This window comes from Gluconobacter oxydans, from assembly GCF_006539685.1.
GTDB lineage: Bacteria > Pseudomonadota > Alphaproteobacteria > Acetobacterales > Acetobacteraceae > Gluconobacter > Gluconobacter oxydans.
In genome coordinates, this window is the sequence record NZ_BJNM01000003.1 from 1 (window position 1) to 56,665 (window position 56,665).

Annotated in this window: 54 protein-coding genes and 2 tRNA genes (1 of these 56 cut by a window edge); 29 read left to right on the forward strand and 27 right to left on the reverse strand. The window is 60.5% G+C overall.

Going from position 1 to position 56,665, the window contains the following annotated elements; all coding sequences use genetic code 11:
* Positions 1-44: 44 nt before the first annotated feature.
* The 3 genes from GOX01_RS01890 to GOX01_RS01900 all read left to right on the forward strand — a co-directional run bounded on the left by GOX01_RS01890 (position 45) and on the right by GOX01_RS01900 (position 2,251).
* Complete coding sequence (locus GOX01_RS01890; RefSeq protein WP_011253878.1) at positions 45-653, forward strand: TetR/AcrR family transcriptional regulator; 609 nt, start codon at positions 45-47, stop codon at positions 651-653.
* Between the two features lie 202 nt (positions 654-855).
* Entirely contained in the window at positions 856-1,713 is an 858-nt protein-coding gene (locus tag GOX01_RS01895; protein WP_011253879.1) for an SDR family NAD(P)-dependent oxidoreductase, read from the forward strand.
* Between the two features lie 262 nt (positions 1,714-1,975).
* Positions 1,976-2,251, forward strand: a complete 276-nt coding sequence (locus GOX01_RS01900; protein WP_226986590.1) for a hypothetical protein — start codon at positions 1,976-1,978, stop codon at positions 2,249-2,251.
* Positions 2,252-2,260: 9 nt separating this feature from the next.
* Here GOX01_RS01900 and GOX01_RS01905 read toward each other — a convergent pair whose 3' ends face one another.
* The 5 genes from GOX01_RS01905 to gatC form a co-directional block, all read right to left on the reverse strand.
* Positions 2,261-2,866, reverse strand: coding sequence for a nucleoside 2-deoxyribosyltransferase (locus GOX01_RS01905; RefSeq protein WP_011253881.1), 606 nt, complete (start codon positions 2,864-2,866; stop codon positions 2,261-2,263).
* A 118-nt stretch (positions 2,867-2,984) separates the two neighbouring features.
* Positions 2,985-3,077, reverse strand: a tRNA-Ser gene (locus GOX01_RS01910).
* 91 nt (positions 3,078-3,168) lie between these two features.
* Positions 3,169-4,626 (reverse strand): Asp-tRNA(Asn)/Glu-tRNA(Gln) amidotransferase subunit GatB, encoded by a 1,458-nt coding sequence (gene gatB, locus GOX01_RS01915; RefSeq protein ID WP_011253882.1) that lies wholly within the window; start codon positions 4,624-4,626, stop codon positions 3,169-3,171.
* Positions 4,623-6,110, reverse strand: coding sequence for an Asp-tRNA(Asn)/Glu-tRNA(Gln) amidotransferase subunit GatA (gatA, locus tag GOX01_RS01920; protein WP_011253883.1), 1,488 nt, complete (start codon positions 6,108-6,110; stop codon positions 4,623-4,625). The genes gatB and gatA overlap by 4 nt, the downstream gene beginning before the upstream one ends.
* Positions 6,110-6,397 (reverse strand): Asp-tRNA(Asn)/Glu-tRNA(Gln) amidotransferase subunit GatC, encoded by a 288-nt coding sequence (gene gatC, locus GOX01_RS01925; RefSeq protein WP_011253884.1) that lies wholly within the window; start codon positions 6,395-6,397, stop codon positions 6,110-6,112. The genes gatA and gatC overlap by 1 nt, the downstream gene beginning before the upstream one ends.
* A gap of 69 nt (positions 6,398-6,466) precedes the next feature.
* Between gatC and ruvX the strand changes: the two genes are divergently transcribed.
* Positions 6,467-6,949 (forward strand): Holliday junction resolvase RuvX, encoded by a 483-nt coding sequence (ruvX, locus tag GOX01_RS01930; RefSeq protein ID WP_011253885.1) that lies wholly within the window; start codon positions 6,467-6,469, stop codon positions 6,947-6,949.
* Between the two features lie 370 nt (positions 6,950-7,319).
* Here ruvX and GOX01_RS01935 read toward each other — a convergent pair whose 3' ends face one another.
* The 5 genes from GOX01_RS01935 to GOX01_RS01955 are packed head-to-tail and all read right to left on the reverse strand — an operon-like array spanning position 7,320 to position 13,656.
* Positions 7,320-8,156, reverse strand: a complete 837-nt coding sequence (locus GOX01_RS01935) for a lytic transglycosylase domain-containing protein (protein WP_011253886.1) — start codon at positions 8,154-8,156, stop codon at positions 7,320-7,322.
* A 49-nt stretch (positions 8,157-8,205) separates the two neighbouring features.
* Positions 8,206-9,987 carry an aminopeptidase P family protein gene (locus GOX01_RS01940; RefSeq protein WP_011253887.1) on the reverse strand — a complete coding sequence of 594 codons (1,782 nt, stop codon included), beginning with the start codon at positions 9,985-9,987 and terminating at the stop codon, positions 8,206-8,208.
* Positions 9,984-10,529 (reverse strand): GNAT family N-acetyltransferase, encoded by a 546-nt coding sequence (locus GOX01_RS01945; protein WP_034954289.1) that lies wholly within the window; start codon positions 10,527-10,529, stop codon positions 9,984-9,986. The genes GOX01_RS01940 and GOX01_RS01945 overlap by 4 nt, the downstream gene beginning before the upstream one ends.
* Positions 10,529-11,434: a 50S ribosomal protein L11 methyltransferase gene (locus GOX01_RS01950; protein ID WP_011253889.1), complete on the reverse strand. Its 906-nt coding sequence runs from the start codon at positions 11,432-11,434 to the stop codon at positions 10,529-10,531. Before GOX01_RS01950 ends, GOX01_RS01945 begins: the two co-directional genes overlap by 1 nt.
* Positions 11,434-13,656, reverse strand: coding sequence for an ATP-dependent helicase (locus GOX01_RS01955; RefSeq protein WP_011253890.1), 2,223 nt, complete (start codon positions 13,654-13,656; stop codon positions 11,434-11,436). Before GOX01_RS01955 ends, GOX01_RS01950 begins: the two co-directional genes overlap by 1 nt.
* Before the next feature lie 27 nt (positions 13,657-13,683).
* Between GOX01_RS01955 and GOX01_RS01960 the strand changes: the two genes are divergently transcribed.
* Positions 13,684-14,373 (forward strand): JAB domain-containing protein, encoded by a 690-nt coding sequence (locus GOX01_RS01960; protein ID WP_011253891.1) that lies wholly within the window; start codon positions 13,684-13,686, stop codon positions 14,371-14,373.
* A 106-nt stretch (positions 14,374-14,479) separates the two neighbouring features.
* Positions 14,480-15,130, forward strand: a complete 651-nt coding sequence (gene radC, locus GOX01_RS01965) for a RadC family protein (RefSeq protein WP_011253892.1) — start codon at positions 14,480-14,482, stop codon at positions 15,128-15,130.
* Positions 15,131-15,134: 4 nt separating this feature from the next.
* Here radC and GOX01_RS01970 read toward each other — a convergent pair whose 3' ends face one another.
* The 6 genes from GOX01_RS01970 to rpmE form a co-directional block, all read right to left on the reverse strand.
* Entirely contained in the window at positions 15,135-16,256 is a 1,122-nt protein-coding gene (locus GOX01_RS01970; protein ID WP_011253893.1) for a 5-(carboxyamino)imidazole ribonucleotide synthase, read from the reverse strand.
* Positions 16,253-16,777: a 5-(carboxyamino)imidazole ribonucleotide mutase gene (gene purE, locus GOX01_RS01975; protein WP_024717072.1), complete on the reverse strand. Its 525-nt coding sequence runs from the start codon at positions 16,775-16,777 to the stop codon at positions 16,253-16,255. Before purE ends, GOX01_RS01970 begins: the two co-directional genes overlap by 4 nt.
* Entirely contained in the window at positions 16,778-16,978 is a 201-nt protein-coding gene (locus GOX01_RS01980) for a YdcH family protein (RefSeq protein ID WP_011253895.1), read from the reverse strand.
* 151 nt (positions 16,979-17,129) lie between these two features.
* Entirely contained in the window at positions 17,130-17,714 is a 585-nt protein-coding gene (locus tag GOX01_RS01985) for a DUF1013 domain-containing protein (RefSeq protein ID WP_011253896.1), read from the reverse strand.
* Between the two features lie 212 nt (positions 17,715-17,926).
* A complete protein-coding gene (locus GOX01_RS01990; RefSeq protein ID WP_011253897.1) occupies positions 17,927-18,385 on the reverse strand; it encodes an Hsp20 family protein in 459 nt (152 codons plus the stop codon).
* A 157-nt stretch (positions 18,386-18,542) separates the two neighbouring features.
* Complete coding sequence (rpmE, locus tag GOX01_RS01995; RefSeq protein ID WP_011253898.1) at positions 18,543-18,770, reverse strand: 50S ribosomal protein L31; 228 nt, start codon at positions 18,768-18,770, stop codon at positions 18,543-18,545.
* A gap of 190 nt (positions 18,771-18,960) precedes the next feature.
* Between rpmE and mscL the strand changes: the two genes are divergently transcribed.
* Entirely contained in the window at positions 18,961-19,419 is a 459-nt protein-coding gene (mscL, locus tag GOX01_RS02000) for a large conductance mechanosensitive channel protein MscL (RefSeq protein WP_024717071.1), read from the forward strand.
* Positions 19,419-19,811: a hypothetical protein gene (locus GOX01_RS02005; RefSeq protein ID WP_011253900.1), complete on the forward strand. Its 393-nt coding sequence runs from the start codon at positions 19,419-19,421 to the stop codon at positions 19,809-19,811. The genes mscL and GOX01_RS02005 overlap by 1 nt, the downstream gene beginning before the upstream one ends.
* 36 nt (positions 19,812-19,847) lie before the next feature.
* Here the strand turns inward: GOX01_RS02005 and secF are convergent, their stop codons facing one another.
* On the reverse strand, positions 19,848-20,786 hold the full coding sequence (secF, locus tag GOX01_RS02010) for a protein translocase subunit SecF (RefSeq protein ID WP_011253901.1): 939 nt from the start codon (positions 20,784-20,786) through the stop codon (positions 19,848-19,850).
* A 5-nt stretch (positions 20,787-20,791) separates the two neighbouring features.
* Positions 20,792-22,333, reverse strand: coding sequence for a protein translocase subunit SecD (secD, locus tag GOX01_RS02015; protein WP_011253902.1), 1,542 nt, complete (start codon positions 22,331-22,333; stop codon positions 20,792-20,794).
* A 159-nt stretch (positions 22,334-22,492) separates the two neighbouring features.
* Here secD and GOX01_RS02020 point away from each other — a divergent pair, with 159 nt between their 5' ends.
* Positions 22,493-23,488, forward strand: coding sequence for a Gfo/Idh/MocA family protein (locus GOX01_RS02020; protein WP_011253903.1), 996 nt, complete (start codon positions 22,493-22,495; stop codon positions 23,486-23,488).
* A 15-nt stretch (positions 23,489-23,503) separates the two neighbouring features.
* Here the strand turns inward: GOX01_RS02020 and GOX01_RS02025 are convergent, their stop codons facing one another.
* Positions 23,504-25,312: an ABC-F family ATP-binding cassette domain-containing protein gene (locus GOX01_RS02025; RefSeq protein ID WP_011253904.1), complete on the reverse strand. Its 1,809-nt coding sequence runs from the start codon at positions 25,310-25,312 to the stop codon at positions 23,504-23,506.
* 61 nt (positions 25,313-25,373) lie between these two features.
* A complete protein-coding gene (locus GOX01_RS02030) occupies positions 25,374-26,114 on the reverse strand; it encodes a response regulator (protein ID WP_011253905.1) in 741 nt (246 codons plus the stop codon).
* A 222-nt stretch (positions 26,115-26,336) separates the two neighbouring features.
* Here GOX01_RS02030 and GOX01_RS02035 point away from each other — a divergent pair, with 222 nt between their 5' ends.
* The 8 genes from GOX01_RS02035 to recQ all read left to right on the forward strand — a co-directional run bounded on the left by GOX01_RS02035 (position 26,337) and on the right by recQ (position 35,617).
* Positions 26,337-26,843, forward strand: coding sequence for a sigma-70 family RNA polymerase sigma factor (locus tag GOX01_RS02035; protein WP_024717069.1), 507 nt, complete (start codon positions 26,337-26,339; stop codon positions 26,841-26,843).
* A 132-nt stretch (positions 26,844-26,975) separates the two neighbouring features.
* The gene (locus GOX01_RS02040; protein WP_011253907.1) at positions 26,976-27,551 is read left to right on the forward strand and encodes a sigma-70 family RNA polymerase sigma factor; all 576 of its coding nucleotides are present in this window, start codon (positions 26,976-26,978) and stop codon (positions 27,549-27,551) included.
* Positions 27,552-27,751: 200 nt separating this feature from the next.
* Entirely contained in the window at positions 27,752-27,925 is a 174-nt protein-coding gene (locus GOX01_RS12820; RefSeq protein ID WP_158413643.1) for a NepR family anti-sigma factor, read from the forward strand.
* 86 nt (positions 27,926-28,011) lie between these two features.
* Positions 28,012-29,796: a sensor histidine kinase gene (locus tag GOX01_RS02045; protein ID WP_024717068.1), complete on the forward strand. Its 1,785-nt coding sequence runs from the start codon at positions 28,012-28,014 to the stop codon at positions 29,794-29,796.
* A 112-nt stretch (positions 29,797-29,908) separates the two neighbouring features.
* A complete protein-coding gene (gene cydD, locus GOX01_RS02050; RefSeq protein WP_011253909.1) occupies positions 29,909-31,594 on the forward strand; it encodes a thiol reductant ABC exporter subunit CydD in 1,686 nt (561 codons plus the stop codon).
* Positions 31,591-33,273 (forward strand): thiol reductant ABC exporter subunit CydC, encoded by a 1,683-nt coding sequence (gene cydC, locus GOX01_RS02055; protein ID WP_062269608.1) that lies wholly within the window; start codon positions 31,591-31,593, stop codon positions 33,271-33,273. The genes cydD and cydC overlap by 4 nt, the downstream gene beginning before the upstream one ends.
* A 54-nt stretch (positions 33,274-33,327) precedes the next feature.
* A complete protein-coding gene (locus tag GOX01_RS02060) occupies positions 33,328-33,735 on the forward strand; it encodes an OmpA family protein (RefSeq protein WP_011253911.1) in 408 nt (135 codons plus the stop codon).
* A gap of 13 nt (positions 33,736-33,748) precedes the next feature.
* Positions 33,749-35,617: a DNA helicase RecQ gene (gene recQ / locus GOX01_RS02065; RefSeq protein WP_062269606.1), complete on the forward strand. Its 1,869-nt coding sequence runs from the start codon at positions 33,749-33,751 to the stop codon at positions 35,615-35,617.
* Positions 35,618-35,623: 6 nt separating this feature from the next.
* Here recQ and GOX01_RS02070 read toward each other — a convergent pair whose 3' ends face one another.
* Entirely contained in the window at positions 35,624-36,115 is a 492-nt protein-coding gene (locus GOX01_RS02070) for a copper chaperone PCu(A)C (protein ID WP_024717066.1), read from the reverse strand.
* Positions 36,116-36,234: 119 nt separating this feature from the next.
* Here GOX01_RS02070 and nrdR point away from each other — a divergent pair, with 119 nt between their 5' ends.
* From nrdR to thiL, 3 genes are read left to right on the forward strand one after another with little or no spacing between them, the layout of a single operon-like run.
* Complete coding sequence (gene nrdR, locus GOX01_RS02075; RefSeq protein ID WP_011253914.1) at positions 36,235-36,735, forward strand: transcriptional regulator NrdR; 501 nt, start codon at positions 36,235-36,237, stop codon at positions 36,733-36,735.
* A complete protein-coding gene (gene nusB / locus GOX01_RS02080; protein ID WP_011253915.1) occupies positions 36,732-37,214 on the forward strand; it encodes a transcription antitermination factor NusB in 483 nt (160 codons plus the stop codon). Before nrdR ends, nusB begins: the two co-directional genes overlap by 4 nt.
* 3 nt (positions 37,215-37,217) lie before the next feature.
* Positions 37,218-38,195: a thiamine-phosphate kinase gene (gene thiL / locus GOX01_RS02085; protein ID WP_011253916.1), complete on the forward strand. Its 978-nt coding sequence runs from the start codon at positions 37,218-37,220 to the stop codon at positions 38,193-38,195.
* 24 nt (positions 38,196-38,219) lie between these two features.
* Here thiL and GOX01_RS02090 read toward each other — a convergent pair whose 3' ends face one another.
* Positions 38,220-39,413: a hypothetical protein gene (locus GOX01_RS02090; RefSeq protein WP_052327592.1), complete on the reverse strand. Its 1,194-nt coding sequence runs from the start codon at positions 39,411-39,413 to the stop codon at positions 38,220-38,222.
* 139 nt (positions 39,414-39,552) lie between these two features.
* On the opposite strand from GOX01_RS02090, the gene GOX01_RS02095 reads away from it, so the two are divergent.
* On the forward strand, positions 39,553-40,356 hold the full coding sequence (locus tag GOX01_RS02095) for an SDR family NAD(P)-dependent oxidoreductase (RefSeq protein WP_011253918.1): 804 nt from the start codon (positions 39,553-39,555) through the stop codon (positions 40,354-40,356).
* 112 nt (positions 40,357-40,468) lie between these two features.
* Positions 40,469-41,437 (forward strand): glucokinase, encoded by a 969-nt coding sequence (gene glk, locus GOX01_RS02100; protein WP_011253919.1) that lies wholly within the window; start codon positions 40,469-40,471, stop codon positions 41,435-41,437.
* 38 nt (positions 41,438-41,475) lie between these two features.
* Here glk and GOX01_RS02105 read toward each other — a convergent pair.
* Positions 41,476-41,549, reverse strand: a tRNA-Cys gene (locus GOX01_RS02105).
* 156 nt (positions 41,550-41,705) lie between these two features.
* Between GOX01_RS02105 and GOX01_RS02110 the strand changes: the two genes are divergently transcribed.
* Genes GOX01_RS02110 through GOX01_RS02125 form a run of 4 tightly spaced genes read left to right on the forward strand, consistent with a single transcriptional unit; the run spans position 41,706 to position 47,309 of the window.
* On the forward strand, positions 41,706-43,163 hold the full coding sequence (locus GOX01_RS02110) for a TolC family outer membrane protein (protein ID WP_131973760.1): 1,458 nt from the start codon (positions 41,706-41,708) through the stop codon (positions 43,161-43,163).
* A 31-nt stretch (positions 43,164-43,194) separates the two neighbouring features.
* On the forward strand, positions 43,195-43,716 hold the full coding sequence (locus GOX01_RS02115) for a DUF2497 domain-containing protein (RefSeq protein WP_024717318.1): 522 nt from the start codon (positions 43,195-43,197) through the stop codon (positions 43,714-43,716).
* A 55-nt stretch (positions 43,717-43,771) separates the two neighbouring features.
* Complete coding sequence (locus GOX01_RS02120; RefSeq protein ID WP_011253986.1) at positions 43,772-46,438, forward strand: valine--tRNA ligase; 2,667 nt, start codon at positions 43,772-43,774, stop codon at positions 46,436-46,438.
* Between the two features lie 43 nt (positions 46,439-46,481).
* The gene (locus GOX01_RS02125) at positions 46,482-47,309 is read left to right on the forward strand and encodes a hypothetical protein (protein ID WP_049750796.1); all 828 of its coding nucleotides are present in this window, start codon (positions 46,482-46,484) and stop codon (positions 47,307-47,309) included.
* Here the strand turns inward: GOX01_RS02125 and ilvD are convergent.
* Entirely contained in the window at positions 47,287-49,143 is a 1,857-nt protein-coding gene (gene ilvD, locus GOX01_RS02130) for a dihydroxy-acid dehydratase (RefSeq protein ID WP_011253988.1), read from the reverse strand. The two genes, GOX01_RS02125 and ilvD, sit on opposite strands and share 23 nt — an antisense overlap.
* A gap of 152 nt (positions 49,144-49,295) precedes the next feature.
* On the opposite strand from ilvD, the gene GOX01_RS02135 reads away from it, so the two are divergent.
* The 3 genes from GOX01_RS02135 (at position 49,296) to GOX01_RS02145 (ending at position 53,312) form a co-directional block, all read left to right on the forward strand.
* Positions 49,296-51,242, forward strand: coding sequence for a CocE/NonD family hydrolase (locus GOX01_RS02135; protein ID WP_011253989.1), 1,947 nt, complete (start codon positions 49,296-49,298; stop codon positions 51,240-51,242).
* Between the two features lie 88 nt (positions 51,243-51,330).
* Positions 51,331-51,876 (forward strand): peptide-methionine (S)-S-oxide reductase MsrA, encoded by a 546-nt coding sequence (msrA, locus tag GOX01_RS02140; protein WP_011253990.1) that lies wholly within the window; start codon positions 51,331-51,333, stop codon positions 51,874-51,876.
* Between the two features lie 53 nt (positions 51,877-51,929).
* Complete coding sequence (locus tag GOX01_RS02145) at positions 51,930-53,312, forward strand: DUF2252 domain-containing protein (protein ID WP_011253991.1); 1,383 nt, start codon at positions 51,930-51,932, stop codon at positions 53,310-53,312.
* A gap of 9 nt (positions 53,313-53,321) precedes the next feature.
* On the opposite strand, the gene GOX01_RS02150 is transcribed toward GOX01_RS02145, so the two are convergent.
* The 3 genes from GOX01_RS02150 to dut all read right to left on the reverse strand — a co-directional run.
* Positions 53,322-54,635, reverse strand: coding sequence for an ABC transporter ATP-binding protein (locus tag GOX01_RS02150; protein ID WP_011253992.1), 1,314 nt, complete (start codon positions 54,633-54,635; stop codon positions 53,322-53,324).
* A 25-nt stretch (positions 54,636-54,660) separates the two neighbouring features.
* The gene (locus tag GOX01_RS02155) at positions 54,661-56,304 is read right to left on the reverse strand and encodes an ABC transporter permease subunit (protein WP_011253993.1); all 1,644 of its coding nucleotides are present in this window, start codon (positions 56,302-56,304) and stop codon (positions 54,661-54,663) included.
* 90 nt (positions 56,305-56,394) lie between these two features.
* Positions 56,395-56,665 carry the 3' portion of a dUTP diphosphatase gene (gene dut, locus GOX01_RS02160; RefSeq protein WP_011253994.1) on the reverse strand. Its footprint extends 185 nt past the window's final position, so the window shows 271 of its 456 coding nt (coding positions 186-456); its start codon lies off the right edge, out of view; the stop codon is at positions 56,395-56,397.

Below are 56,665 nucleotides of genomic sequence, written 5' to 3' on the forward strand. Positions count from 1 at the left end.
TTCAGCGTCAATTAAAGTTTCTTCTGTAAACATGAGCCTCACGAATGAGTGAAACCAAGAACCGCCCCTATCATCACGGGGACCTGCGCCGCGCCCTGATCGATACGGCGCTTGCCATGCTGGCTACAGACCAGAACTGGACATTCACGCTCCGGGAAGTGGCGCGCCGCACTGGGGTCAGTCATGCAGCCCCTTACAAGCATTTCCAGGATCGCGAGATGCTGCTGCGGGAACTGGCCCGGATCGGTTTCGTCCGGCTGGGGGAGTGTATGGCAGAGGCCATGTCCCAGGATTTCCCTTCCACGCGCGCGCAATTCGTCGCCACAGCCCAGGCCTGTATTGATTTTGCCCGCTGCAATCCTGGCCTTTACCGGCTGATGTTCAGCTCCGATGCAGACAAGACAATAGATCCGCAGTTGCATGATGCCGCCATGGACACATTCGCAATTCCTCTACGCCTTCTGGAAGACGGGCAGGAGGACGGCAGTTTCCGGAAGGTCGCTATCAGGGCCCAAGCGGCTGCAAGCTGGGCACAGGTGCATGGTCTGGCCATGCTGGCGATCAGCGGCCAGCTTCTTGAAGAGAAGGTAGGGGCAGAACCGGTACAAGGCGCGCTGGACGTATTGCTGGACGGTCTGTGCTGCAGTGACTGACTGGAGATCATAGGCTCACATCTTTCTGTGCCCCGCCCAGTGCTGTAATTGCAGCCCTTGTACAGGCAGCTCTCTCCGGATCCGGGCGCCAGAAAACCATAGGACGCAAAGTGTTATCGCGTTATGAAGATGCAACCGTCTTTTTCAGAAAGTTGATCATGCATTTCCTGACGCCCCCAACTCTGACCTGCTCGCACATTACATGAATCCCTTTTCCTTCAGAAAAAGGATAACGGTGCCGTCATTTGCCGTCATGACTGGCGGAACGGGTGGAATTGGGTGTGAAATCGCGGGGCTCCTGCTGGAGCAGGGGTGGGATGTCCTTTTGCTGACACGCCAGCCCCGCAAGGCGGAAGAACAGATCTCAGGCAGCAAAGGCCGATTTGAGGCTGTTTTCTGTGATCTGACAGAGCCATCGGATCTTCAGACTGTCAGTAACGCAATCCGGGACCGAAACCAGCCCATCGAGCTTCTGATTCATTGCGCAGGGAAAATACAGCCTGAAGCAACCAGGGATATTACCCAGCATAGTCTTGAAGAGCAGATGGCAATCAATCTGACATCGCCAATCCTCATGACCAGTCAACTGCTCCCCGCATTGTCTCCCAATGGGCATGTCATGTTCGTCAATTCCATTGCCGGTGTGATGCCCTTGCAGGGAAGTTCTGTATACAGCGCAACGAAATTCGGCCTCAGAGGCTTTGCGCGTTCCCTGGCGCTTGAATTCAGCCCCGGGACACTGAGGGTTTCGTCCATATTTCTTGCCGCTGTTGACACCCGGATGCTCGAGCAGGAAACGCGGGACGGGGGGTCTGTCCTGAATTTCGTCAATCAGCCTCTGTCGGCCCGATATGTAGCCAGAATGATTATCCGCACCAGCGAAGGGGCAGGACGTGAAATCTTTCTGCCCAGGATAGACGGCATTTTTGCCCATGCCTGTCTGGTCATGCCGTGGCTGCTGCACATCACGACGCCACTTCTCGAAAAAGTCGGGCAAATCGGGCTGCGGCGCTTCCTGAAACACAAAGCCGCCGCTTCTGTCGTCGCGCATAAAGAATAAACCGTCACTGATTCGGTCAGAAGCGGAGATGTAGACTTCGCTCAGCCATCATCATCATTTTGGGACAAGTGTTACCCTTAGATAAATACCGAAACCAAATGACGGCGTTGTTAACCAATAAAAAACACTAGAGATTTTATCAAACAAAAAGCATTTTATGATTTATTGACGCAAAAACAGAAGTCTTTTACACATCCATTTCTGTTTTACACTTTCGGAAGGCTGTAACGTGCCTAGTGTGACGTTGACTGATTTTCTGCAAGTGACCCAATGGTCTCCCGACCAGCTTGCACAGCAGATTGGGCGTACAACCGATGACATCCTGTGGTGGACTCACCACCACGAGGAACTGCCGCAGCAGCTTCAGAACTGGATGACGCGGGTCGTAACGGCATTCCAGACAAAACCTCCAGCGATGGGGTATGCTCTGGAACGTCCGTCAAGCTGTTCCTTCAACGACGACCCTTCCATGACCGTCGTCTGCAATGTCTGTGGTCTGGCGCCACGCTGCCGTCAGGGCATCTACGCGAAAAACTGATAAAGCCGTCTAGATCCTTGCCTGCAACCGCAAGGAAAGGCGCTCAGCCGCCTTCCGGAAGGCCTGAAAGAAATCCTCGTGGATGGAAACCTGGCCACCGGCCATGCCAATAAAGCCTTCCACCATTCCATTCTGAAGCAGACCTTCGGAATGGACCAGCATGCCGTCAGGATCTTCCATGCTGCCTGAGGAAGGCGCATCACTTTCCTCCCGCTTGCGCAGATCCTGTTTCAGAACATCGCGCCAGTACGTCTCGACCTTTTCGGAATAAAGACGCCCGTCCACGGTGTAGGCTTCCATCGGCTTGCCCAGGCCCATCATGTAGCCGATTTCAACAGCTGTTCCCGGATCCATCTCCGGAGAACGGCGGAACGGATCAATACAGAACAGGCCCGCAGCACAGCGGTCCATCAGATCACGATCTGCACGGACAAACGCAAGAATGGTTTCGCGACCTGGCGGCAGAAGGCGAGCCTCAGCCTGACCGTCAAAGGGCGCCACGCCATCCAAGCCATACTCGGCACAGATCGACTTCAGTTTTGCGAAAAGGGCAAGGGCTTCCGGACGGAACACCAGATCGCCCGCCAGATAAACTGGAATAAGATTTTCTGACATAGATCCAAGCCTCTACACGGTCTCCGACCATGAAGAAAGCCTGATAAGACAGAGCCATTCAACGGGTGTACGGACAACTGCCCGAGAACCTGAATTTCATATTTTCTTGGGATCGCGCTGGCGGAGGGGATGGGATTCGAACCCACGATACGACTTGAAATCGTATAACGGATTAGCAATCCGCCGCCTTCAGCCTCTCGGCCACCCCTCCGCTTTTTTACGCGGTTCGCACGGCGTATGCAGGAGTGTTCTTAGGGGGTAACCGCGTCGTGGTCAAACCCCCCGAGAACATTTTTTTCGCCTTACTCTGAAAGAAGTTTCTTCAGGGTTTCATTGACGAGGGCAGGGTTGCCCTTGCCCTTCATGGCCTTCATGGTCTGACCGACAAAGAAGCCGAAAAGCTTGTCCTTGCCACCTTTGTATTCCTCGACCTTGTCACTGTTTGCGGCGAGGATTTCGCGGATAGCGCTCTCGATTGCTCCGGTGTCAGTCACCTGACGCAGGCCCTTGCGCTCGACGATGGCAGAAGCGGAATCCCCCGTCTCGACCATGTCTTCGAGAACTTCCTTGGCGATCTTTCCGTTGATTGTTGAGTCGGAAATCAGACCCAGCAGTTCCCGCAGACCTTCCGCACTGACCGGGCTGTCCTCGATCGAGCGCCCCGTGCGGTTCAATGCTGCGAAAAAGTCGCCCAGCATCCAGTTGGCTGCCAGACGGGCATCCGCACCACGCGCCACGGTCTCGTAGAAATCCGCGATCGCCTGCTCAACGCAGAGCACGGACGACTCATAACGGCTGACACCGTATTCCTGCTCCAGACGCGCACGCTTGGCTTCCGGCAGTTCCGGCAAAGCCGCCTTGAGTTCGTCCACCCAGGACTGCTCGATCACCAGCGGCAGCAGGTCGGGATCCGGGAAGTAGCGATAATCATGCGCATCTTCCTTGCTCCGCAGGGAGCGGGTTTCGCCACGCACATGGTCGAACAGGCGCGTTTCCTGATCGACGGTTCCACCAGCTTCCCAGACCTCGATCTGACGCTGCGCTTCGACCTCGATCGCCATCATCACGAAACGGATGGAATTGACGTTCTTGATCTCGCAACGCGTGCGATACTCGGTCTCACCCGGCTTGCGGACCGACACGTTCACGTCAGCGCGCATGGAACCTTCTTCCATGTTGCCGTCACAGGTGCCGATATAGCGCAGGATCTGACGCAGCTTGCGCAGATAGGCACCGGCTTCTTCAGGCGAACGGATATCCGGCTCACTGACGATTTCCATCAACGCGACACCGGCACGGTTCAGATCGATGAAAGAGCGTGTCGGATCCTGATCATGGATCGATTTGCCCGCATCCTGCTCCAGATGCAGACGCGTCACGCCAATTTCGCGCGTGCTGCCATCCGCCAGATCAACCAGGACCTTGCCCTTGCCGATGATCGGATGGGCGAATTGGCTGATCTGATACCCGGTGGGCAGATCGGCATAGAAGTAGTTCTTACGGTCAAACCGGCTGAACAGGTTGATCTCGGCTTCAAGCCCCAGACCCGTCCGGACGGCCTGCGCCACGCATTCCCGGTTCAGAACCGGAAGCATGCCCGGGAAACCGGCATCAACAAGACTGACATGCGTGTTCGGCTCGCCGCCATATTCCGCCGAAGCGCCGGAAAAGAGCTTGGCCTCGCTGACGACCTGGGCATGAACTTCAAGACCGACAACGATTTCCCATTCGCCGGTGCTGCCGGTGATACGATAGCTCATGCCGACACTCCTGCATGAATAGTAGGTCTGTGATGGAATGCCGCAGCCTGCTCGATGGCATGACCAGCCGCAATCAGCGTTTCTTCGTCGAAGAACTTACCGATGAGCTGCAACCCAAGCGGCACGCCACGCGCGTCCAGACCAGCCGGGACGGACAGGGCAGGGACACCCGCCATGCTGGCCGGAACTGTGAAGACGTCATTGAGATACATCTGCACCGGATCGGTTGGCTTCTCATCCTGCGCAAAAGCGCCGGAAGGAGCGGTCGGCGTCAGAAGCACATCAACGTTCTCGAAAGCCTTGAGGAAGTCCTGCTGAATCAGTGTCCGGACCTTCTGCGCGCGCAGGTAATAGGCATCGTAATAGCCCGACGACAGCACATGCGTCCCGATCAGGATGCGGCGCTTGACCTCGTCACCGAAACCGGCGGCACGGCTGGCTTCATACAGACCATCCAGCGTCGAGGCACTGACACGCTCACCAAAACGGACGCCATCATAACGGGCCAGATTGGAAGACGCCTCGGCCAGAGCCGCAATATAATAGGTCGGCAGGCCGTACTTCGTATGCGGCAGGGAAACCTCGACGATTTCTGCCCCAACATCGCGCAGCCAGGTCATGCCCTGCTGCCAGAGCGCCTCAATCTCAGCTGGCATGCCCTCGACGTGATATTCCTTGGGAATACCAACGCGCAGCCCCTTCACACCACGCTTGAGAGCGGCTTCGTAATGCGGAACGGGGGTATCAACGCTCGTTGAATCGCGCGGATCAAACCCTGCCATCGATTCAAGCAGAATGGCGCAGTCCTGAAGATTGCGCGCCATCGGACCGGCCTGATCCAGCGAACTTGCGAAGGCAATCGTTCCGAAACGCGAGCAGCGACCATAAGTCGGCTTGATCCCGGCAATACCCGTGAATGCCGCCGGCTGACGGATGGAGCCACCGGTATCCGTACCCGTGGCACCGAGAACGAGCCCGGCCGCTACAGCAGCCGCAGAACCACCCGAAGAGCCACCCGGAACCAGCTTTGCGTCAGAGTCCTTGCGCTTCCAGGGGTTTTCCACCGGACCGAAGGCAGAAGTCAGGTTCGCCGACCCCATGGCGAATTCGTCAAGGTTCAGCTTGCCAAGGAAAACCGCACCATCCTTGAGCAGGTTGGCCGTTACCGTGCTTTCGTAAGGCGGTACGAAATTGCCGAGGATCTTGCTGGCTGCCGTGGTGCGGACACCATTCGTGCAGAACAGATCCTTGATGCCCAGCGGAATACCGCAAAGGCTGCCGCCTTCGCCCTTGGCCAAAGCCTCGTCGGAAGCCTTGGCAGCCTCGCGGGCCTGATCGGGGGTGCGGGTGATGAAGCTGTTAAGCTGGCCGTCCAGACGTTCGATCGCGTCAATATGGGCGTTCGTCAGCTCGACTGCGGAAATTTTGCGGGCCTTGAGCGCGTCCCGGGCCGAAGCCAGCGTAAAATCGTGAATGCCGGACATTATTCGACCACCTTCGGAACCGTATAGAATGGGCCTTCCCGCTCGGGAGCGTTGGAAAGAACTTTGTCACGGCAGTTACCATCCGTAACCCGGTCTTCGCGCAGGCGGGGCTTTGCAAGACCCGTGCCGATCATGGGGTCGACGCCCGTGACGTCCACTTCCTTGAGTTGCTCCACCCAGTCGATGATGGAGCCCATGTCCTTCCCGAGAGTTTCAATCTCTTCGGGCTGGAGACCAATCCTCGCCAGTCTGGCGATGCGCGTAACCGTTTTCGCGTCGAGCGACATGAATATTCCTGAACAAGAGGAAATTTTATGGTGGCTTTTCAGCCGTCAGGGGGATCATAACGCCGTGCTATGCCCCTGTTCAATCCACATGATCTCCGTAATCTTCTTCAGTCCGGTCAGCGCGTCCTCGGTCTCGACCCCGGATCGAAGACCATCGGCGTCGCCCTGACGGATGTCTCGCTCATGCTCGCATCTCCTCTGATCGGCCTCAAACGCCGGAAACTGGGCGAAAATGCGCAGGAACTGGCCAAAATCGTCCGAACACAGGACGTAGGAGCCCTGGTCGTCGGATTACCGTTATCGCTGGATGGATCTTTTGGCCCGGCGGCACGCGCCGCATCGGACTGGACACAGGCCCTATCGGAAAAGCTCGGGATTCCCGCAGGACTGTGGGACGAGCGCCTGTCCTCAAGCGCCGTCAACCGTTTCCTGATCAAGGATGCCGACATGACACGCGGCCGAAGAGCGGAGGTCGTCGACAAGATGGCCGCAGCTTATATGCTCCAGGGCTGGCTCGACGCATCACGTCCGGAAGCGCCGGAAATTTTCTGATCCGGCAGAAAGATTTTCCGGATCAGACGCTTTTGTTTCCAACCAGAGCGGAGCGTGACGACGTATTGGCCAGGACGCGGAACCATATTCGGGCCGTCATGGCGCCCATAAGCAGACAGAACAGGAACTTCATGATCTTTCTCCAGTCATGAAGTCAAAACGAACCATATTGGTCCGGGTTTTCCATCGGACAATTTCAAATTGTAAAGAGGGCTGTGACGTGATGTTTCGTGTGTTGATCGTGACGCTTTTTCTGGGACTGTCAGCCTGCGCCCACGACCCCGAGGACGGGAGCGCCCCCGTCAGCCGACACCACCCATCATCTCACGGGGCCTATGCGGGCGCTGGTGGCGGCTGGTCCGGATACTGATCAGCGCTGCCGCCAGGCCAGCCGGACCGGCATGGCGCGATAGGACGCAAGATCCCGCCCACCCCTTACAGGCAAAGCACTCCCCGCTTGGCCGACTGTATGGTGAATGATACGGGGCGGCGGCGCATAGGACACCATGTGAACGGATGGCATGGTTTCCATACGCGGTGCGGGACGCTCGGAAAATCCGGACTGTCTGTTCAACGCAAAATAAGGGGCGGGCCTGGCACTTGGAAGCATGGCCTGCAGACCTGACGCGGTCATGACCACCTGTGGAAGGAAATCAGGCGGCCGGTAACTGTCGGGCTGCCCGTTCCAGATGGCCAGAACATGACGGGCATAATCGGCGCCCAGAGCCGGGGTGAGGGAATGATAGGCGGCCGTCGCGGCTGGCCAGCCCTGAAGCTGGTTGTGCAGCCCGGACAGGAAACGGGCCCCATATCGGGCATTGCTGTAGGGATCGAAAGCGTCTTCGAGCGAGAAAAATGCATCGGGGTGATGGTGCAGATTGATCTGCATGCAGCCCACATCGATCGAGACGATCCCGTGAGCCTGAAAATCCCGAACTGCCGCTATGGCTTCATCCCTGCTTTCGTAGAAATAGCCTTTTCCGGCCGCATTGACAGTCCACGGCCAAGCCACGGTCGCCGTACCATTCGGATCCCGCCGTCCGCTCTCCACACGACTGATAGCATCCAGAAGGCGGGGTGGAATTCCGGCCTGCTGCTCGGCAGCCTGCACTGCCACCTTACAGACAGAAGACGCATCATAAGCACGCGCAACCGGTACGCCAGAGAGCGTCAGGGCAACGGCAAGGAGGAGGACTTTCCCGATCATTGTCCTGTATATGATCGGGAAAGGTAAAAAAACGGTTAGGCCTGCAACTTTACCGAACGAGCGGTTTGCAGACCTCCGACAGCCACGCGGCTACATCCGGCTCGACATGCGGTGAGACCCGTGCCTGAACTTCGGCATGATATGCGTTCAGCCAGTTCAGCTCCGCATCGTTGAGAAGGGCGACATCGATCAGTCTGTAATCAATGGGCGTGTAGCTCAGGATCTCGAACTCCAGGAACGTGCCCTTGCTCCCCTTGAAAGAAGAAGGCCGCACCAACATCAGGTTCTCGATCCGGATTCCATACTGTCCCGGTTCATAATAGCCAGGCTCATTGGACACGATCATGCCGGCTTCGAGGGCCACGGGACGCGGGGCAGGGGAAATGTTCTGCGGACCTTCATGGACCGACAGATAGCTCCCGATGCCATGTCCGGTACCATGATCGTAGTCCATGCCGACCTGCCACAGGGCCGCACGCGCCAGCACGTCCAGCCGATGACCGGTCGTGCCGGGCGGGAAGCGGATGCGGGAGAGGGCGATATTGCCCTTCAGGACACGCGTGAACGCTTCACGGACATGTGCAGGCGGTTCCTGATCGCCCACCCAGAGCGTGCGGGTAATGTCGGTCGTACCGAACGGATACTGCCCGCCGCTGTCGATCAGATACACACTTCCGGCCTCAAGAACCCGATCGTGACCAACCTGTGCCCGGTAATGGGGAAAGGCACCGTTCGGGCCGACGGCGGAAATGGCGTCGAAGCTCTGTTCCCGGTAATCGCCGGACCGGGCACGCAGACCATCCAGCCGGGTGACGAGATCCGTCTCGTGCTGGCCAATCCCCGACACCGTCAGGGAATGCAGGAAACGGGCCGTCGCCACGCCATCAAGAGCATGAGCTTTCCGTGCACCGTCCTGTTCCGTGGTGTTCTTGATGGCTTTGGGCAGCGTGCAGGGATCGGTTCCATCCACAACCGTCGCACCGGCGGCGGCAAGCGTGGTGTCGAACCATACAGCCGTCGTAACCGGATCCACCCGCACGGTCCTGCCCTTGAGAGCCTCAAGCCGCTTCGCCAGATCCGCCGGCGAACAGACTGTCACACCAAGGCCACAGACCTCCAGCACACCCTCCGACAAACGATCAGATGAGACGAACCACTCTGCCGTCCCGTTTGCGTGCAGGATCGCATAGCCATGCGCGACAGGGGTGAGGGGGACGTCACTGCCACGAATGTTCAGCAGCCAGGCCAGGGAGGTGCAATCCGCAATGACAGCCGCATCCTGCCCCGCCTTGCGCAGAGCATCGCCAAGACGCCTGCGCTTATCCGCGCTGCTTTCTCCCGAAAATTCCAGCCTCTGCGGCAGAACCGGACCAGCCGGTGCGGCCGGACGATCTGTCCAGGCCTGATCGATGGGATTGCGCGGCAGTGGAACCAGTTCAACACCCGACGCCTGCCATGATGCCAGCATGGAGCGGCTGACCAGACGCGGATCATAGCCGATTTTCAGCCCCTTCGCATGTTCCGCCAGCCACTCGGAAAGCGGTTCCAGCGCGACATGGCGACGCTCCCACAGGTCATGGGGAACCTGCTCTTCCATCTGCACCGTATAACGCCCGTCGGAGAACACGGCTGCTGCATCCGGCAGGATCGCCGCCAGACCCGCACTTCCCGTAAAGCCCGTCAGCCAAGCCAGACGCTCGGCGCAGGGAGCGACATATTCGCCGAGATATTCATCACCGCGCGGGATAATGAAACCGTCAACACCCAGCGCCTTGCAGGCTTTGCGGACGAGGGCAGGGCGCTCGTTGAGCGGGATGGAGGACAGGGTCATGAAAAGTCCTTTTCCACAGTATGAATATCATCAAGGCAGAGTGTCATGAACAGCAGATCCAGCCAGCGGCCGCGTTTGCGACCGACCTGAGGCAGCGTGCCACAGTTCCGGAAACCAAACTCATGGTGCATCGCGACGGAAGCCGCATTGTCCGCCGTAATCCCGGCCACCATGATGTGAAAGCCCGCGTCCCTGGCGTGATTGATCAGGGCATGCAGAAGGCTGCGCCCGACACCCCGACGCTGGTGTGAGGGGGCGACATAAACCGAATGCTCAACAGTGCGAGCATAGCCTTCATAGGACCGGAAAGAGCCATAGGAGCCATACCCAGCAACCTCACCAGCCGTATCAACAGCGACAAGTACCGGGTAGCCCTGTGCCAGCCTGTCCTCGAACCACTGGCGCCGCTGCTCCAGCGTAAAAGGCGTCGTGATCCACAGCGCATCGGTATTTTCGATGGCATCATTGGTGATCCGCAGAATAGCCGGCAGGTCGGCAGGTCCGGCCTCCCGGATCAACGGCAATGATCCCGGCACACCCATCAGCCGCGACGGCGCAGAATCAGCGTGGCCCAGTCGCCTTCACGCAGGATACGCTCCAGCACGAGACCCTGCCGCTGGTGTGCAGCCAGTACCATCCGCGCCTGACTGTAAAGCAGGCCAGCCAGAATGGCTGTCCCGTTCGGCGCAAGGTTCAGCGCTAGGGACTGCGCCATTCGGCAAAGTGGACGGGCGAGAATATTGGCGAAGACCAGATCATACGGCGCCTTGGCGCGCACGGCCTCGGTCTGCCAGCCATTGCCGAAGCGGCAGTCCAGCAGATTACCCTGACCGTTCAGTCGCGCATTGAGCTTCGCCGTCCGCACGGACCAGGGCTCGATATCAACGGCCAGAACCGGACGATGCAGCAGCTTTGCCGCCGCCATCGCCAGAATGCCTGACCCGCATCCCATATCCAGAATACGCTGCGGCTTGCGATATGCGACCATCTCCAATGCCCGCAGACAGCCACGCGTGGACCCATGCTCGCCCGAACCGAAGGCAATCCCCGCATCCAGCGTGATCGTCAGACGCGACTGATCCGGTGCGCCATGCAGATGAGTGCCGCGGATGGCAAAGCGCTTGCCCACATTCTGCTGCGGAAAGGATTCATAGGTCCTGGCCAGCCAGCCCTCGGACTCGGTAGGAGTCCGCTCGAGTTCCGCTTCACAGCCGGTCAGCATCCGAGCCACGGCCAGAGCATTTTCGAGCTCTTCTTCCTTGAAGCCCGTGTCCTTTACGCCTTCCACGCGCCAGTATTTCTGCGCGTCATCGGCCTCGAAAATGCCAACCGTCTCGCAGGCACACATCAGGGCCTGCTCGAACAGGGGAACGAAGGGCTCTTCCACCGTGATGGACAGGGTTTCGAGCGCACTGGCATGGCGACGGCCAATGCTGCGGGGTGCCATCACGATCTGATCTCCACGAAATTTGCCATGACGCGTTTAACGCCACCGTTTTCAAAATTGATATGCAACTGCGGCCCGTCAGCGCCGATGACGGTGCCTTCGCCGAACCTGTGATGAAAGACCGTCGCCCCGATCGCGACGGTCGGCTCCGGCTTCACATCATGGATTTTCGGACGCGGAGCGCGGAAACCTGACGGGCGCGTACTCGTCAGCGGACCAGACGCGAACATGGACGGCGCCGCCGCAGCCTGCCGGCGCGTCTCGAACGCCTGTCCCGTCAGCTGCACATATTCAGACGGGATTTCCTCAATAAACCGGCTCGGCATTGAGGACTGCCAGTTGGCATAGATCCGCCGGCTTGCCGCATGCAGCACGATCGCCCGACGCCGCGCGCGCGTCAGCCCCACATAGGCCAGCCGCCGCTCTTCCTCGAGTGCCCGGTTGCCGCCTTCGTCAAGCGAACGCTGGGATGGAAACACACCTTCCTCCCAGCCCGGCAGGAACACGGTGTCGAATTCCAGTCCCTTAGCGCCATGCAGTGTCATGAGACTGACCTTGTCATCGGACGTCTCGCTCTCGGTATCCATGACGAGCGCCACATGCTCCAGAAAGCCCTGAAGCGTCCCGAACTCTCCAAGAGCTCGCAAAAGCTCACGGATATTGTCCAGACGCCCCGGCGCCTCAACGGAGCGGTCATCCCGCCACATCTGAAGATAGCCACTATCTTCGAGAAGCTGCTCGGCCGCAACCACATGGCCTTCGGTCTCAAACGTCGCCTTGGCGCGCTGGAACGCCGCCATCAACCCGTCCAATGCGTCCTTCGACTTGCCCTTGAGCAATCCTTCCTGAAGCTGCCAGATCACAGCCGCCGTCAGCGGGCCGGGCAGGGCGCGCGCCTGGGCATGCAGCTTCTGCACCGCCACGGCACCCACGCCACGCTTGGGAACATTAATGATCCGCTCAAACGCCAGATCATCCGCAGGCTGCGACAGCACGCGCAGATACGCTAGGCAGTCCCGGATTTCGGAGCGCTCGTAGAATCGCAGTCCACCCACGACGCGATACGGAATGCCGATCATCATCAACCGCTCTTCGAACGGTCGCGTCTGAAATCCAGCCCGCATCAGGATGGCGATTTCCGACAGCGGATGCCCGTCACCGCGCAGACGCTCGATAGCGCCCCCCACGATCCGCGCTTCCTCATCCGAATCGCGTACTCCGATGATCTGGACCTTCTCCCCCTGCGCATCATCACGTCCGGGCCGTAGCGTCTTACCCAGCCGCCCCTCGTTATGCGCGATCAGCCCGGCAGCAGCAGCGAGGATCTGTGCCGTCGAACGGTAATTCCGCTCCAGACGTACGACTTCCGCTCCTGGAAAATCCTTTTCGAAGCGCAGGATGTTCTCAACTTCCGCCCCGCGCCAGGAATAGATGGACTGATCATCATCACCCACGCAGGCAATATTGGACGGTCCATGCTCGCGCTTGGCCAGCAGACGCAGCCACAGATACTGGACCGTATTCGTGTCCTGATACTCGTCCACAAGAATGTAGCGGAAGATCCGGTGATACTGCGCCAGCACATTGGGCTGGTTGCGCAGGATCTCCGTCATGTGGAGCATCAGATCGCCGAAATCGCACGTATTGAGCGCGATCAGACGCTCCTGATACGCCCGGTAAATCGCCAGCGCATGACCATTCGCAAAATCAGAGTCCTCGGCAGGCGTTACCCGGTCAGGTGTCAGTCCGCGATCCTTCCAGCGCTGGATGATCCCCATAAGCTGGTTCGGCGGCCAGCGTTTGGTATCGATCTTCCACGGTTCCATGACCTGCTTGAGCAGCCGGATCTGGTCATCCGTATCGAGGATGTTGAAGCTGCTCGTCAGCCCGACATATTCCGCGTGACGCCGCAGCATCCGTGCACAGATCGCATGGAACGTCCCCAGCCAAAGACCTTCGGCCGGCTCGCCCAGAATCGCACTGACGCGCTCGCGCATTTCGCGGGCGGCCTTGTTCGTGAAGGTCACGGCCAGAATCTGGCTCGGATAGGCGCGGCCCGTCAGAAGGATATGCGCAAACCGCGTCGTCAGGACGCGCGTCTTGCCCGTTCCCGCACCGGCGAGAATGAGGAGCGGACCTTCGGTTGTCTCAATGGCGCGTCTCTGCTCCGGATTGAGGCGGGAGAGATACTCGGGGGTGGGGGAAGGTAGGTCTTGCGGCACCCTCCCGATATAGAGTGAGATACCGTCATGGCCAACACCTATCCCCGGATCGATCTGACACGCGGCACAGGACCTCAGGGACACCGCGCCAGAATGCGCGCACGCGTGCTGGCCAATGGCGCTCACACACTCGCCGATTATGAAATCCTCGAAATGCTGCTCTTCGCAGGTGTTCCGCGCAAGGACACGAAACCACTCGCCAAAGGACTGATCGCCCATTTTGGCAGTCTGGTGGACGTTTTCCGCGCTCCTACACAGGCCCTGCGCGCTGCAGGACTGAAAGACGATGCCATCCGCGTTCTGCGTCTCCCTGGCGTTGCCGCTGAACGTCTGGCCTCTTCCGAACAGCGCGAACGCCCGACACTGAGCAACTGGGAACAGCTCATGGCCTATCTCGATCAGGCGCTTGAAGGCGGCATCCCGGGACAGTTCCGGCTGCTCTATCTTGATAACCGTAACCGGCTTCTGGCGGACGAAGCCGCGCCCGAGGCGGACAGTCTTGCCGAACGCAACCGCGCCATCGCCATCAGGGCCCTCGCACTGCATGCCACGGCCCTGATTGGTTTTCACATTCGTCCTAAGGAACGTCCTGCGGATCTGTCACAATCAGCCCGGCAACTGGACTTCGCGATGCGCCCCCTGTCCATCACGCTTCACGACGTACTCATCACGAATGAAGGGCGCCCTTCCAGCTTACGTCAGGAAGGACTGCTGTAAGATGAACGACAGGGACGCTGGAACAACCGGATTTTCGGATGGCATGACAGGCCTGTCGTCGGCCGATCTGCGACAGATCACGGCACTGACGGATGCTCTTCCCGAAATGGAACCGCCGCTTGCCCTGCTGACGGGACGAGGGCGACATCTGGACGATGCGACCTTGCTGCATCTCCTGACCGTGCTGTTCACCGGCCGTGAAACGGGCAGCGTCGCGCTGTCTCACAACCTCTTCGCGCGTTTCGGCTCTCTGGCCGCCGTCCTGTCCGCTACCGACCGGGAACTCGAAAGCATATCAGATATGGGCATGCATATGCTCCCCATGATCCGTGTGCTTCAGGAAGCCGCACTTCGCTACAACCGCGCACGTCTTCCGCCGGAAGACGTGCTCGACAACGAACAGAAACTGCTCGACTACCTCACGGCCCGTTTGGCGCGGGAAAATATCGAGCAGTTCCGCATCCTGTTTCTCAACGAAAAGAACAGTCTGATCGCCGATGAGGCACAGGCCAGAGGCACAGTCAATCACACACCCGTCTACCCACGGGAAGTCGCCAGACGTGCGGTGGAAATTGGAGCTACAGCGCTGGTTCTGGTCCACAACCACCCCAGCGGCGATCCCACGCCCTCGGAAGCCGATCTTCAGATGACCATGCAGGTTCAGGCGGCGCTCGAAGTGGTCGGCGTCACGATTGCGGACCACTTCATCATCGGCAACGGCCGACACACCAGCTTTCGCCGCAGCAACCTGCTCTGAGGCTTCAGCCGCGCGGCGGCAGAAGCCCTTCAAGCGCCAGTTCGCCCGGAAGAGCTCCGCGCGGGAAAATGGTGTTCACATGCCCCATCTTCCGCCCCGGACGTGCTTCCGCCTTGCCGTACAGATGCAGCGATGCCCCATCCGTTGCAAGAATGGCCGGAACACGCGCCATGTCTTCGGGGCCAATCAGATTGTGCATGACGGCATCGGAATGCCGACGTGCAGGCGGCAACGGCAGACCTGCCACCGCCCGCACATGCATCTCGAACTGATCCACCAGACACGCATCCATGGTCCAGTGCCCGGAATTATGCGGACGAGGGGCGATCTCGTTCACCATGAGGCTGCCATCAGCGGCGTGGAACATTTCCACGCCCATGATCCCGACCAGACCCAGCGCCTCGGCAATGCAGGCCGCCATGTCCTGCGCCTGACGCGCAAGGTCCGGCATGACGCGGGCAGGAGCCAGCGTCACATCCAAGATACCATTGCGGTGCCGGTTCTCGACCGTATCGAAACACCGCACGGTTCCGTCCAGACCACGGACCACCATCACGCTGAGCTCACGCTCGAAATCGATCATCTTCTCCGCAACGAGCGGATAGGGCAGATCCTGCAGGGCTGCGAGGGCCTCGGCATCGGTCACCCGGAACTGTCCCTTGCCGTCGTAACCAAAGCGGGTCGTCTTGAGAATGAGCGGAAAACCGAGCGTCTCAAGCCCTGCCAGATCCTCGGGGCCATTGATGGCCCGCCAGGGGGCGAGACTGACGCCAATTTCGGACAGACGCGTCTTTTCCGCAATCCGGTCCTGACTGATCCGCAGGATTTCACCCACAGGCCGCACCGGCCGGTGCTTTTCAAGCAAGGCCAGTCCTTCGGCACTGATATTCTCGAACTCGAACGTCACGACATCACAACGGGAGGCAAAATCCTCAAGCGCCGCCGGATCGTCATAGGCTCCGACCGTCACAGATGCCGCGACTTCCGTGGCCGGGCTCGGCGCCTCGGTGCTCAGCACATGGACATGAAAGCCCAGCTTCGAGGCCGCAACGGCTGACATGCGACCAAGCTGTCCGCCACCAATGATCCCGATCGTGCTGCCGGGAGCAAAAACCTGCGCCTTCATTCGACCGGCACATCCGCAACAGCCGCCGTCTGCGTCGCCCGCCAGGCATCCAGACGCGCCATGACCTGTTTGTCGTTCACCGACAGGATCGACGCGGCGAGCAGACCGGCATTGATCGCACCGGCCTTGCCGATCGCCAGCGTCCCGACCGGCACGCCACCCGGCATCTGCACGATGGAGAGCAGACTGTCCTGCCCGTTCAGGGCACGACTCTGCACAGGAACGCCGAGGACGGGAATGCTTGTCCAGGCGGAACACATACCCGGAAGATGTGCTGCCCCACCCGCACCGGCGATAATCACATGAAGGCCACGCTGACGGGCTGTCTTTGCGTATTCCACCAGACGGTCGGGCGTGCGGTGAGCCGAAACAATCCGCTTTTCATGGGCAATTCCAAGATCGTCGAGGATCTCGCAGGCGTGGCGCATGGTATCCCAGTCGGACTGGCTTCCCATGATCACACCGACACGGATCGGCATGTCGTCCTGAAGGGTTTCGTCGGCGGAGAGGATCTGGCTCATTCAGGCAATATTATCCGGGATCAGACGGGTCTCGATCCACGAAATCTCATCTTTGAGCTGGAGCTTGCGCTTTTTGAGGCGCTGAAGCTGGAGCTGGTTGAGGGGATGATGGACGAGACGCTCGATGACGGTATCAAGGTCGCGATGCTCGCTGCGCAGTTCGTGCAGACGTTTCAGCATGGCATTGTCGTCAGTCATCATGGCATCCGGTCCCGGAGAACGTTCAGGCGTCGTGGAGAGACTGATTCTTTCCACTCTTTTCATTGCAGTATCATGCCTGACGGGTACCGGACCAGTGCCCGTCAGGCATTCATCCGAACCAGCACCTTACAGGCCGGTCCGAACGCCGCAATCAGGCATGACTGTCGCTGTCGGGAACATAGGCTTCCACAACCGGAAGCGCATGGCCTTCGCGGGCCAGACGGTCATTGGCAGCCGTGACGGCGGCATTCAGATCAGTCTGGGTGCACAGGCCGAGAATCACGGGATCACGCGGCTTGATGTTGGCGCTGTTCCAGTGCTGCCGGTCACGGACCTTGGTGATGGTGTCCTTGGTCGTACCAAGCAGCTTGACGATCTGCGCTTCGGAAAGCTGGGGGAACTGGCGCAGGACGAATGCGATGGCATCCGGACGGTCGTTGCGCTTGGCCACCGGGGTATAACGGGCGCCCTTGGCGCGACGCTTCACCGGGCTGGACGTCGGCATGATCTTCAGGCGGGCATTCGTGTCCGCTTCGCAGCGCTTGATTTCCGCTTCGGCGAGCTGATGATTCTTGATCGGGTCATAGCCGTTGATCCCGGCGGCAACTTCACCATCCGCAATCGCCTGGACCTCAAGCGGGTGCATGCCACAGAATTCTGCGATCTGGGTGAAGGTAAGACCGGTTTTCTCGATCAGCCAGACGGCCGTGGCCTTGGGCATCAAAGGCAGGGTCATGTCGGTGCGTTCCTTGCTGGGACACGGATGGAGCCAGCTTCCGCAGGCACCGATCGGGCGTATCCGGCGAGGAACCAATCCCGCCCGGGATATGATCGCGGCACCTGCTGGATGCTCTGCGATAATGCAAACGGGTATGCGGCACCGAAGCCGCGGCGGTCAAGCACCAAAACGGAGCGGGAGTGCTTTTACGACACTCCCGCTCCAAATGCTCAGGCCGCCTGAACAGTTTCAGCCGGGGCTGCGTGCACGGCTTCAGTCCGCACCGGAATACGGCGCGGCCTGGCCGCTTCCGGGACGAGCTGACGGATGGCGATGGACAGCAGGCCGTTTACCAGATCCGCACGGTCGATTTCCGTATGATCGGCCAGAACAAAGCGGCGCTCGAACGCCCGCGTGGCAATACCGCGATGCAGCCACTCCCGGTCACGGCTGTTTTCGGGGACGCTGCCGCGCACGACAAGCGTGTTGTCTTCCTGAACAACGTCAACGTCTTCAGGGCGGAAACCCGCAAGGGCCATCGTCAGGACGTAGTTCGTCTCGCCGGTTTTTTCGATATTGTAGGGAGGATAGCTTGGAAGGGCCTGGGCGTTGGCAACATTGCCAGCCATGGTGGCCAGTCGGTCGAAACCGATCGCGCTGCGGAACAGCGGTGTAAAATCGTAGGTCACTGAAACCTCCTTCAGGCAGGAATCATCTGGCGCATTTCCCGATATGGCAAAATGCTATGGTCAAACCAGCCGCGACCCGAACGGCATCGCGGCTGGTTTTCCAGATAGGTTCCGACCCGACCGTCTTCAAGAGGAGACGGCAGGGAGGTGCGCCGAATTACTTCGTGCGCGTACCGATGCCAGCAAAGCGCTTGTTGAACTTTGCAACCTGGCCTCCGGTATCCATCATGCGCTGGACGCCCGTCCAGGCCGGATGGGACTTCGGATCAACGTCAAGACGCAGCGTAGCGCCCGGTTCGCCATAGCACGAACGGGTCTTGTATTCGGTTCCGTCGGTCATGATGACGGTGATCTCGTGGTAGTCGGGATGGATGCCGGATCTCATGAATTTCTACTCCATAAAGAAAGCCCCGATGCCGACCGGGGCGAATCATCAGGCGCATATAACGGAAAGCGCTTCCGGATGAAAGTGGCCTTTACTGGATCGTATGAGTCCGTTTATCCCTTGCAATGAATGCGGGCTCGACTGTCAGGCTTGCGACCGTGCCTGCACGGATACCAAGAAAAGGTTTGATATGAGCGAAACCAAACACACCCTGCACACCCCGGGCTGGGTCAGCGATTTCCAGAAGTTCATCATGCGCGGCAACGTGCTCGACCTCGCAGTCGGTGTCGTGATCGGTGCTGCATTCAGCGCGATCGTCGGCAGCGCCGTCAAGGACATCCTGACCCCGTTCATCGGCCTGATCACGGGCGGTGTGGATTTCTCGAACCTGTTCATCACGCTCAAGGGCCCGGTCAAGGATACGCTTGCGGAAGCCCAGAAGGCCGGAGCGGTAACCGTCAACATTGGCGTCTTCCTCAACGCCGTGATCCAGTTCCTGATCATTGCCTTCTTCATCTTCTGGCTGACGCGCATCCTCAGCAAGCTGAGCCGTAAGCAGGAAGCTGCTCCTGCCGCCCCGCCGGCTCCGACGAAGGAAGAGGTTCTCCTCACGGAAATCCGCGACCTTCTGGCGCAGAAAAACTCCTGATGACAGAAACGAAAGCCTCCCGTCGCGCAGTCTGGCGCTCTGCCGTCACACTGTTTGTGATGGGAAGCTTTCTGGCCGGATGCGCGGCACGCCCTGCAATGACAGGGCTGCCGCCATCTCCCAATTCGCGGCTTTATGCCTATCTGATCGCCCATGGCATGGCTCGGGGCGCGGTCATGACAGGACAGATCGGCCCTGAAGGACTGTCACAGCTGGTGGCGCTGGACAGGGCGGCTCAGCAGGCAACGGTAAATGCCCTGAAGCTGCAAAGCTCTTCAGCCAATCGACAGGCTGACCAGGCACTTTCCAGCCTTCTGGCGGACCTGCCTCAGAAAACACCGCCCACACCCGCCAATCCATCAGAGCAGACACAAAAAAACCGGCTCCCCTAAGGGACGCCGGTTTTTTTGTGTCTGTGGCAGACCTGATCAGTCTGCCACAGCCTCCTTGCGCAGCCGCTTCTCGCCCATCAGGAGCAGAAGGGGTGCTGCGATGAAGATCGACGAAGACGTTCCAACCACGATGCCAAACAGCATGACCGTCGCAAATCCGGTCAGCGTGCTGCCCCCGAACAGGGCCAGTGGCAGAGCCGCCAGAAAGACCGTCATGGACGTGCCCAGCGTGCGGTTCAGGGTCTCATTGATGGACAGATCCAGAAGTTCCCGCAACGGCATAGTGCGATACTTGCGCAGGTTCTCGCGGATCCGGTCATAGACCACCACCTTGTCGTTGGTGGAATAGCCGAGGATCGTGAGAAGGGCCGCTACCATCACAAGATCGAATTCGAAGCGCGTAATGGCCAGGAAGCCGACCGTCTTGGTCAGATCGAGAATAAGCGTCACCACCGCACTGATGGCAAACTCGCGCTCGAAGCGGACCCAGATATAGATCAGGATCATCGCAAGGCTGAAGCCAAGCGCCAACAGACCATCGCGAAACAGTTCGGACGAGACCGACGCACCCACAGCATCGGCACGAAGAACCTGCGTCCCGGGCTCGGCAGCCGAAATGGCGCTCTTGACGCCATCGACCAGCTTCTGGGTCTGTGCCTCACGATCCGCCCCTTCCGGAGCATTGATCGAGATACGCACATCACGTGGCGATCCGAAGGCCTGCACGGCATCCGGATGAATGCCGGCATGGTCGAGTGCTGCGCGCAGCTTGCCGAAATCGGCAGGGCCGGGGGTCTGGGCTTCAACGATGATGCCACCGCGGAAATCCAGCCCGAGCTTCAGGCCGGGCTGGAAGAACAGGATAACGGAAGCAATGGAGAGGACCGCCGAAACGATCAGCCCCATGTGACGGCCGCGCATGAAGTTGATGCGCCGATCGTCACGGACAAAACGGAAAAGGGGACGTGACAGCATGACGATCAGACCGGAAGTTCTTTGGGACGGGCGAGGGCGTACCACCGCACGACCAGAAGGCGTGACAGCAGGAGGGTCGTGAAGAGGGTCGTGACGATACCGATGGTGATCGTCAGGGCGAAGTTGCGGACAGGACCCGTTCCGAACACGAACAGCATGACATGCGCCAGGAACGCCGTGGCGTTACTGTCGATGATGGTACCGGTCGCGCGATCGAAGCCGGCCTGCAGGGCCTGAAGCGGACCACGACCACGCTTTACTTCCTCACGGATACGCTCGTTGATCAGGATGTTGGCATCGACAGCCATACCCAGGGTCAGCAGCATACCCGCCATGCCCGGCAGGGTCAGCGTCGCCTGGAATAGCGAGAGGATCGCCACCATCAAGATCAGGTTCGCAAACAGGGCGATATCCGCATACAGGCCGAACCGGCCGTAAAATAGCACCATGAATGCAATGACCAGAAGAAGGCCGGTCAGCAGGCTGATGACACCCGCATGAATGGACGCGGCACCAAGGCTCGGACCGATCGTCCGCTGCTCAACAACCGAAAGCGGGGCAGGCAGGGCACCGGCCCGCAGCAGAAGCGCCAGATCGGACGCACTGCGGGCATCGAAACCACCCGTGATCTGGCCGTTTCCAGCCGTGATCGGGTTGATGATGTTCGGAGCCTCGATGACCTTGTTGTCCAGCACGATCGCAAAGCGCTTGCCGACATTGGCCCGCGTGACGTTCGCAAAGGCCGTTGCACCAGCGCTGTTGAGCTGGAACGTCACAGCCCAGCCACCGCTCTGCTGATCGATCACGGCACCCGCATTGGTCAGGTCCGTGCCATCCACATCGACATGATCCTGAACCGCGACCTGCGTATGCACGCTCTCGTCCTCGAGCATTGTCGAGCCGGGGCTTGCAACGCTCGGGTTTGGGGCCAGCAGACGAAAGGTCAGACGGGCGGTCGTTCCCAGCAGGCTCTTGATCCGCTCCGGATCGCTGACGCCCGGAAGCTCCACGACAATCCGGTCGTCACCTTCACGTGCGATGCTCGGATCAATCGCACCCGTAGCGTCGATACGGCGACGAACGATTTCGATCGATTGTGCCACGGCTTCGCGTGCACGGGCCAGCATCGCCTCATGCTGAAGCGTCAGGACGATGCGTCCATCCTTTTCAGACGTCGTGAACTCGTTCGGCACCACCGGCGGCAGAGACTGCATGGCCTTGAGCGCGGCATCACGTTCGGCATCCGAACGGGGCATGAAGCTCAGGCTGGCCGTTGCATCGTCGCGCGCAAAATCGCGATAGCCCAGAGACCGGTCCAGAAGCGTCTGGCGCGCCTGATCCTGAAGGGACTGGAGGCGGTCATGCTCAAGGGATTTCAGATCGAGCTGAAGGAGAAGGTAGGACCCACCCCGCAGATCGAGCCCCAGATGGATCTGCCGCCAGGGCAGGGACGGTGAGGGAGAACGCAGAAAATTGGGCAGACACAGGAGCACGCCAATCAGGCAGATGCCCGCGACGCCCAGCAGTCTGAGCCGGCTGTAATACATCATATCAGGTCGAGACGTCCTCGGCGGATTTGGACAGATCGTTTTTCAGATCATTTTCAGGCCGGGACCATGCCGTTTCCGCCATGCCGATGCAACCTTTTGCCTGTTTGACGCCCCACTGTCTTTCCGGGAAACAGCGCGCCTGATAAGCCTGTCAGCATGAATACAGCGCTACAGCTTCGGGTCGGCATCGTGGGAGCCGGCCATTTCGGACGGTTTCATGCCCTCAAGTCTGCCGCAAACCCGGCCGAACAGCTTGTCGCGCTTTACGATCCCGATCCGGCCCGCGCGGCGGTCGTGGCACGGGAAGTTCGTTGCGGAATTGCCACAAGCTATGAAAATCTTCTGGAGCAGGTGGATGCCGTCATCATCGCTGCACCAGCCGAGTATCACTTTGCCCTGACAAGTCAGGCCCTGATGGCCGGGCGACATGTTCTGGTCGAAAAGCCCATCGCGGCCACGCTGGACGAAGCGCATGCCCTTGCCGATCTTGCCCGTAAGACCCGCAAGGTCCTTCAGGTCGGCCATCTGCTGCGCTACTCGGCGGAACATCAGGCCATTACGGAGCGGATCAAGGCCCCCCTTTACATCGAAGCCACCCGCATTGCGCCTTACAAACCGCGGGGAACGGACGTATCGGTCATTCTGGATCTCATGATCCATGATCTCGATCTCGTTCTGGCAATCGTGGATAGCCCGATTGCAGAAATCGATGCCTTGGGAGCCGCTGTTTCAAGCGCTCATGAAGACATCGCCAACGCCCGGGTGCGGTTTGAAAACGGCTGCGTGGCCACTATCACCGCCAGCCGAATTTCCCTGAAAACTGAACGGCGTATGCGTCTTTTCTCACAGGATGGATATCTTTCCGCCGATTTCATGGAGCGCAAACTGAGCTTCATTGGGCGTGAGCGCGGCATGCCACTTCCGGGCACGGGAGGCTTCCGGCGTGAGGCCATAAGCTGGAAAGACCACGACAATCTGGCCGTAGAACATGAAGCCTTTGCTGCTTCGTGCCTTCACGGCGCACCGGTGCTGGTCGATGCGCAGGCAGGGATCAGAGCACTGGATGCCGCCATCCGGGTGACGGACAGCATCCGGGAATCGCGACAGATCATGGAACTTTCCGGCCTGATCCCCACCTCGGATCAGAACTGAGAGAATTCCTTTAACTTATTGGTTTTCAAGAAGTTCTTTCTTCATTTCCAGCTCAAGCCACTCCTCTTCCAACTGGGTCAGATCCCGCTCGGCAGCTTCCAGAAGCTGGGTCGTCTTCTCGAACTTGGCAGCATCCCGGCCATACAGACCCGGATCCGCCAGAACGTCCCGATAACTCTGGATCTTCTTTTCCAGCTCCGCCATCTTCTGCGGCAGAAGATCCAGCGCCCGCTTGTCATTATAGCTGAGCTTTTTTGGCTTCTTATCTGTTTTCAAAGCAGATTTTGGAGCGATATCTTCCACTTCGGAAGAGGACGTCTCACGCCCTGCCGGTACATCCCCGCGCTGGATCAGCATGTCCGAGTAGCCCCCGGCATATTCGATCCAGTCTCCACCGCCATCCGATACCAGAACCGAACTTGCAACCCGGTCGAGGAAATCACGATCATGGCTGACCAGTAGAACCGTGCCCGCATAATCGGCCAGCATGTCCTGAAGAAGATCCAGCGTCTCAAGGTCGAGATCGTTGGTGGGCTCGTCCAACACCATGAGGCTGGATGGCTTGGCCAAAGCACAGGCCAGCGCCAGCCGGCCCCGTTCACCGCCGGACAGTTTTCCCACCGGCGTCCGGGCCTGTTCTGGGCGGAACAGGAAGTCTTTCATATAGCCGATCACGTGACGCTTCTCGTCCCCGACCTGCACCATATCCCCGCTGCCTCCCGCAAGGGTTTCGGCAAGGGTCTTGGTCGGATCGAGACTTTCCCGCTGCTGGTCCAGTGTGATCATGGCCACGGATGGCCCCATCTTCACGGTCCCGGACTGCGGCTCCATTTTTCCGGTCAGCAGACGCAGAAGTGTGGTCTTACCCGCACCGTTGGCGCCCACCAGGCCGAGCCGGTCACCGCGCAGGATCCGCAGATCGAGGTCCCGGACGATGGCGCGATCGTCATAGGCCCAGTTCACACCTTCCGCAGCGATCGTGATCTTGCCCGCACTTTCGGCGTCTGTGGCTGCCATGCGGAGCGTGCCCTTGCCCCGTGAAGCAAGTTCCTTGCGCTGTGCCCGCAGTGCCGCCAGTTCCCCCACACGCCGCACGTTGCGTTTACGCCGCGCTGTGACGCCGTAGATCATCCAGTCTTCTTCGCGCGCGATCTGGCGATCCAGCTTGTGTGCATCACGCTCCTGCTGTTCCAGCACCTCGTCACGCCAGGTCTCATAGCGTGCAAATCCCTGATCAAGCCGACGCGTCACGCCATTTTCCAGCCAGACAACGCTCCGGGACAAAGTCTCAAGCAGGCGTCGGTCATGGCTGATGACGATCATCGCACAGCGACAGGCGGAGAGCTCTTTCTCAAGCCATGTGATGGACGGCAGATCCAGATGGTTGGTCGGTTCATCCAGCAGCAGAAGATCCGGCTCCGCCGCAAGAGCGCGGGCGAGGGCGCAGCGGCGCACTTCGCCTCCTGAAAGGTTCTGGCAGCTTTCCTCACCCGTCATCCCGAGTTCGGCCAGCATGGAGCGCGCCCGGTAGGTCTCGGTCTCATCAAGCCCTTCGGATGCATAATCGAAGGTGGTGGCGTAACGGGAAAGATCCGGCTCCTGGGCCAGATAATGAACCTTGATTCCCGGCTGAACGAAACGCATTCCGGAATCCGCCACGATATCGCCTGAGGCGATCTTCAGCAGCGTGGATTTTCCGGAACCATTGCGTCCGACCAGACAGATCCGCTCACCAGGCAAAACGCCCAGTTCCGCGCCATCCAGCAGGGGACGTCCGCCGAGAGTGTAGGTAATGTTCTGCAGGGAGAGAATGGGTGCCGACATGGCTCTCTATGTGTCGCAGCCGGACGCCCGCCGCAAGCCATCCCCGCACCGAATCATACTCTCAGACGGGCGTGACCCCACCTGTAACAGCCTGATAGGTGGCCACAGCCAGTGTCATCGGCTCGAAGGGTTTGGTGATGACGAAGGACGGTTCCTGCGTCTCACCTGTCAGCAGACGTTCCGGATAGGCGGTTACGAAAATGACCGGCGCCTCATGGGTCCGAAGGATACGCCCGACGGCCTGCATGCCGTCACCGCCGCCGCCGAGATTGATGTCCGCAAGAATGAGTCCGGGCTTCGTTTTCGCAGCCAACGCAACGGCATCGGCCTCTGTATGGGCAACCCCGGCGATCCTGTGTCCACAGCGCTCAACCAGATCCTGAATATCCATGGCGATGATGGGCTCATCTTCGATGATCAGGACACTTGTCTGCGCAATGCCCTGAAGGCCTTCGCGTGCCTTGTTCAGTTCGGCCGCCGCCTCTTCATCCGTAATGCCCAACGCCTGCGCACTGGACGAAAGGGACTGCTCTTCCAGGGAGGTCAGCAGCAGAAGCGCGCGTTGCCGCAGCGGCATGCCAACGGTGGCGTCCTTGCCGTGACGCTGCATAAAAGCGCTCACAAGCAGGCCATAGAGAGCCTGCCGTGCGGAGAGATCGTTCCCGGAGGGACTTTCCATCAGCTCCTTCAGGGCCACGGCCACAAGCTGATCGCCCGTTTTCTGGTCACCAACTAGGGCGCGGGCAAAGCGGCGGGCATAGGGAAGCGCCTTGACGAGTTCCTGACGTGTCAGATCAGTCATGTGTCCATGGCCTCCTGAAAAGATATCTGCTGACGCACCCCGAATGGAATGCATCTCGTTATGAAGGTTGAATAGTCATGACACGATGCCCAATCTCCGTATAGTCTTCGTGGCCGCCCCGGTCGCCTGTGATGTCGCGTGAAGGATCTTCTTCTGAGCACACCCTTGCCCGCGGGCCAGCAGCGCGACCCGTCTCCCCAGAAAGGCAGCTTTCACCGCGGCCTGCTCCAGACCCTTCCGGATCTGCGGGGTTTCGCGCGTTTTCTGACTCGCGATCCTGCGGCCGCGGATGATCTGGTGCAGGACACGATTGTCCGCGCACTGGCCTCCCAGGAGCAGTTCCAGCAGGGAACGGTCCTCAAAGCCTGGCTGTTCACAATCCAGAGAAATGCCTTCTACGAGCAGACGCGCCGCCGCAGCCGCGAACAGGAAATCATGCTCGACATCGAGCAGGACATGCAGCCTTCCACTGCAGCACCATCACGCCAGAATGCCCGCGATGCTGTTCAGGATCTGGGCGAACTGCTGTGGAAGCTGCCCGATCTACTGCGGGAAGCCCTGATTCTCGTGGGGGCACAGGAACTGTCCTACGAAGATGCCGCCCGCGTCTGCGATGTGCCCGCCGGAACGATGAGAGCCCGTGTTTCCCGGGCCAGAGCCCAGCTCGCCGAGCTTGCGACGGAAAATACCGAACCTCCGGAAACGGATTCCGAAAAAAATATCACCTGATTTTTGCCGGTTTTCTGGGCCTCACAGGCTGTCTTTTCCTTTTTTCGGGAAATTTCCTCCGCCCCGATGCAACATTTTCGCCTGACCGTTCATTGATCCCATGAAAACAGAACGAAATCAGGAGTCAGTTCCATGACGTTCCACGATCAGGTCATTGCCATTCTTCCGAAGCTGCGCGTTCAGGCTCTTTCGCTGACCCGCAACCGCGCTGCCGCCGAAGACCTCGTACAGGACGCCGTGTGCAACGCTCTGGCAGCCCAGAACAGCTTCATCCCGGGAACGAATTTTTCGGCCTGGATGCATCGTATCCTCCGCAACCGCTTCATTTCCGACCTTCGCAAGCGTCGTGAGACGACCGATATCGATGATGTGCCCGCATCGTCCTTCGCCAGCCCGGCCACCCATGAGGACAATCTGGCTCTCAAGGATCTGTCGATGGCACTCTCCCGCCTTCCGGCCGATCAGCGCGAAGCTCTCGTTATGGTCGTGATTCAGGGCATGAGCTACGAAGCTCTGGCTGAAGCCACGGATTGCGCTGTCGGAACGGCCAAGAGCCGCGTCTTCCGCGCCCGTCGTCAGCTCGAAGCCTGGATGAGCGGAGACCTGCCGGCCAACGACAAACTGCGCATTAAGGTCAAGGCTCTGCGCGATGCCATGGATGCCCGTCGCCGTGCCGGTCAGTCCTCCGACGATCTCATGCTTTCATGATCTCAGGATCCGCAATGGAAAGAATTTGTATCCATTGCGGATTGGCAGTGATTGCAGAAAACGTGTTGTTTTCGTAAGACTGGATCGGCAATTCATCCCGCAGCGGCTTCTCAGGAGAGACCCGGAGTTCGCGCCACAGTCAGTATCAGGGGTGCAGGATCTGCATCTTCTGACGTCACAGGAAGGTTCAGGACCAGCCAATGACCGCAGGAGACAAGCGGAAGTCCTCAGCCAAGGAAACCACTGGCGAGGATCAGGATTCGCCTTTCGGAATCTGGCTGAGCCGGGGCCTGCATCAGCTTTTTGATGATGTTGCAAACGAGCCGATCCCCGATGAACTTCTCCGATTGATCGAGGAAGACCGAAACAAGTGACTGTTAGCCGGTCTGGTTCTCCAGACCTGAGTCCGCGGCGCTGGCGTCGTCTGTGGCACAGACGTGACGCCCTGCGCAGCATCCGGATGTTTGACACCGTCGGCGCGCGGGTGATGACCCTGATTGTCGCGACGACTCTGCCCCTCGCGATCATCGCCTCTCTGCTGGCCTGGCACAGCTACCAGCAGAATGTCGGCAACAGCGCCATGCGCACCGAACGCGACACGCAGCTTGCCATTTCGGAAATCACGACGGATCTCGACCAGACCCACACGCTGCTGGACATGCTTGCCGATGGAGACATTTCTTCAGGAAATGCCCTGAGGGAGTTTGCGCTGGTCCAGACCGTCTCACAGCATCACTACTGTATGCTGATGCTGACGGACGTGTCCGGCCGGCCATCGGTCGTTCTGCCGCCTCCTTCAACACAGGATGCGGCAATCTGCTCTTCTCCCGAACTCGCCGCGCCCACGATGAGCTCTCCGACGATCAGAACTCCGGTTGTCGGAGTTGATGTGCTGAAGGGCGACCGGGGTCCGCTCCTGAAGTTCGTTGTTCCCATTCTCAGCAACAACTCCGTCTCCGGTTACATCATTGCCGTCCGGACCCTGGGCTGGCAGCGCAGCCATCTTCCAAAAGGGGACAGCCGCCTCCTGCTCGGCACGGATAACAATTCACGGCATTTTCTGGCGATGCCGGATGGAACTCTCTATTCGCTTTTCCCGGACCGGCCGGTAACCGCGGAATTGCCGAGAAGGGCATTTGCACGTCTGAAGAGGGACATTGCGTCCCTCAGCCTGCATGACGTCTTCACGAGCCAGGGCATCACCTACGCTTTTCAAAATGCCTATGGTCCGGTCAGCCTGATTGTCGCAACGGAGCGCACGGCCGAAGAAAGTCACGCCCTCAATATCTTCCTGATCCGGGTCAGCCTGATTGTGGGTCTGCTGGTGCTTGAACTGATGGCCGTCGCACTGGGCGCTCGCCTGTTCCTGGTCGATCCGCTGGAGAAACTGGCCCTGGCGGTCGCAGACTGGCGCAAGGGCGCTGCCTTCGCGCCCAGGATCAGCCATTCGATCCCGCTTGAAATTAGGCATCTGGAAAAGGCGTTTCTCCGCGCGACACGCCGTCTCAGCAAGCATGAGCAGGATCTGGAACAGTCGGCCCGCAATCAGGACATGCTGATCCGGGAAATTCATCACCGGGTAAAGAACAACCTGCAGGTCGTGGCCTCACTGCTCAACCTGCAGGCAAGCCGCATCCGCTCCCATGAGGCACGCGAAGAATTCCGTCTCGTCCGGGACCGGGTGAGGGCACTCGCGACCCTGCACCGCTACCTGTATTCCGAAAGCGGCCTCTCGGCGCTGGATGTCCAGAGTTTTCTGGAAGAACTCTGCAGCATCCTGCTGTCCGCGAACGGCATGAATGCCCAGACCCGCATCCGGCTGCAACTCGATATCGAGCATGTCCTGATCTCTCCCGATCAGGCCGTTCCGATCGCGCTGATCGTGACCGAAGTCGTCAGCAATGCCCTGCGATATGCGTTCCCGGAGAACAGGACGGGTCATATCGTGATCAACCTGCACAAGGTTGTTCCAACGGATCCGGAAAAGGAAGGTCTGGTAGAACTGAAACTGGGTGACGATGGAATCGGCATCAATGCCGGTCAGGCTACCGAGTCCCGCACGCGTCGTGAAGGAATCGGGATGCAGCTCATCCGCGGGTTCGCGCGTCAGATCAATGCCGATATGACGGTCAGCAATGAAAACGGAACCTGGTATACCCTGCGTTTCATTCCCGAACGCCCCTCCCTGACGGCGCTGGCGATGGCGCGCAAGGCCATCAGTCACGGAGAAGACTCGGGTCTGTAACGGCAAAGCGGCGTCAGGTTCCGCCTGCAAATCCACAAAAAAACCTAAATAAGCGGCAAGAATTGCCTGAAGCACTGTCTTGTCGGGCTTTTGCGACCTATATGCAGGGGTCATGAAGGCCGACAAGACAATCGCAAAAGCGTGGGTAAAGGCACAGGGACGCGCCAGTCGCTCCCGGACCTCTGTCGTAGTAGTTTTAGGGTTGCTCTCGACCCTGCTGGGGCTCCTGCAGGCCTGGGCGCTGGCTCGAACGCTCGCTTCCGTCCTGACCCGCGACACGGACAGCACCGGACCAGCCATCGGCGTCTTTCTTCTGGCCTGCGTCCTGAGAGTGATCCTGTCCACCATACAGGACATGACCGCCGCTTCAGCCGGCATCCACGCTCGACGCCGCCTGCGCCGCGAAGTGCTGGACCGGATCATCGGCGAGGGGCCAGCGCTCCTGCGCCGCCATCACAGCGCCGCCATTGCAGCCACACTGGTTGACCGGATCGAAGCGCTGGACGGCTATTTCGCGCGCTGGCTGCCGGCCGCATCGCTCTGGCTGGTGTCACAGTGGCTGGTCGTGATCGCACTGTATGTGGAGAACCATCAGGCGGGTCTGATCCTTGCGGCCTGCTGTGCCATGCTTCCCATCTTTCAGGCCGTCTTCGGGATTGCCACGGCCGTCGCGTCCCGCAAGCAGTTCCTGGCCATGAACCGTCTTCAGACGCGTTTTCTGGACCGTGTGAAGGGTATTGCGACCATCGTCCTGTCCGGTGGTACCGATCGCGAGACGCAGGCTCTGGCAAAAAGCGCCGATGACCTGCGCCAGCGTACCATGAAGGTCCTGCGGATCGCTTTTCTGGCCTCGGCGACCACGGATGTCGCCATGGTTGCAGCCCTTGTGCTGATCGTTGTGACGCAGGCCCACACCCTGATGGGCCATCCTTCTGATGCCGTCCTGACACGCGCACTTTATGCCGTCCTGCTGGTACCCGAGGCATTTGCGTCCTTCCGTGCCCTGTCGGCGGCCTATCAGGACCGCGCCCATGCCACCGCGGCAGCAGAAGCCATGCATGAACTGGCACCGCTGACCGAGCGGACGGCGGCAGGGCCTGACGTTCTTCAGACCAAGGGCGGCATCTCGGTGACAGCTGAAAACGTCTCCTTTGCATGGGATGAGCAACGCGGCACGGTCATTCATGACGTGAGCTTCGTTCTGCCTGCTGGTGCGACACTGATCCTCGAAGGCGCATCGGGGGCTGGCAAATCCACGCTTCTGGAACTGCTGCTCGGGTTCGTCTCTCCTTCGCAGGGACGCATCCTGTTCGATGGACAGGACATGCAGAGCCTTTCGCCCCGCCAGATTTCCTCGCGGATCAGCTGGATCGGGCAGAAGCCCGTCCTGTTCGCCGGAACCATCCGTGAAAACATCCTTTTCGCCCGGCCCGATGCTTCGGCTGAAGATCTGGACCGGGCCGTCTCCGCAGCGGCTGTCGATCAGTATCTGTCGTCGCTCCCGGACGGACTGGAAACGCGGATCGGCGAGGGCGGGTTTGGCCTGTCCGGCGGTCAGGCGCAGCGTATCGCCATTGCCCGCGCCTATCTCAAGGACGCGCCGCTTCTGCTGCTGGATGAGCCCACATCCCATCTGGATCCAAAGACCGAGGCTGAAATCCTTGTCAGCCTCAAAGACCTCGCCAAAGGCCGGACCGTCATCCTGTGCAGTCATTCCGCGCAGGCCCGCCAGTTTCAGGGGTGGCACCTCGTGCTTGATGCCGGTCGCGCCATTGCCTTTACGGGAGAAGCCGCATGAGCGCCCCGCTGCCTACAAATCCGGTTGCAGAAACGGGAAGCGAAACAGCGCTGTCCCGCATCCTTCAGGTCTGGCGTCCGCAATATACGCGCCTGATAACCGGTATGGTCATCGCCGAACTGGCTGTCTGTGCGGGGCTGGCCCTGATGGGACAGGCCGGTGGGCGGATTGCCGGCGCGGCCGTCGGAGCAGGCGCCGCCTATCTTCTTCTGCGACTGTCGGGCGTGTCGCAGATCGTCCTGCGTTATTTCGAACGTCTTTATACGCATGACGCCATGTTCCGCGCACTGGCCGATCTGCGGGTCTGGTTTTATCGCAAGCTCGCTGGCGGTGCTGCTGCGGGGCTGGGTTTCCAGCGTTCGGGAGACCTGCTGACGCGTCTGGTCTCAGACGTCCAGACACTGGACAACCTGTATCTGCGGATTCTTGTCCCGCTGGTATCCGCTCTCCTGACACTCCCGATCGCAACGCTTGTCTGGATGCGGGCGGGAACGGAAGCAGGCCTGCTGACCGGCGCCCTGTTTGCCGTCCTTGCGTTCATTCTGCCCCTGATGGGCGCGCGCCTGTCCCGTCGCTTTGGTCCGGACATCCTGCGTGCGGAATCGGAACTGCGGATCGCGGCACTCGATCTCACATCGGGCCTGCGCGAGGCCCGGGCCTTTGGCGCCGAAGACGTCCTTGCCGCAGCTGTCACGGACCGTCAGGAAACCCTTTTCAAGGCCCAGCGCCGCCAGCAGACGCGCATGGCCCTCATGCAGGGCTTTGCAGGCCTGATCGCCAAGGCCGGGATCGCCGTCATCCTGTGTGCGGTTGCGGGTCTTCTCTTCCCGCAGGCTCCGGCCATCGCCGGCATTACGGCACTGTTCGTCGCCATCACAGTGCTTGAAGGCGTCACAGGTCTGGCGCGTGCGGGTCTGCTGAGCGGGCAGGTCAGCCACGCGGCACAGCGGATTGTCGAAATTGCCGATCGGGCTCCCCCTGCACCCGAAGGCAACGCACCGCTTCCGGCAGGTCGCGATCTGCGTCTTGAGAACGTGACGTTCCGCTGGACACCGGACCGGGATCCCATTTTCCGTGACCTGAACCTGACTCTCCGTCAGGGAGAGCGCGCAGCCCTGATCGGACCGTCCGGTGCTGGCAAATCCAGCCTAGCCGCCCTGATCCTCAAGGCCGCATCTCCCGAACAGGGCAGGATCCTGCTGGGTGGCACAGACATCACCACACTGCGTGACAGCGACCTGCGCTCACAGATCGCATGGTTGTCGCAGGCCAGCCATCTGTTTGATGATACCGTGCGTGGAAACCTGCTTCTGGGTCGGACGGACATTCCGGATACGGCTCTGTGGGCTGCGCTCGATCAGGCCAGGATTGCAGACGTCGTGCGCAACCTGCCTGACGGACTGGACACCTGGATCGGGGAAGGCGGCTCGAAACTTTCGGGCGGCCAGGGCCGGCGTATCGCTCTGGCGCGCGTTCTGCTGTCCGATGCTCCCATCCTCGTTCTCGACGAACCGGCAACCGGACTGGACGCAGAGACCGAGCGCGCTTTCCTTGAGACGCTGAACAATGCGACCGAGGGACGGAGCGTCCTTCTGATCGCCCATCGCCTGACCGGTGTGGAAAAACTTGACCGCATCTGGCGCCTTGAGGACGGACAGGTTATTTCCAGTGCGTGCTGACCGGCCCGCGCCGATCCAGCTTCACACCTCTCTATCCTGACAGGACGCTACGCCATGGCACGTTTCCTTTCCTTCGTCCGCATCGCGGCCCCGGTTTTCGTTCTGTCAGCTGCGCTGGCAGGCTGCGCCGAACAGCCGTCGCGTGACAGCTACGTCGTTTTCTTCGACCGTGAATCCGTAACGCTCAGCCCCGTCGCACAGGCTGTCGTGACCAAGGCTGCTACGGCTGCCCGCGCTGAACACGCTTCCGTCGTGCGCGTCTCTGGCTCCGCTGGTACAAACGGTGATGCCGCAGTCCTGAAGGAACTGGCGACGAGCCGAGCCCAGACCGTAGCGACGCAGCTCAGCAATGACGGACTGAACGGTGCACGGATCGAAATGACGCCGTATGTCCCGAGCGAGCTGGAAGATTCCCACGTCGCCCTGCGTCGCGTTTCCATCACTATCGTTCCGGGTCACTGATCCGGCGCCCGGGATGACGCAGGCGCAGAACAGCCCTCCCGTCGCTCCGGGATCGAATCAGCCTCCGACGCCTGAAGGCGTGCTGGCGGAAGTTTTTGGCTTCCCCGGCTTCCGCGGCCTTCAGCAGGACGCCGTCGAAACGGTCATGCGGGGCGAGGACGTGCTCGTCCTTATGCCGACCGGCGGTGGCAAGAGCCTGTGCTATCAGGTTCCCGCTCTCTGCCGGGACGGCATGGGTCTGGTCATCTCCCCCCTGATCGCCCTGATGGACGATCAGGTTGCGGGCCTGAGACAGCTCGGCGTCCGCGCGGCCGCGCTGCATTCCGGACTTGGGCCGGATGAGCGCGACGAACTTCAGAGCGATCTGCGCAATGGCCGGATCGATATTCTCTATATTTCGCCAGAGCGTCGGCTTCAGCCTGCAACAGCGAATTTCCTGTCAAAACGCCAGATCTCGCTGATCGCGATTGACGAAGCACACTGCATTTCGGCCTGGGGCCATGAATTCCGCCCCGAATACCGGGCACTCGCCAGCCTGCCCGAGATGTTCCCGGGCGTCCCCCGCATTGCCCTGACAGCTACAGCCGATCCCCGGACGCGGGATGATATCCTCAACGCACTTGGTATGCCCGATGCGCGGGTCCTGATGGCGAGCTTCCATCGTCCCAACCTGGTGGTGGAAGCCCGCGCCAAGGCCAGCGAAAGCCGACAGCTCCTCGAAACGCTTCAGAACCATCGCGAAGGCGCCTCCATCGTTTATTGCGGCAGTCGCAACAAAACGGAACGCGTCGCCACCATGCTGCGGGACAAGGGCCTGACCGCCCTGCCATTCCATGCCGGCCTTTCTTCGGTCGAGAAGCGGGCTACGCTGATGCGTTTCCGCTCGGGCGAGGAAATGGTGATCGTCGCGACGATCGCATTCGGCATGGGGATCGACCGCCCGGACGTCCGCTGCGTCGTCCATCTGGACATGCCGTCCTCGCCCGAAGCGTATTATCAGCAGATCGGACGGGCAGGGCGCGATGGCGAGCCGTCCGACACGCTGCTGCTCTATGGCGGCGAGGACATGGCCCGGGCGCGGTACTGGCTGGAACAGTCCAGCGCCCCCGACCACGAAAAGCGCGTCATGCAGGCCCGTCTGGAAAGCATGATCGCCCTCACGGAGACCACAGGCTGCCGCACGCAGGCGCTGCTTGCGTGTTTCGGGGAAAACCTCGCGCAGCCCTGCGGTCACTGCGACAACTGTATCAGCCCGGTCTCAACATTTGATGGCACCCAGGCTGCCCAGAAAGTTCTCTCGGCCATTTATCGCACCGGCCAGCGTCTCGGAGCAGTCCAGCTTTCCAATGTGCTGCGTGGAAAGCTCAACGAAACCATCGAACGCAATGCCTATCAGCATCTTTCGGTTTTCGGGATCGGCAAGGAACACAGCGAGCAGTGGTGGCGCGCCGTCATCCGTCAGCTGATCGCGCGCGGGGCCATCCGGATGCATGGCGAATATGGAAGTCTCGCGCTTCAGAGCGAAATCGCGCGTCCGATCCTGCGCGGCGAGGAGCGCGTGGCACTCAGGCTCGAAGCCAAGGCCGCCCTGACCGCCAGCGCGGGCTCGGACGGCAATACGGAAAATGATCGTCTGTCGGCGGATGAAAAACCGTATTTCGACGCCCTGCGCCAGTGGCGCCTGTCCGAAGCGCGGGAACAGGAAATCCCGCCCTACGTCATTTTCCACGATTCGGTGCTGCGGGACATCGCCCGCGAACAGCCTGCCAGCCGCGCTGAACTGGGAAGCATCAAGGGCGTCGGCGCCTCGAAACTGGACCGCTACGGAGCTGCGGTCCTGACCGTCCTGCGCGAAATCCGCGAACCCGCCTCGGCCCAGTAAAGAGCGTCAGTCGTGCGTCAGTTCGTCAGGCGCCGTGACAGTGAAACTGACGGTAATGCTGCCGCCATTGAGGATCTCGAACGTGAACGGCACCTTGCTGCCAGCGGCAGGCATCTGACGAATTCCCATGCACATCATGTGGTAGCCCGAACGCGGGAAAATCATCGTGGAGTCGTGCGGCAGCGCCAGATGCGTGAAGAGATCATTCGCCCCGTCCGTCTGCTGCTGGTTCGTGTGATGCGCAATGACATTCTGGCACAGCGGGGATGAAATCCCCTTCAGCAGATGGTCAACGCTGTCATCGTTGCGAATCGTGAAATAACCGGCTCCACGGTTGGGAAAATAGGCTGACGGGCGGAATGTCCCGTTCATAACCACGACCCGCTGCGCATCATGATCGGCATCCGGCGCCACCACTGTTCCCGGAAGAGCCTGCTGGGCCATGGCCTGGGCAGTGGAAAGGGCAAAGAGGGCGGTCAGGACAGATACCCGTTTCAACGACAGTCTCCCGGTGTTGTGCGCGAACTCACGAAGCCCGTTTGGGCCGGAACGCATCATCCGGTAAAGTGCTCCCATTTCCCCGGCCACGACAAGGCCCGAACACTTCAGGATCGCGAATGCGTTGCCCTTTTTGCGGACATGACGATACCCAGGTCAAGGACAGCCGCTCCACGGAAGACGGCGTTGCGATCCGTCGCCGGCGCGTCTGCTCGGCCTGTACGCAGCGTTTCACGACCGTCGAGCGGGTCCAGCTCCGTGAACTGTCGGTAACCAAGGCGGACGGGCGTCGCGTGCCTTTTGACCGGGACAAGCTCGCACGCTCCATCCGCGTCGCCCTGCGCAAGCGCCCGGTTCCCGAAGAACGTCAGGAGCGTCTGGTCAACGGGCTGGTCCGGCAGCTTGAAGCCTCGGGGGAACACGAGATTTCTTCCCATCGCATCGGCCAGCTTGCGATGGACGCATTGCGCGAAGTGGACGGTGTGGCCTATGTCCGCTTCACCAGCGTCTACCGCGACTTCCGCGAGGTCGAGGCGTTCTCGAAAATCCTCGCCGACATGAAACCCATTCCCGGGGAAACGGACACACCGTCCCCCGACGACTCCCAGGAGACTCCATGACCGTCACCGACGCCCCCTCCGCAAATCCGACGCGCCGCAGCCGGACCATTGCCCGCGTTGCAGCCGTTCAGGCGCTGTTCCAGTGCGAACAGTCCGGCGACACGGCGGAAACCGTCATCAGCCAGTTCATCCGTCACCGCCGTATCAGTTCCACGGCGTCTTTCGACGATGGCCACATTCCCGATGCCGATCTGAAGCTGTTTCAGGAAATCGTCCTTGGGGTCACACGCCGCCAGGACGATATCGATGCGAAGCTGAGCGACGTCCTGCCCGAACAGTGGCCGCTGCCCCGTTTGGACCCGGTCCTGCGTGCCCTGCTGCGCGCTGCCGTGTTCGAGATCGGCACCGACACACCGGACCGGATCATTATCAACGAATATCTGGATGTCGCCCACGGCTTCTTCTCGGGTGACGAACCCAAGATGGTCAACGGGATCCTCGATACCCTCAGCCGCCGCGCCAACGACGGCAACGTCTGATTCATGACGGGCGCGTCAGGGGCCGAAGCAGCTGGGGCAGGCGAGTTCGGCTTCATCGCCCGTCACTTCAGGCCTCTCGCAGGGGCGGAAAGCCTCGACCTGCGGGATGACTGCGCCCTAATGCGTTGCCCCGAAGGCGAGGAATTCGCCATTTCGACCGACACCATGGTCGAGAACGTCCATTTCCTTCCGGATGACCCTCCGGAAACCCTCGGCCGTAAGCTGCTGCGCTGCAACCTGTCCGATCTGGCGGCCATGGGCGCACGCCCCCATGCCTATACGCTGAACGTGACCGTTACGCGTGGCGGACGGCACGACGAAAACTGGTTTGCCGCATTCTCACGCGGACTGGCGGAAGACCAGCAACGCTATGGTGTGCATCTGATCGGTGGCGATACCACGTCCATTTCAGGCCCCCTGGTCCTCTCCGCCACCGTATTCGGACTACTCCGGCACAATACGGCACTCCGCCGCAGCACAGCCAGACCCGGGGATGAGATCTGGGTCACAGGCACGATTGGCGACGCTGCGCTGGGACTGCTTGTCCTGCAGGGCAGCTTGCAAGATCCGTCGGGCTTTCTGGCAGAACGATATCATCTGCCCCGTCCCCGGACAGGACTTCACCTGCACGGCATCGTCAGCGCTGCGATGGATATTTCAGACGGGCTGATCCAGGACTGCGGCCATATCGCCGAGGAATCCGGTGTCCAGCTTGTCGTAGATGCAGAGGCCGTACCGGTCTCGTCTGCGGCGGCCTCACTGGGGCATGAGTGGCTCATGCGCCGCCTGTGTGGCGGCGACGATTACGAACTGCTACTCACCTGCGCACCTGAACGCTCAGCAGCGCTGCAGGCCGCCTGTCAGGCGGCCGAAGTCCCGGTCCATCGCATCGGAACGGTCCGCACCGGTTCGGGAGTCCGGCTTCTGGATGGAGAGGGACATGAAATCGTCCCGGAACAGGGCGGCTGGCAGCATTTCTGACAGACGCCCCGTGAAAGTGCGGCTTCAGGCCGGATCGTCGATCGGGCGTTCGTAAAGCCGATACCGCTTGTACGGTTCGGGCACGATGCTCTCGGCCAGATTGCGCATGTTGGAATCGGACGCCTGGATCCAGCCGAGTTCCACCCAGGAATAGGGCAGAGACTTCCGCCGACGCATCAGTTCGGCAATCGCCAGCGAAGGCAGCAGAGCACCCAGAACCGTCCCGCGCAGGCGCTGTGTCACACCCAGAAGGATGACACGGGCCGAATGGAAGCGATGCGTTGTCAGGCGTGCAACCAGCTTCACCCAGCCCAGAGGCGAGGGGGCCCCACCAAGATCGCCGGCAATATCATAAATATTGGGCACAACCAGCGCCATGGCGACAGGCTCGCCATTCTGATCGATCTGGACATAGTGTTCAGGACGAAGGACCGGACCAAGCTGCTTGATCATGGCCTTCATTTCGTAGTCCTGCAGCGGCACGAAGTTGAACTTGTCGCTCCAGGCATCATTGTAAAGCTGACGCAGGATCTCGCCCTGCTGGGCAATCTGCTTTTTCGAAAGGCGTCTGATGGCGATAGCCCCAAGACGTCCTTCGCCGATCTTCAGATCACCCGGAACCTTGAAACGCGACTCCGTCTGGTCGTCCAGGTCGAGCTTGTAGCTGAGAAGATCCTCGACAGGCTTGTAACCCGCATCCTCGACCAGCTTGCCCAGCAGACGCGGATGCCAGGGCATCGCAACCATCAGGGGCTGGTCCTGTCCTTCGACCATCAGACCGGATTCGCCATTGCCACTCAGCGTAACAGGGCCGCGCATCGTCTGCATGCCCTGCAGACGCAGCCAGCTCCGTGCCGTTTCCAGAAGAGCACTGACAACGCTCCCTTCCGGAACGGCATCCAGCGCACCGAAACAGCCGATCTTCATGCCCCAATGCTCGATGGCACGATGATCCACGATCGCGGCAATGCGCCCTACGGCCGTGTTACCGCGCCAGGCCAGAAAGTACCGGATGCTCGCATGGCGGAAAATCGGTGCTTTCTTCGGATTGAGCAGATCATCCTGTTCCATGTCGAAAGCCGGGACAAAACCCGCCATTCCGGCATAGATGCGACGCGGGAGCGTCATGAACAGTTTGAGGTCAGCCCGCGTCGTCACTGGCCGAACCACAAGATCATCATGCGGCGCAGGGATGTCAGTCCTGTCGGGCAGTGTCATAATGGCAGGTGTACCTCTGATCGAAAAAAACATCCCGTCCGACGGGGTGATGTGCCAGTACGGCACGGGGTCGCATCTTGTTGCATGGGAGGGCTATACCCTTCCAGCCCCGATCCGACCACGAATAAAGCGGTTTTCCATGCCAGATGCTTCTGTTTCCCCTTCGAATGCTCCATTTCACGTCCTTATTACCGGAGGATCAAGCGGCATTGGCGCCGCGCTGGCCCTTCAGTATGCGCGCCCTGGAACGCATCTGACGCTGTGGGGACGCAACGCCGCACGCCTTCAGGATGTTGCTGCGCAAGTCATCCGCAGAGGCGCTTCGGCCGAGATCCTGTCGCTCGATCTGTGCCGGACCGATGATGCCCTGGCGGCACTGCGCAAGGCAGATGACGCGCGCCAGATCGATATCCTGATCCTGGGAGCCGGACTTGGCGATATCCGCCCGGAAGGCGCGTTGACCGAAACAGCCGAACAGGTCCGCGATATTTCCCTCGTCAATTTCACGACGCCCGCAACCCTCGCAACCGAAATGGCCTCGCGTATGGCAGCCCGCAAAGCAGGTCGTATTGCGCTCATAGGCTCGGTGGCAGCTTTTCATGACCTTCCGGTCGCCACAGCCTATAGCGGTTCAAAAGCCGGGCTGGCCCGCTTCAGCACAGCACTTCATGCTGCCATGACGCCGCATCATGTCTCCGTAACCCTCATTTCTCCGGGTTATGTCGACACGCCCATGAGCCAGCGTCTCGAAGGAGCCCGGCCGTTCCTCGTCTCGACGCGCCGCGCTGCGCGCATGATCACGCGCGCGATCGGGCAGGGAAGGGCACATCTTCTCTTCCCGTGGCCTTTCGCCATCGCCCGGTTCCTTGAAATGATCGTGCCGCGCGCCATCGTTCACCGGCTGCTGAGAACGGCCGAAGTCAAGCAGCGTCCGGTCAGCTGACGAACGCTGTCAGAACAATCCGGAACTTGACGCAGCAGAACCGGTAGGCAACTGCTGCGCATTGGAAAAAGCGCAGGCCACCGGCCAGCATCGCCAGAGGATTTGAGGTGCCATGAGGGAAATCGTAGCCGTCGATATCGGTGGAACGCACGCACGGTTTGCAATCGCGACCATCGAGGATGGCAAGGTCGTCTCACTGGGTGAGGCCACGACGCTGAAATGCGCGGAACATGGCAGTCTGGCCTTGGCCTGGGAAACATTCGGCCGTTCCCTGAACCGGACGCTTCCACGCGAAGCCGGCATTGCCGTAGCCTGTCCGGTAAGCGGCGAGATCCTCAAGCTGACCAACAATCCTTGGATCATCCAGCCGAGCCAGCTCGGCGCGCGCCTGCATCTCGACAATTTCGTACTCGTCAACGATTTCGGAGCCGTGGCTCACGCCGTAGCCCAGGTCGATTCCTCGCACATGAAACATCTCTGCGGACCGGACATCGACCTTCCGACGGAAGGCGCCATCACGATCGTCGGCCCGGGCACAGGACTGGGTGCAGCCTGCCTGCTTCGCCGCAGTGACCGCTATTTTGTCATGGAAACCGAAGGCGGCCATCTGGACTATCCGCCGCTCGACGAACTCGAAGACAAGATCCTCAGCGCCCTGCGTCTGCGTTTTCGCCGCGTCTCTGCCGAGCGGATCGTCTCCGGACCGGGCCTGACCAATCTGTACGAAGTCATTGCCGAGATGCAGGGCTGGCCCATCACCCTGCGTGATAACCGCACCTTGTGGAAAAACGCCCTCGATGGCTCCGATACGGTCGCCGTGGCTGCCCTGGAACGCTTCTGCCTCAGCCTGGGCGCCATTTCCGGCGATCTGGCACTGGCACATGGCGCACGTGGCGTCGTCATCGGTGGTGGTCTGGGGCTGCGTCTCGCCGACAGCCTCGGTCATTCCGGATTCGCAGAACGCTTCGTCGCAAAGGGCCGCTTCGAGGCGATGATGACCGAAATGCCGGTCAAGATCATCACACATCCACAGCCCGGCCTGTTCGGCGCTGCGGCCGCATACGCGGAAGCGCATCCGTAAAAACGAAAAACAAGTCTGGATTTCCGGGGAGAAATCTCTGGAGGTCCGGGCGGGAATCGAACCCACATACGCGGATTTGCAGTCCGCTACATCACCATTCTGCCACCGGACCTCGGCGGAGACAGGCGCTATATCTCTCTTAGCGCCCGAAGGGTCAAGACCGATAATTGATCTGCGGAAGGATTTTTCTTCTGCCTTCCAACAGGCTATTAAGGACTGATTCACATAATGCTGTGATATGATGCATACTTAAAGAGCAGGAAATCTCATGACTTCAGGATGCAACGGCGCGATGAAACTGAAAGCCCCCCTCGGGCTTGGTCTTCTGTCGCTTCTCCTGAGCGGAACTGCTCTTGCGCAGAAATATGACGGCAGCAGTTCACCCAATTTCATCCCGCACACCCTTCAGGAAGCGCTTTCGACAGCGTACCTGACCAATCCGACGCTGCGAGAAGAGCGCGCTCACCTGCGCGCCACGGATGAACAGCTTCCCACGGCTCTCGCAGGCTGGCGCCCCACGGTCCAGACCAGCCTGAACCTTACCTATTATGATGGCAGCACCAATTACGCCTCAAAAGGCGGCTATCTTGGCAGTTCACGCCGCTATCAGACACCCGGCTACTCGGGCACCGTCGGTATCACCCAACCGCTCTATCAGGGTGGGAAAACGGTCGCCAGCGTTCATGCTGCCACGAACCAGATCATGGCTGAACGCGCCCATCTGATCCAGACGGAACAGGACGTCTTCACCAATGTCGTCAGTGCGTATGTGGGCATCATCGAAGACGAGCAGCTCCTCCAGATCGCCATCAATAACGAACACGTCCTGCAACAGCAGGTCGAGGCGACCCAGGAACGCTTCCATGTTGGTGAAATTACCCGGACTGACGTTGCACAGGCACAGGCAGCCCTTGCCAGCGCAACTGCGGAGCGGCAGCAGGCTGAAGGCACGCTTCAGAGCGCCCAGGCGACCTATCTCCAGATAGTCGGCATTGCCGCGGCCCCCAATCTGGTGCCCCCGCAACCTCTCAACCTTCCCGTTCACAGTGAACAGGAAGCTGTGGCTGCTGCTGTTCAGAACAATCCTCAGGTCGTCAACGCACTTTTCACCGAGGCCCAGCGCAAAGATAATATTTCCGTTCAGATTTCCCAGATCATGCCCAAGGTTTCTGCAAGCCTGAATTATCAGCATCAGGTCAATCAGGCTTATGGGGACTCCCTACAGGACAACAAATTCGGCGAGATCGAATTCAGTGTTCCCCTTTATCAGGGCGGCTCAGAATATGCTTCGATCCGGGGCGCTCGTCAGGATGCCCAAGCGGCACACCGTGAAGTCGATGTCCAGCGCAGGACAGCTCTTCAGAAGGCTGCTTCAAGCTGGCAGCAGATGGTTTCCTTCAAGCAGTCGATTTCCAGCGACCGCATGGCCATTTCGGCGAATGTGATCGCTCTGGACGGTGTCGAACGGCAGGCTCTCGTGGGAACGAGCACGACGCTCGCGGTCCTTCAGCAGCAGCAGACCCTGCTGCAGTCCCAGCGGACCTTGGTGCAGCATCTTTCAAACCTCGTGACCTCTTCCTACGCCGTCGCGGCCGCGATCGGACGGCTTACAGCCGTCGATCTCAAACTGGGCGTCCCGCTTTATGACGAAAAAGCCTACTACAACGCGGTCAAGAACAGGCTGTGGGGTCTGAGCGACTATGCGATCAACCAGCCCGGTCGATAAAATTTTTCAATAAACGGAATATTAACAATCCATGACTTCTTCTGAATCGATCCAGCAAGATCACCACGCCGACGACGCAATGACAGACGTCCTGAGTTCGATCCGGCGTGCTCTTCATGAAGATCCCAAATCGCCTGAATCGACCGAGGAGAAGCCCAGCATGCCGTCCCAGGAAGAAGAACTGACCCTCGATAACTCCATGATGGTCGCACCGCCCGTGACAGCGGCTCCGGCCGAGACCGCCGCCGCTTCCGCCTCTGAAGTCACCCCGACAGCTCAGCCTGCCCAGAGCTCACCGGCCAAGGATGACCTCATGAACGCCCAGACGGTAGCCGCAGCGGAGCGTTCTCTGGATGAACTGCACGCCGCATTCAGCGGAGCCGCCCCCCTTGCATCAGATACTGTCATCAGCCGGAGCAGCGGCCTGACGATTGAGGACATGGTGCGAGGCGAAGTCCGGAGCATGGTGCGTACATGGCTGGATGCCCATCTTCCGTCACTGGTTGAAATTCTTGTCCGTGCGGAAATTGCCCGTCTGCGTCCACGAGAGTAAGAAGGGCGGTGGAAGCACGTTCTTCCACCTGCTGTACTGACTGTCCTGGATAACCATGCTCGAAAAAAGCTTCGTCCCCGCCGATCATGAAAATGCCCTCTACGACGCGTGGGAGAAAAGCGGCGCTTTCCGGGCTCACCCCGACCAGCCGGGTGAGCCTTTTTCGATCATGTTCCCACCGCCGAACGTCACGGGCACGCTGCACCTCGGCCATTCCCTGAATTTTGTCCTTCAGGACATGCTGATTCGCTGGAAACGTCAGGAAGGATTCAATGTCCTCTGGCAGCCAGGAACGGACCACGCGGGCATCGCCACGCAGATGGTCGTCGAGCGTGCCCTAGACAAGGAAGGCACCAGCAGAACCGCTCTGGGGCGCGAAGGTTTTCTCGAACGCGTCTGGGACTGGAAGCAGGAATACGGCGGCACGATCGTCAAGCAGCTCCGCAAGCTCGGCGCCTCGGCAGACTGGGAACGTGAGCGCTTTACGATGGACGACGGATTGTCCCGTGCTGTCCGGAAGGTTTTCGTTACCCTTTATAATGAAGGCCTGATCTATCGCGACCGGCGTCTGGTGAACTGGGACCCGAAGTTCCGTTCGGCCATTTCGGACCTGGAAGTGGAAAACCATGAGACCAAGGGGTCCATGTGGTACATCCGTTATCCGCTGGAAGACGGCCGGACCATCACGGTGGCCACAACACGTCCAGAAACCATGCTGGGCGATGTCGCGGTGGCCGTTCATCCTGAGGATGAGCGCTATGCCGATATGATCGGCAAGACCGTGATCCTACCGCTTACGGGACGTCGCATTCCCGTTGTCGCCGATCTGCATTCCGATCCGGAAAAGGGCACAGGCGCCGTCAAGATCACACCGGCACATGACTTCAATGACTTTGAAGTCGGCAAGCGTCACGACCTGCCGGCTCCGACTGTTCTTGATGAAACAGCCTGTCTGTGGATCGAGGAAATCCGTCCTGAACTGCGCGATGTTGAGGGACTGGCTTCGGTTGCGTTCGTCGAAACCCTGAACGGCCTGAGCCGCGAAGAAGGCCGCAAGCAGGTTGTTGCCGAGCTTGAGCGTCTGGAATGGCTGGAGAAGATCGAGCCGCACAAGCTTCAGGTGCCGCATGCAGAGCGTGGCGGTGCGATTGTTGAACCGCGCCTGACGCTTCAGTGGTACTGCGATGCCAAGACCCTGTCCGGCCCCGCTGTAGAGGCGGTCGAAAGCGGAAAGATCGCTTTTGAGCCGCGGCAGTGGGAAAACACGTTCCACGCCTGGATGCGTGATATTCAGCCCTGGTGCATCAGCCGCCAGCTCTGGTGGGGACACCGGATTCCGGCTTGGTATGGCGCGGACGGCAAGGTCTATGTCGCTGAAAATGAACAGGATGCGCAGGTTCAGGCCGGCGAGGGGGTAAGCCTCACGCAGGATGAGGACGTTCTGGACACCTGGTTCAGCTCCGCCCTGTGGCCCTTCACGACGCTTGGCTGGCCTGACAGGACGGAGGAGCTGGCCCGTTACTATCCGACCAGCGTGCTGGTTACGGGCTTTGACATCATTTTCTTCTGGGTTGCCCGGATGATGATGATGGGTCTGCACTTCATGGATGATGTTCCGTTCCGGACTGTCCTGATTCACGGGCTGGTCCGGGACGAGAAGGGCCAGAAGATGTCCAAGTCCAAGGGCAACGGTCTTGATCCGCTGGATCTTGTGGCCGAGTTCGGGGCGGATGCGACGCGTCTGGCGATCTGTGCGGGCACGGGGCCGGGACGGGATATCAAGCTCGGGCGCAAGCGCGTTGAAGAACACCGCGCCTTTGTCACAAAGCTGTGGAATGCCGCGCGTTTCCTTGAAATGAACGGTGCCAAGCCGACGGAAGACTTCGATCCAGCAAGCGTCAAGAGCGCGCTTGGGCGGTGGATCCTGACGGAAGCGAACGATGCCATTACCGAAGCAGGACGGGCTCTTTCGGTCTATCGTTTCGATGAATATGCCAGCTGCTGCTACCGGTTTGTCTGGAGCCGGTTCTGTGACTGGTTCGTAGAGTTCTCGAAGCCCGTCTTTGCGGCGGAAAACGAGGAAACTGCCGAGTTGCGGGCTGTCAGCGCGCATGTTCTGGGGCTGATCCTGCGTCTGATGCAGCCGGTTATTCCGTTCGTGACGGCGACGCTGTGGCAGGAGCTTGGCTATCCGGGCAAATTCGAGGAGATCCGCTGGCCGGAGATCATGACGGTGACCCGGGCCGACGAAGCCCGCGCCGAGTTGGACTGGGTGATCCGGCTGATCGGGGATGTCCGGACGGTGCGTTCGGAAATGAACATTCCGCCGTCGCAGAAGGCACCGCTGCTGCTGCGTGATGCCGCGCCGGAAAATCTGGAGCGTGCAAAGACCTGGGCTGAGGCCATTGGTCGTATGGCCCGTGTTTCGGACGTTGGTGTTGTTGGCGAAGATGCGCCGCGCAATGCGGCCCAGCTCGTTCTGGATGAGGCGACTGTCTTCATTCCGCTTGAAGGTCTGATCGACCTTGATGCGGAACGGGCGCGACTTGCCAAGGAAATAACCCGTATTGAAGGCGAGATCCTCAAGGTGACGCGCAAGCTGGACAACGCGGACTTCGTGGCCCGCGCCAAGCCGGAAGTCGTGGAAGAAAACCACGACCGTCTGGCAACTTTCCAGAGCGATCTGGAGCGGCTGAAGGCGGCTCTGGGGCGTCTTGCCTGAGTTGAAAACGGCCGCCTGCCTTGTAGGAGCCATTCTTGCCGTCATGGCAGGCGCGGCTGAGACCCAGGCTTTACCGGAGGGGCGAAGCCTTGAGACTGCGACCCTCGCGGGGGAGCGTTTCGAGGTTTCGGTCTTCCGCCCGGCGGCGTGTCAGATCCGGGCCATCCTGTTCGTGCTTGCGGGAAAGAACCGGAACAGCGCCACCTATCGCGACGATACGATCCCGCTCGCCAGACATGAATGCAGCCTGGTGTTCGCGCCCGACTTTCCGGTGGCGCGGTTCTCCGTTCAGCAATATCAGCGCGGTGGTTTTCCGGCGTTACAGCGGACGCCCCCTGCAGCGACCTACATGAAGCTGCTGGAGCAGTGGGCCCGGGCGGTTTCCGGCGAGCCGCGCGTACCGATCATTCTGATGGGGCACTCCGCCGGAGCGCAGTATCTGGAACGGGTCGAAGCCTATGCTCCGGGCGAAGAGGTTATGACGGTCATCATGAACCCCGCGACCTATGTGGAGCCTGAAACGGAGACAGCGGTCCCTTACGGGTTCCGCAACTGGCCGGAATCCGGCAGTCGTCCGGACCTCAAGCGCTATCTTTCACGAAATATCGCCGTCATTCTGGGAGCTGAGGATACCGAAACGTCCTCAGCCACAGAACATATTCCCGCAGCGACGGAACAGGGCCGCAACCGTCTTGAACGCGGGCAGTGGGCCTATGCCCAGGGCCGGGAACAGGCTGAAAAGCTCAATGTTCCCTTTGGCTGGACGATTACGCTCGTCCCGGCGACCGGCCATGTCGCCTCGAAGATGCTGGCGTCCGCCGAATTGCAGGACGCCGTAGAGACTGCGATCAGATCCGCGTCTTCACGATGATCTGCGACAGATCGCGGACAGCGCCATGGGCCGCGCTCGTGGTCATTGCGGCATAGGCCTGAAGGGCTTTCGAAACCACGCGCTCACGGTTCGGCTTCCAGGCGCTGGCGCCACGCGCATTCATGCGCTCACGGCGATCGGCAATGTCAGAGTCCGAAACGGCAAGATGCAGGGTACGGTTCGGGATATCGATCTCGATGCGATCGCCATCCTCGACCAGACCGATCAGGCCACCTTCCGCTGCTTCGGGGGACATGTGGCCGATGGACAGGCCTGAGCTTCCACCTGAGAAGCGGCCATCCGTGATCAGGGCGCAGACCTTGCCCAAACCCTTCGATTTCAGATAGCTCGTCGGATACAGCATTTCCTGCATGCCGGGGCCGCCCTTAGGGCCTTCGTAGCGGATGACCACGACGTCACCGGCCACGATGCGGTTACCCAGGATAGCCGCCACGGCATCGTCCTGGCTCTCGAAGACCCGTGCCGTTCCCGTGAAGGTCAGGATGCTGGCTTCGACACCGGCCGTTTTGACGATGGCGCCGTCTTCGGCAAGGTTACCGTACAGCACGGCCAGACCGCCATCCTGCGAGAAGGCATGCGCCTTGTCGCGCAGGACGCCGCCTTCGCGGTCCTGATCCAGTTCGTGGTAGCGGCTGGACTGCGAAAAGGCATGAACGGTCCGGACATTGCCAGGGGCGGCCTTGAACAGATGAGCGGCCTCTTCGTCGCCGTTCAGGATGTCCCACTTCTTCAGCGCGTCCCCGAGTGTCGGTGCGTAGACGGTCGGAACATCCTTGTGGATCAGGCCCGCGCGGTCCAGTTCACCCAGAATGGCGGGGATACCACCGGCACGATGGACGTCTTCCATGTGCACGTCGTTCTTGGCCGGTGCGACCTTGCACAGATTGGGGACACGGCGCGACAGGCGGTCGATGTCGTGCATGTGGAAATCGACTTCACCTTCGCGGGCTGCGGCCAGAAGATGCAGGACCGTGTTGGTGGAGCCGCCCATGGCGATATCGAGCGTCATGGCGTTCTCGAATGCCGCGCGCGTGGCAATGCTGCGGGGCAGGACGGAAGCATCGTCCTGTTCGTACCAGCGGCGCGCGAGTTCCACGATCCGGCGGCCTGCACTCAGGAACAGTTCGCGGCGGTCGTTATGGGTGGCGAGCAGGGAACCATTGCCGGGCAGGGACAGACCCAGAGCTTCGGTCAGGCAGTTCATGGAATTGGCCGTGAACATGCCCGAGCAGGAGCCGCAGGTGGGGCAGGCGGAGCGTTCGATCTGTTCGGACTCGCTGTCGGACACGTCCGGATTGGCGGCCGCGACCATGGAATCAATCAGGTCCAGCTTGCGGGTCACGCCCGGGCCGTTGATCTTGCCGGCTTCCATCGGGCCACCGGAGACGAACACGACGGGGATGTTCAGCCGCATGGAGGCCATCAGCATGCCCGGCGTGATCTTGTCGCAGTTGCTGATGCAGACGATCGCATCCGCGCAATGCGCGTTGACCATGTATTCCACGGAATCCGCGATCAACTCGCGCGAGGGCAGGGAATACAGCATTCCGCCGTGGCCCATCGCGATGCCGTCATCCACTGCGATCGTGTTGAATTCCTTGGCAATTCCGCCGACTTCTTCGATCGCGGAGGCCACCAGACTGCCCATGTCCTTCAGATGGACGTGGCCCGGCACGAACTGCGTGAAGGAATTGGCAATGGCGATAATGGGCTTGCCGAAATCGCCGTCCTTCATGCCCGTCGCCCGCCAGAGCGCACGTGCGCCAGCCATGTTGCGGCCATGTGTGGTGGTGCGGGAGCGATAGGCGGGCATGGAAGATACTTTCATGACAGGAGAAGGCCCTGATCCATAGCGAATCAGGCGCACAGAAGCCAGTGCAGGAAAGATGTGAAAAGCCAGGCCGGCTTCCCTTGCCCGAAAGACTCTGTCCGGTCCAAACTCGCAACAAAGATCAGGAGCCTTTCGTGAGACGTCATTTTCTGAGCCTCGGCACCGCTCTGGCCGCGACATTCCTGTGTGCGGCACAGGCCGCCGAACCCGCCACATCCACCCCTGCGGTCACGCCTGACATGATCCAGACGGGCAGCGACATTCCCGCCCATGTCAGCATGCCGATCGACCAGCGCGATTACATCAAGCGCGACGTGATGATCCCCATGCGTGATGGCATCAAGCTGCATACGGTCATCGTGATCCCCAAGGGTGCCAAGAACGCCCCGATCCTGCTGACCCGTACGCCCTATCATGCCAGCGAACGCGCCAACCGCGTTCCCGATGCCTCGACCATGCGCGCCATCCTGCCGCAGGGGGACGGCGTGTTTGTGGATGAAGGCTATATCCGCGTCTTTCAGGACGTTCGTGGCAAGTATGGCTCACAGGGCGACTATGTCATGACGCGGCCGCCGATCGGCCCGCTGAACCCGACCAAAACAGACGATACGACCGACGCCTGGGACACGATAGACTGGCTGGTGAAGAACCTGCCCGAGAGCAACGGCAAGGTCGGCATGACGGGATCGTCCTATGAGGGCTGGACCGTCGTCATGGCGCTGCTCGATCCGCATCCGGCGCTGAAGGTTGCGGCTCCGGAAAGCCCGATGGTCGATGGCTGGATGGGCGATGACTGGTTCCATTACGGTGCGTTCCGCCAGCCGGGACTGGACTATTTCACGGCGCAGATGACGGAAGCCGGCTCCGGTCCGTCCATTCCCCGCCCGGATGCGGACGACTACACGACGTTCCTCGCCGATGTCTCGACCGGCAATTTCGCGACGAAGGCGGGGCTGGACCAGTTCCCCTGGTGGCGCCGCATGAAGGCCCATCCCGCCTATGACGCCTTCTGGCAGGATCAGGCACTGGACCAACTGATCGTGAAGAAGCCGCTCAGGGTTCCGACGATCTGGGAGCAGGGTCTGTGGGATCAGGAGGATATGTGGGGTGCGATCCATTCCTGGATGAATCTGAAGGCGCATCACACGCAGGTTCCGAACATCCTCGTCATGGGGCCGTGGCGTCATAGTGGTGTGAATTATGATGGCTCCACGCTTGGCCCGCTGCATTTCAACGGTGACACCGCCCTGTGGTATCGCGCCAATGTCATGCGTCCGTTCTTCGATCACTATCTGAAGAACGCGCCTGATCCGCATCTGGATGAAGCCATCATCTACAATACCGGTGAGAACCACTGGGATCACTTCCGCAACTGGCTGAGCGACTGCACCACGACCTGCATGCAGAAGGGTGAGCGCCTGTATCTGCAGCCGGATCATGGTCTGGCCTTCAAGCGCACGCTGCCTGGGACGGACAGTTATGTCTCCGATCCGGCCCATCCGGTGCCTTTCGTCCAGCGTCCGTACATGATGGGCGAGGATCCGCGCTGGAAGGCCTGGCTCGTGACCGACCAGCGGTTCGCCGAAAGCCGTCCGGATGTACTGACCTACGAAACGCCCGTGCTTGATGCTCCGGTCACGGTATCGGGTGTGCCGACGGCCGATATTTTCGCCAGCACCACGGGAACGGATGCGGATTTTGTAGTGAAGATCATCGATGTCCAGCCCGGTCTGACGCCGGATAATCCGCAGATGGGTGGCTATGAGCTGCCGATGTCGATGGATATTTTCCGCGGACGTTACCGGCAGAGCTTTACGCATCCGTCCGCCATTCCGGCGGGGCAGGTGCAGGAATACCGCTTTACGCTTCCGGCCATGAACCATGTGTTCCAGAAGGGGCACCGGATCATGATCCAGATCCAGTCGAGCTGGTTCCCGCTCTATGACCGCAACCCCCAGACCTTCGTGCCGAACATTTTCGACGCCAAGGCTTCGGACTATCACGTCGCGACCCAGACCATCCACCGCGGTGGCGATCACGCCAGCGCCATCTGGCTCCCGACCGTCGCACCCGCGCAGTAATCCCGCGCGCTTCATGCCATCCGGTAACTCGTCAGACAGGATCAGCCTTCCCATATAGGAGGGCTGATCCTTTTAGCGGAGCATCATCATGACGACCCAACAGTCTTCCATCCTTCTTGGCGCAGGCTGCTTCTGGTGCGTCGAGGCCGTCTTTAGCGGCCTGCGCGGCATCATTTCGGCCGAACCGGGCTATGCCGGCGGCTCCGTCGACAATCCAAGCTATGAAGCCGTCTGCACCGGGCGGACGGGCCATGCCGAAGTCGTAAAGGTCGTGTTCGATCCGGCTGAAATCGGCCTGGAAGATGTCCTGCGCGTGTTTTTCACGACGCATGATCCCACCCAGCTCAACCGGCAGGGCAACGATGTCGGCACGCAGTACCGCTCCGTCATTTTCGGGGATGCCACCCAGCAGGAAACAGCCCGCAGGGTGCGGGCCGAAATTGAGTCTGAAGGCATCTGGCCTGATCCGATCGTGACCTCCATCGAAGGGCCCGCCCATTTCTGGCCGGCTGAGGAAAAGCACCACGACTATTTCGCCCGCAACCCGCAGACGGCGTATTGTGCGGCAGTGGTGGCTCCCAAGGTCGCCAAGGCCCGCAAGCTTTACCGCGACCGCCTCAAGCAGCCTGACTAAGGCGGAGTATAGGTGCTTTGTCGCGGAGCGTTTTTCGGATACCGTGACAAACCATGACAAAGACACCTTCTTTCCCGCCGCTCCGTACCCGCCAGGCCCGCTATGAAGCCGGCGTGGCCCTGCGCAAGACCGTCAAGCGCAGCAGCCACGCCCTGTGGGTTCCGCCTGCAAAGCGTCCTGATCCGATCGGGATCCTGCTGCAGCAGGGGAAGAGCCGGATCGCGGATCTGCTGCCGATCCGCCATCAGCGCATGAAGGCCTCGCCCTTCGCGTTCCTGCGGGGGGCAGCGGCTGTCATGGCGTCTGACCTGTCCTTCACACCAAAGACCGGGTTGCGGGTGCAGTCCTGCGGGGACTGCCATCTGGACAATTTCGGATGCTATCCGTCTCCGGAAGGGCTTCCGGTCTTTGATATCAACGATTTCGATGAAACCGCTCCCGCGACGTTCGAGTGGGACCTCAAGCGTCTGGCGACGAGCCTTGTTCTGGCGGGGCGCGAGGCCTCGCTGTCTGAAAAGCACTGCCGTCGTCTGGCGGTCTCGGCTGTTCAGCATTACGTCGATGAAATTGCCCGTCTGTCGAAGCTTCCGCCGCTTCAGGCCTGGAACGAACGGATCGATGTGCGGGCGGTCATTGACGGGATCGTGGACGACAGGATCCGCACGGGCATGATGGAGAAGATCCAGTCCGAACTCGGGGCCATTTCCGGTCATTTCGGCATGATCGATCCCAAATCCGCAGGACGCCTGAAAGAACATCCGCCTTTCGTCACACGCCTGCCACAGCACAATGACATCGTCCGTGGCGCCTTCGCACGCTATGTCAGCGACCTGCCGCCCGAACGCAGGATCGTTCTGGAGCGCTATGCCCTGCAGGACGTGCTGTTCAAGGTCGTCGGCATCGGCAGTGTCGGGACGTTCTGTGCGCTCGGACTGTTCACGACCGCCGATAATGAACCCCTGATCCTTCAGATCAAGGAAGCCCAGACCTCCGTTCTCGAACCTTTCCAGGGCGCTGTGGACCTGCCCAACCACGGGGAGCGGGTCGTCACTGGCCAGCGCATCATGCAGGCCAGTTCGGATACGTTCCTGGGCTGGACGCACACCACCGGAAAGCGCACGACCGACCAGACCGGACGCAAGGCCGGTGGGGGCCGGGACTTCTATGTGCGCCAGACCAAGGATGTCCGTCTGGCCATGATCGGCGAGAAGATCGAGGACGCGCTTTTACCGGAATATGCCGCACTCTGTGGGAGGACCCTGGGCCGTTCACATGGCCGCTCCGCCGATCTGCCCCTGCTGGCCGGCTATCTGGGGAAGGGACATTCCTTTGCACGCGCCATTGCCGATTTTGCAGTGCTCTATGCGGATCAGAGCGAGAAGGACTGGAAAGCCTTCACGCAGGCCATCGCGGACAAGCGCGTCTGCTGCGCCTGAGGCGCGAGCTTATTCCTCGTTCTCCAGATGGAAGCGGTCGGATTCCTCGTCATAGTCGAACAGCTCGGCATAGCGGGCCCAGCCGATGGCCGTGGTGAGGGTCTGCCGCGCATAATCGGGTGACATGCTCTCTTCCATGGCCTTGCGGAAGCGGGCGGCGTCCACGGTGTGGCTCGAACGCTCGTCCAGCGTACTGCGGATGGAACGCAGCAGGGGCAGGTGATGCAGGAGCGCTTTGCGCATCAGATCCTTGCGGGTGTCGGAATCGCCTTCGACAAAGGCCTGACCATCGGGCGTCAGCAGAATGTCGCCATCCTCAAGCTCCGCCAGATCCAGAAGCTGAAGTGACTCACCCAGCGGCAGGAGGTCATCCAGCGTCATCTGGAGGCGCTGTGCCAGTTCGGGCAGATCGGCCCGTCCTGAGAGCGGCTCACTTTCCAGCACTTCCATCAGTCCGACCAGAACCTCGACCGCCAGATCCGGCAGCACGATGGAGAAGGGCGGAAGCGCTGTGGCCGAGGCAACGGGTGGCTGGACGGGGTCCGCCTCGGAAACGATGGGCGCGCGGCGTGTCATGAGTGCGTAGATCTGGTCCACGAAGCGGCGGAAATCCTCGTCGTCGCGGTTGCGCGGATGCGGGAAAGGAACTGCGATCTCGTGTGTTACGCGACCGGGGCTGGAGGAGAAAATGAGGATGCGGTCGCACATCAGAACCGCTTCTTCGATCCCGTGCGTCGCCAGAAGCATGGCTTTGAGGGGCAGGCGCTTCTCGTCCCACAGTTCGATCAGATCGGTCCGCAGGTTTTCGGCACTCAGGACATCCAGCGCCGAGAACGGCTCGTCCAGCAGGAGCAGGGACGGCTGAAGCGCGAGCGCGCGCGCAAAGGAGACGCGCTGGCTGAGGGCTTCGGACAGTTCCTTCGGGTAGGCATTCTCGTAGCCTTCAAGCCCCATAACCTCGATGGCGGCGTCGGTCATGGCTTCGCGCTCGGCACGGGGCAGGCGGCGCATTTCCAGACCCAGCGCCACATTCTGCCGCAGAGTGAGCCAGGGAAAGAGCGCGCCGGACTGAAAGACCGTCGCCACACCATCCAAGGGGCCTGTTACGGGCGCACCCTGCCAGAACACCTGTCCTGACATTGGCGGGGTCAGGCCGGCCATGATCCGCAGCAGGGAGGATTTCCCGGAGCCGGAACGCCCCAACAGACCCAGTATTTCACCCGTCCGCACATCGAAGCTGACATGATCGAGTACGACCAGATCCGTGCTGCTCTCCTTGAGATAGGTCTGGCGACATTCGCGAAGGGACAGGAGAGATTTCATGGGTCTGTGGATTTCAGCCTGAGGTTCAAATCGTATATTTCTGGGCCGCATTCACGGCGAGAGGTTGCAGGACCAGTCGATCCAGCAGCATGGAAAGAAGCGTCAGCAGCATCAGCGCGAGGATCTGCGCCGCCACGGCCCCGCTCAGGGCCTCGGAAAGCAGGGCGGCCCCAAGGCCGCTATCGGACGGCACGAAAGCCTCCGCCACCATCACCGCATTCCAGACCGGTACCACCGCCGTCAGCAGGCCGCCGCACAGTTCCGGCGCGATGGCAGGAAGCAGAAGGCGCCGCCACAGCAGGACACCCCGCAGCCGCAGACCCGCCGCAACCTGTCTCAGACCTGAGGGAATGGCTTTCGCCGCGTCGAGCACGACGATCCCGACCAGCCAGTGCGCGCCCAGAAAAAGCAGGATGACCGGTGAGTCGAGCCCCAGCTCCCGACAGAGCGGATAGAGGAGCACGGCCGGAAAAAGACCGCAGGCCATCACAGCCATCCGGCAGACATTGCGCAGGGAGGATCCGTGCTCGCTGATCACAAGACCCAAGGGAACCCAGACCAGTACACACAGCAGCAGCGTCCCACAGACATGCGAAAGCGTGAGCACGCTCTCGGCCAGATCCGCCGGAACCTGCCCCAGAAGGCCGGCGTGATAGACCGCATAAACCAGAAGAAACAGGGAAACGACAGGCAGGAGCGCCTCTGGAAGCTCCCGGACTGTCCTGTGGCGCTCGGGCAGGATGCTGCGCGGACGACCCAGGCGCCAGTTCCCGATCCAGACGAGGGCATCACTCACGCCTCCGCTGAGCCAGAGCATGAGCTTTGTGCGCCGCCAGATCGTCAGTAACCAGGATTGCGGGCGTGCGCGTTCCTCGAACGGGCCTTCGGGCCGATAACGCTGCGCCCAGCCCACCATGGGACGCATGAGAGCCTGATCGATCACGAGGATCAGCAGAAGAATGATCCCGGAAACTTCGACGATCCGGAGCGGATGATGGTCCAGCATGGCCTGCAGGGCGGCTGCACCACATCCGCCCGTTGCCTGATGGCTCATCAGCATCATCAGACCTTCGGCGGACAGCAGCCGGACCCAGAAAGCCGGCATGGTCTGCATGGCTCTGAAGGTCGTCAGGGGTACGGCGACTGGCATCTGAAGGCGCCAGAAACGCTGCCAGCCCGTCATGCGCAGGCCGGTTGCGACTTCATCAAGCGCGGGGGGAAGCGTGTCTTCCGCGTCGAGCACGGCCGTCACGATCCGCCAGATCATGCTGGACGCGGCAACCAGCATGATGGTCAGGGTCGGGGGAAAGAGCGCAGCCAGGATCCCGATCAGGCCGAGGCCCGGCACGGCACGGGCGACAGAGAGGGCGGGGATGAGAAATGCCCTGAAACGGGGCCACTGGCACGCCGCACCTGAGAGAAGCAACGATGCTGCCACCACAATCAGCAGAGACAGGATCACATGCAGGACGGTCAGCCCCGCCATGTCCCACAACGGCAGGGGCGCAGCCGGTGGCATGGCGGACAGGACAGGCGCGACAGAAGCGCGGGGCAGCACCAGAAGTGCAAAAGCGGTCGCGCAGAACAGGATCGAAAGTTCGATGCCGCTCATGCGCTGGCGCCAGCGATGCATGATCCGCATGGGCATGGCCATCGGGCTGCCCGTCATGATGCGCGCGATCCTTCCTCCTGATGGAAACCAGAGGTTAGAAAGAGACGTCTGGAAGGCTCAAGTGTTTTCTGCATGTCACCGGCCGGATCAGTGGCCGGTGCTGCCAAAGCCGCCCTCGCCACGCGCCGTCTCATCCAGCGTCTCGACTTCCGTCCAGCGCAGGCGGGAGACGGGGGCCAGCACGCCCTGCGCGATCCGGGTGCCACGCTCGACAGTGAAGGGTTCGGTGCCCGCATTCATGACGATGATGCGAAGCTCGCCGCGATAGTCTTCGTCGATGGTACCGGGTGAGTTCGGCAGCGTGATGCCGTGCTTGAGGGCCAGACCCGAGCGCGGACGGACCTGAAGCTCATAGGCG

Excerpts from the sequence above, each read along its gene's own strand:
- GOX01_RS01890 (WP_011253878.1), top strand. The coding sequence starts at position 45 with ATGAGTGAAACCAAGAACCGCCCCTATCATCACGGGGACCTGCGCCGC.
- GOX01_RS01895 (WP_011253879.1), top strand. The coding sequence starts at position 856 with ATGAATCCCTTTTCCTTCAGAAAAAGGATAACGGTGCCGTCATTTGCC.
- GOX01_RS01905 (WP_011253881.1), bottom strand. The coding sequence starts at position 2,866 with ATGTCAGAAAATCTTATTCCAGTTTATCTGGCGGGCGATCTGGTGTTC.
- gatB (WP_011253882.1), bottom strand. The coding sequence starts at position 4,626 with ATGAGCTATCGTATCACCGGCAGCACCGGCGAATGGGAAATCGTTGTC.
- gatA (WP_011253883.1), bottom strand. The coding sequence starts at position 6,110 with ATGTCCGGCATTCACGATTTTACGCTGGCTTCGGCCCGGGACGCGCTC.
- gatC (WP_011253884.1), bottom strand. The coding sequence starts at position 6,397 with ATGTCGCTCGACGCGAAAACGGTTACGCGCATCGCCAGACTGGCGAGG.
- ruvX (WP_011253885.1), top strand. The coding sequence starts at position 6,467 with ATGCCCCTGTTCAATCCACATGATCTCCGTAATCTTCTTCAGTCCGGT.
- GOX01_RS01935 (WP_011253886.1), bottom strand. The coding sequence starts at position 8,156 with ATGATCGGGAAAGTCCTCCTCCTTGCCGTTGCCCTGACGCTCTCTGGC.
- GOX01_RS01940 (WP_011253887.1), bottom strand. The coding sequence starts at position 9,987 with ATGACCCTGTCCTCCATCCCGCTCAACGAGCGCCCTGCCCTCGTCCGC.
- GOX01_RS01945 (WP_034954289.1), bottom strand. The coding sequence starts at position 10,529 with ATGGGTGTGCCGGGATCATTGCCGTTGATCCGGGAGGCCGGACCTGCC.
- GOX01_RS01950 (WP_011253889.1), bottom strand. The coding sequence starts at position 11,434 with ATGGCACCCCGCAGCATTGGCCGTCGCCATGCCAGTGCGCTCGAAACC.
- GOX01_RS01960 (WP_011253891.1), top strand. The coding sequence starts at position 13,684 with ATGGCCAACACCTATCCCCGGATCGATCTGACACGCGGCACAGGACCT.
- radC (WP_011253892.1), top strand. The coding sequence starts at position 14,480 with ATGGAACCGCCGCTTGCCCTGCTGACGGGACGAGGGCGACATCTGGAC.
- GOX01_RS01970 (WP_011253893.1), bottom strand. The coding sequence starts at position 16,256 with ATGAAGGCGCAGGTTTTTGCTCCCGGCAGCACGATCGGGATCATTGGT.
- purE (WP_024717072.1), bottom strand. The coding sequence starts at position 16,777 with ATGAGCCAGATCCTCTCCGCCGACGAAACCCTTCAGGACGACATGCCG.
- GOX01_RS01980 (WP_011253895.1), bottom strand. The coding sequence starts at position 16,978 with ATGATGACTGACGACAATGCCATGCTGAAACGTCTGCACGAACTGCGC.
- GOX01_RS01985 (WP_011253896.1), bottom strand. The coding sequence starts at position 17,714 with ATGACCCTGCCTTTGATGCCCAAGGCCACGGCCGTCTGGCTGATCGAG.
- rpmE (WP_011253898.1), bottom strand. The coding sequence starts at position 18,770 with ATGAGATCCGGCATCCATCCCGACTACCACGAGATCACCGTCATCATG.
- mscL (WP_024717071.1), top strand. The coding sequence starts at position 18,961 with ATGAGCGAAACCAAACACACCCTGCACACCCCGGGCTGGGTCAGCGAT.
- GOX01_RS02005 (WP_011253900.1), top strand. The coding sequence starts at position 19,419 with ATGACAGAAACGAAAGCCTCCCGTCGCGCAGTCTGGCGCTCTGCCGTC.
- secF (WP_011253901.1), bottom strand. The coding sequence starts at position 20,786 with ATGCTGTCACGTCCCCTTTTCCGTTTTGTCCGTGACGATCGGCGCATC.
- secD (WP_011253902.1), bottom strand. The coding sequence starts at position 22,333 with ATGTATTACAGCCGGCTCAGACTGCTGGGCGTCGCGGGCATCTGCCTG.
- GOX01_RS02020 (WP_011253903.1), top strand. The coding sequence starts at position 22,493 with ATGAATACAGCGCTACAGCTTCGGGTCGGCATCGTGGGAGCCGGCCAT.
- GOX01_RS02025 (WP_011253904.1), bottom strand. The coding sequence starts at position 25,312 with ATGTCGGCACCCATTCTCTCCCTGCAGAACATTACCTACACTCTCGGC.
- GOX01_RS02030 (WP_011253905.1), bottom strand. The coding sequence starts at position 26,114 with ATGACTGATCTGACACGTCAGGAACTCGTCAAGGCGCTTCCCTATGCC.
- GOX01_RS02040 (WP_011253907.1), top strand. The coding sequence starts at position 26,976 with ATGACGTTCCACGATCAGGTCATTGCCATTCTTCCGAAGCTGCGCGTT.
- GOX01_RS12820 (WP_158413643.1), top strand. The coding sequence starts at position 27,752 with ATGACCGCAGGAGACAAGCGGAAGTCCTCAGCCAAGGAAACCACTGGC.
- GOX01_RS02045 (WP_024717068.1), top strand. The coding sequence starts at position 28,012 with ATGTTTGACACCGTCGGCGCGCGGGTGATGACCCTGATTGTCGCGACG.
- cydD (WP_011253909.1), top strand. The coding sequence starts at position 29,909 with ATGAAGGCCGACAAGACAATCGCAAAAGCGTGGGTAAAGGCACAGGGA.
- cydC (WP_062269608.1), top strand. The coding sequence starts at position 31,591 with ATGAGCGCCCCGCTGCCTACAAATCCGGTTGCAGAAACGGGAAGCGAA.
- GOX01_RS02060 (WP_011253911.1), top strand. The coding sequence starts at position 33,328 with ATGGCACGTTTCCTTTCCTTCGTCCGCATCGCGGCCCCGGTTTTCGTT.
- recQ (WP_062269606.1), top strand. The coding sequence starts at position 33,749 with ATGACGCAGGCGCAGAACAGCCCTCCCGTCGCTCCGGGATCGAATCAG.
- nrdR (WP_011253914.1), top strand. The coding sequence starts at position 36,235 with ATGCGTTGCCCTTTTTGCGGACATGACGATACCCAGGTCAAGGACAGC.
- nusB (WP_011253915.1), top strand. The coding sequence starts at position 36,732 with ATGACCGTCACCGACGCCCCCTCCGCAAATCCGACGCGCCGCAGCCGG.
- thiL (WP_011253916.1), top strand. The coding sequence starts at position 37,218 with ATGACGGGCGCGTCAGGGGCCGAAGCAGCTGGGGCAGGCGAGTTCGGC.
- GOX01_RS02090 (WP_052327592.1), bottom strand. The coding sequence starts at position 39,413 with ATGACACTGCCCGACAGGACTGACATCCCTGCGCCGCATGATGATCTT.
- GOX01_RS02095 (WP_011253918.1), top strand. The coding sequence starts at position 39,553 with ATGCCAGATGCTTCTGTTTCCCCTTCGAATGCTCCATTTCACGTCCTT.
- glk (WP_011253919.1), top strand. The coding sequence starts at position 40,469 with ATGAGGGAAATCGTAGCCGTCGATATCGGTGGAACGCACGCACGGTTT.
- GOX01_RS02110 (WP_131973760.1), top strand. The coding sequence starts at position 41,706 with ATGACTTCAGGATGCAACGGCGCGATGAAACTGAAAGCCCCCCTCGGG.
- GOX01_RS02115 (WP_024717318.1), top strand. The coding sequence starts at position 43,195 with ATGACTTCTTCTGAATCGATCCAGCAAGATCACCACGCCGACGACGCA.
- GOX01_RS02120 (WP_011253986.1), top strand. The coding sequence starts at position 43,772 with ATGCTCGAAAAAAGCTTCGTCCCCGCCGATCATGAAAATGCCCTCTAC.
- GOX01_RS02125 (WP_049750796.1), top strand. The coding sequence starts at position 46,482 with ATGGCAGGCGCGGCTGAGACCCAGGCTTTACCGGAGGGGCGAAGCCTT.
- ilvD (WP_011253988.1), bottom strand. The coding sequence starts at position 49,143 with ATGCCCGCCTATCGCTCCCGCACCACCACACATGGCCGCAACATGGCT.
- msrA (WP_011253990.1), top strand. The coding sequence starts at position 51,331 with ATGACGACCCAACAGTCTTCCATCCTTCTTGGCGCAGGCTGCTTCTGG.
- GOX01_RS02145 (WP_011253991.1), top strand. The coding sequence starts at position 51,930 with ATGACAAAGACACCTTCTTTCCCGCCGCTCCGTACCCGCCAGGCCCGC.
- GOX01_RS02150 (WP_011253992.1), bottom strand. The coding sequence starts at position 54,635 with ATGAAATCTCTCCTGTCCCTTCGCGAATGTCGCCAGACCTATCTCAAG.
- GOX01_RS02155 (WP_011253993.1), bottom strand. The coding sequence starts at position 56,304 with ATGACGGGCAGCCCGATGGCCATGCCCATGCGGATCATGCATCGCTGG.